This is a genomic window from Paraburkholderia sp. J67 (assembly GCF_905220265.1).
GTDB lineage: Bacteria > Pseudomonadota > Gammaproteobacteria > Burkholderiales > Burkholderiaceae > Paraburkholderia.
Map to the genome: position 1 here is coordinate 458458 of NZ_CAJMZK010000003.1, position 57671 is coordinate 516128.

Annotated in this window: 53 protein-coding genes (1 of these 53 running past the window's edge); 26 read left to right on the forward strand and 27 right to left on the reverse strand. The window is 65.0% G+C overall.

The window, feature by feature from the left end:
• The 12 genes from U5782_RS08985 to U5782_RS09040 form a co-directional block, all read left to right on the forward strand.
• Positions 1-245, forward strand: the 3' portion of a protein-coding gene (locus U5782_RS08985) for a methyl-accepting chemotaxis protein (RefSeq protein ID WP_322043453.1). The gene continues 1534 nt to the left of window position 1, outside the view; only the last 245 of its 1779 coding nucleotides appear in the window; its start codon lies beyond the left edge, outside the window; it ends in the stop codon at positions 243-245.
• A gap of 509 nt (positions 246-754) precedes the next feature.
• On the forward strand, positions 755-1516 hold the full coding sequence (locus U5782_RS08990) for a hydratase (RefSeq protein ID WP_322043454.1): 762 nt from the start codon (positions 755-757) through the stop codon (positions 1514-1516).
• Positions 1517-2263: 747 nt separating this feature from the next.
• Entirely contained in the window at positions 2264-4186 is a 1923-nt protein-coding gene (locus U5782_RS08995; protein WP_103703772.1) for a PrkA family serine protein kinase, read from the forward strand.
• A 167-nt stretch (positions 4187-4353) separates the two neighbouring features.
• The gene (locus tag U5782_RS09000) at positions 4354-5622 is read left to right on the forward strand and encodes a YeaH/YhbH family protein (RefSeq protein ID WP_322043455.1); all 1269 of its coding nucleotides are present in this window, start codon (positions 4354-4356) and stop codon (positions 5620-5622) included.
• Complete coding sequence (locus U5782_RS09005) at positions 5619-7352, forward strand: SpoVR family protein (protein ID WP_322043456.1); 1734 nt, start codon at positions 5619-5621, stop codon at positions 7350-7352. Before U5782_RS09000 ends, U5782_RS09005 begins: the two co-directional genes overlap by 4 nt.
• A 214-nt stretch (positions 7353-7566) precedes the next feature.
• Entirely contained in the window at positions 7567-9243 is a 1677-nt protein-coding gene (locus tag U5782_RS09010; protein ID WP_322043457.1) for a SulP family inorganic anion transporter, read from the forward strand.
• Positions 9244-9479: 236 nt separating this feature from the next.
• Positions 9480-10892 carry a GH1 family beta-glucosidase gene (locus U5782_RS09015; RefSeq protein ID WP_415914276.1) on the forward strand — a complete coding sequence of 471 codons (1413 nt, stop codon included), beginning with the start codon at positions 9480-9482 and terminating at the stop codon, positions 10890-10892.
• A gap of 234 nt (positions 10893-11126) precedes the next feature.
• Entirely contained in the window at positions 11127-12368 is a 1242-nt protein-coding gene (locus U5782_RS09020) for an ABC transporter substrate-binding protein (protein ID WP_322043458.1), read from the forward strand.
• Positions 12369-12374: 6 nt separating this feature from the next.
• Complete coding sequence (locus U5782_RS09025) at positions 12375-13322, forward strand: sugar ABC transporter permease (RefSeq protein ID WP_322043459.1); 948 nt, start codon at positions 12375-12377, stop codon at positions 13320-13322.
• 83 nt (positions 13323-13405) lie between these two features.
• The gene (locus tag U5782_RS09030; RefSeq protein ID WP_322043582.1) at positions 13406-14254 is read left to right on the forward strand and encodes a carbohydrate ABC transporter permease; all 849 of its coding nucleotides are present in this window, start codon (positions 13406-13408) and stop codon (positions 14252-14254) included.
• Positions 14255-14301: 47 nt separating this feature from the next.
• Entirely contained in the window at positions 14302-15399 is a 1098-nt protein-coding gene (locus U5782_RS09035; protein ID WP_322043460.1) for an ABC transporter ATP-binding protein, read from the forward strand.
• Between the two features lie 41 nt (positions 15400-15440).
• The gene (locus U5782_RS09040; protein ID WP_322043461.1) at positions 15441-16475 is read left to right on the forward strand and encodes a substrate-binding domain-containing protein; all 1035 of its coding nucleotides are present in this window, start codon (positions 15441-15443) and stop codon (positions 16473-16475) included.
• Here U5782_RS09040 and ppk2 read toward each other — a convergent pair.
• Positions 16466-17287, reverse strand: coding sequence for a polyphosphate kinase 2 (gene ppk2, locus U5782_RS09045; protein ID WP_322043462.1), 822 nt, complete (start codon positions 17285-17287; stop codon positions 16466-16468). The two genes, U5782_RS09040 and ppk2, sit on opposite strands and share 10 nt — an antisense overlap.
• A gap of 222 nt (positions 17288-17509) precedes the next feature.
• Here ppk2 and U5782_RS09050 point away from each other — a divergent pair, with 222 nt between their 5' ends.
• Positions 17510-18289, forward strand: coding sequence for an IclR family transcriptional regulator (locus U5782_RS09050; RefSeq protein WP_322043463.1), 780 nt, complete (start codon positions 17510-17512; stop codon positions 18287-18289).
• A gap of 11 nt (positions 18290-18300) precedes the next feature.
• Here the strand turns inward: U5782_RS09050 and U5782_RS09055 are convergent, their stop codons facing one another.
• Genes U5782_RS09055 through U5782_RS09065 form a run of 3 tightly spaced genes read right to left on the reverse strand, consistent with a single transcriptional unit; the run spans position 18301 to position 21823 of the window.
• Positions 18301-19152 carry a citryl-CoA lyase gene (locus tag U5782_RS09055; RefSeq protein WP_322043464.1) on the reverse strand — a complete coding sequence of 284 codons (852 nt, stop codon included), beginning with the start codon at positions 19150-19152 and terminating at the stop codon, positions 18301-18303.
• A gap of 2 nt (positions 19153-19154) precedes the next feature.
• Positions 19155-20351 (reverse strand): CoA transferase, encoded by a 1197-nt coding sequence (locus tag U5782_RS09060; protein WP_322043465.1) that lies wholly within the window; start codon positions 20349-20351, stop codon positions 19155-19157.
• Positions 20352-20380: 29 nt separating this feature from the next.
• The gene (locus tag U5782_RS09065) at positions 20381-21823 is read right to left on the reverse strand and encodes an MFS transporter (RefSeq protein ID WP_322043466.1); all 1443 of its coding nucleotides are present in this window, start codon (positions 21821-21823) and stop codon (positions 20381-20383) included.
• Between the two features lie 386 nt (positions 21824-22209).
• Here U5782_RS09065 and U5782_RS09070 point away from each other — a divergent pair, with 386 nt between their 5' ends.
• From U5782_RS09070 to U5782_RS09085, 4 genes are all read left to right on the forward strand, one after another.
• Positions 22210-23109: a DUF2092 domain-containing protein gene (locus U5782_RS09070; RefSeq protein ID WP_322043467.1), complete on the forward strand. Its 900-nt coding sequence runs from the start codon at positions 22210-22212 to the stop codon at positions 23107-23109.
• The gene (locus U5782_RS09075) at positions 23106-23666 is read left to right on the forward strand and encodes a DUF6515 family protein (RefSeq protein ID WP_322043468.1); all 561 of its coding nucleotides are present in this window, start codon (positions 23106-23108) and stop codon (positions 23664-23666) included. Before U5782_RS09070 ends, U5782_RS09075 begins: the two co-directional genes overlap by 4 nt.
• Before the next feature lie 283 nt (positions 23667-23949).
• A complete protein-coding gene (locus U5782_RS09080; RefSeq protein WP_322043469.1) occupies positions 23950-24387 on the forward strand; it encodes a Fur family transcriptional regulator in 438 nt (145 codons plus the stop codon).
• A 253-nt stretch (positions 24388-24640) separates the two neighbouring features.
• Complete coding sequence (locus U5782_RS09085; RefSeq protein WP_415914286.1) at positions 24641-26113, forward strand: ISNCY family transposase; 1473 nt, start codon at positions 24641-24643, stop codon at positions 26111-26113.
• An 87-nt stretch (positions 26114-26200) separates the two neighbouring features.
• Here U5782_RS09085 and U5782_RS09090 read toward each other — a convergent pair whose 3' ends face one another.
• Entirely contained in the window at positions 26201-26599 is a 399-nt protein-coding gene (locus U5782_RS09090; protein ID WP_322043470.1) for a PRC-barrel domain-containing protein, read from the reverse strand.
• Positions 26600-26772: 173 nt separating this feature from the next.
• Between U5782_RS09090 and U5782_RS09095 the strand changes: the two genes are divergently transcribed.
• Positions 26773-26952 (forward strand): hypothetical protein, encoded by a 180-nt coding sequence (locus tag U5782_RS09095; protein WP_322043471.1) that lies wholly within the window; start codon positions 26773-26775, stop codon positions 26950-26952.
• Positions 26953-26998: 46 nt separating this feature from the next.
• On the opposite strand, the gene U5782_RS09100 is transcribed toward U5782_RS09095, so the two are convergent.
• Complete coding sequence (locus U5782_RS09100) at positions 26999-31333, reverse strand: ATP-binding protein (RefSeq protein ID WP_322043472.1); 4335 nt, start codon at positions 31331-31333, stop codon at positions 26999-27001.
• 397 nt (positions 31334-31730) lie between these two features.
• Between U5782_RS09100 and U5782_RS09105 the strand changes: the two genes are divergently transcribed.
• Positions 31731-32189 carry a thioesterase family protein gene (locus tag U5782_RS09105; protein ID WP_322043473.1) on the forward strand — a complete coding sequence of 153 codons (459 nt, stop codon included), beginning with the start codon at positions 31731-31733 and terminating at the stop codon, positions 32187-32189.
• 32 nt (positions 32190-32221) lie between these two features.
• On the opposite strand, the gene U5782_RS09110 is transcribed toward U5782_RS09105, so the two are convergent.
• The 3 genes from U5782_RS09110 to U5782_RS09120 form a co-directional block, all read right to left on the reverse strand.
• The gene (locus tag U5782_RS09110) at positions 32222-32539 is read right to left on the reverse strand and encodes a YnfA family protein (RefSeq protein WP_322043474.1); all 318 of its coding nucleotides are present in this window, start codon (positions 32537-32539) and stop codon (positions 32222-32224) included.
• A 168-nt stretch (positions 32540-32707) separates the two neighbouring features.
• The gene (gene phnX, locus U5782_RS09115; protein ID WP_322043475.1) at positions 32708-33511 is read right to left on the reverse strand and encodes a phosphonoacetaldehyde hydrolase; all 804 of its coding nucleotides are present in this window, start codon (positions 33509-33511) and stop codon (positions 32708-32710) included.
• A 69-nt stretch (positions 33512-33580) separates the two neighbouring features.
• Positions 33581-34765 carry a 2-aminoethylphosphonate--pyruvate transaminase gene (locus U5782_RS09120; RefSeq protein WP_322043476.1) on the reverse strand — a complete coding sequence of 395 codons (1185 nt, stop codon included), beginning with the start codon at positions 34763-34765 and terminating at the stop codon, positions 33581-33583.
• 114 nt (positions 34766-34879) lie between these two features.
• On the opposite strand from U5782_RS09120, the gene U5782_RS09125 reads away from it, so the two are divergent.
• Positions 34880-35737: a LysR substrate-binding domain-containing protein gene (locus U5782_RS09125; RefSeq protein ID WP_322043477.1), complete on the forward strand. Its 858-nt coding sequence runs from the start codon at positions 34880-34882 to the stop codon at positions 35735-35737.
• Between the two features lie 33 nt (positions 35738-35770).
• On the opposite strand, the gene U5782_RS09130 is transcribed toward U5782_RS09125, so the two are convergent.
• Positions 35771-35992 (reverse strand): hypothetical protein, encoded by a 222-nt coding sequence (locus U5782_RS09130; RefSeq protein ID WP_205981620.1) that lies wholly within the window; start codon positions 35990-35992, stop codon positions 35771-35773.
• A 293-nt stretch (positions 35993-36285) separates the two neighbouring features.
• On the opposite strand from U5782_RS09130, the gene U5782_RS09135 reads away from it, so the two are divergent.
• Positions 36286-36981: a phosphoribosyltransferase gene (locus tag U5782_RS09135; RefSeq protein WP_322043478.1), complete on the forward strand. Its 696-nt coding sequence runs from the start codon at positions 36286-36288 to the stop codon at positions 36979-36981.
• A gap of 35 nt (positions 36982-37016) precedes the next feature.
• On the opposite strand, the gene U5782_RS09140 is transcribed toward U5782_RS09135, so the two are convergent.
• Entirely contained in the window at positions 37017-37313 is a 297-nt protein-coding gene (locus U5782_RS09140; protein ID WP_322043479.1) for a YciI-like protein, read from the reverse strand.
• A 188-nt stretch (positions 37314-37501) separates the two neighbouring features.
• On the opposite strand from U5782_RS09140, the gene U5782_RS09145 reads away from it, so the two are divergent.
• The 3 genes from U5782_RS09145 to U5782_RS09155 all read left to right on the forward strand — a co-directional run bounded on the left by U5782_RS09145 (position 37502) and on the right by U5782_RS09155 (position 39349).
• On the forward strand, positions 37502-37825 hold the full coding sequence (locus U5782_RS09145) for a PsiF family protein (protein ID WP_322043480.1): 324 nt from the start codon (positions 37502-37504) through the stop codon (positions 37823-37825).
• Positions 37826-38137: 312 nt separating this feature from the next.
• Positions 38138-38584: a hypothetical protein gene (locus tag U5782_RS09150; RefSeq protein ID WP_322043481.1), complete on the forward strand. Its 447-nt coding sequence runs from the start codon at positions 38138-38140 to the stop codon at positions 38582-38584.
• Positions 38585-38761: 177 nt separating this feature from the next.
• Entirely contained in the window at positions 38762-39349 is a 588-nt protein-coding gene (locus U5782_RS09155) for a YSC84-related protein (protein ID WP_322043482.1), read from the forward strand.
• Positions 39350-39397: 48 nt separating this feature from the next.
• Here U5782_RS09155 and U5782_RS09160 read toward each other — a convergent pair whose 3' ends face one another.
• The 10 genes from U5782_RS09160 to mltG form a co-directional block, all read right to left on the reverse strand.
• Entirely contained in the window at positions 39398-40465 is a 1068-nt protein-coding gene (locus U5782_RS09160) for a glycosyltransferase family 4 protein (protein WP_322043483.1), read from the reverse strand.
• A gap of 178 nt (positions 40466-40643) precedes the next feature.
• Entirely contained in the window at positions 40644-41819 is a 1176-nt protein-coding gene (locus U5782_RS09165; RefSeq protein ID WP_322043484.1) for an AAA family ATPase, read from the reverse strand.
• An 84-nt stretch (positions 41820-41903) separates the two neighbouring features.
• The gene (otsA, locus tag U5782_RS09170) at positions 41904-43331 is read right to left on the reverse strand and encodes an alpha,alpha-trehalose-phosphate synthase (UDP-forming) (RefSeq protein WP_322043485.1); all 1428 of its coding nucleotides are present in this window, start codon (positions 43329-43331) and stop codon (positions 41904-41906) included.
• A 132-nt stretch (positions 43332-43463) separates the two neighbouring features.
• Positions 43464-44774, reverse strand: coding sequence for a mechanosensitive ion channel family protein (locus U5782_RS09175; RefSeq protein ID WP_322043486.1), 1311 nt, complete (start codon positions 44772-44774; stop codon positions 43464-43466).
• 356 nt (positions 44775-45130) lie between these two features.
• Positions 45131-45487 (reverse strand): Rap1a/Tai family immunity protein, encoded by a 357-nt coding sequence (locus tag U5782_RS09180; RefSeq protein ID WP_205981610.1) that lies wholly within the window; start codon positions 45485-45487, stop codon positions 45131-45133.
• 238 nt (positions 45488-45725) lie between these two features.
• On the reverse strand, positions 45726-46439 hold the full coding sequence (locus tag U5782_RS09185) for an ankyrin repeat domain-containing protein (protein ID WP_415914277.1): 714 nt from the start codon (positions 46437-46439) through the stop codon (positions 45726-45728).
• Positions 46440-46550: 111 nt separating this feature from the next.
• Entirely contained in the window at positions 46551-47336 is a 786-nt protein-coding gene (locus tag U5782_RS09190) for a TatD family hydrolase (protein WP_322043487.1), read from the reverse strand.
• Between the two features lie 59 nt (positions 47337-47395).
• Positions 47396-48439 carry a DNA polymerase III subunit delta' gene (locus tag U5782_RS09195; protein WP_322043488.1) on the reverse strand — a complete coding sequence of 348 codons (1044 nt, stop codon included), beginning with the start codon at positions 48437-48439 and terminating at the stop codon, positions 47396-47398.
• A 36-nt stretch (positions 48440-48475) separates the two neighbouring features.
• On the reverse strand, positions 48476-49096 hold the full coding sequence (tmk, locus tag U5782_RS09200) for a dTMP kinase (RefSeq protein ID WP_322043489.1): 621 nt from the start codon (positions 49094-49096) through the stop codon (positions 48476-48478).
• Positions 49097-50107 carry an endolytic transglycosylase MltG gene (mltG, locus tag U5782_RS09205; RefSeq protein WP_322043490.1) on the reverse strand — a complete coding sequence of 337 codons (1011 nt, stop codon included), beginning with the start codon at positions 50105-50107 and terminating at the stop codon, positions 49097-49099.
• A gap of 77 nt (positions 50108-50184) precedes the next feature.
• Between mltG and U5782_RS09210 the strand changes: the two genes are divergently transcribed.
• On the forward strand, positions 50185-51201 hold the full coding sequence (locus U5782_RS09210) for a folate-binding protein (RefSeq protein WP_322043491.1): 1017 nt from the start codon (positions 50185-50187) through the stop codon (positions 51199-51201).
• 102 nt (positions 51202-51303) lie between these two features.
• Positions 51304-52143, forward strand: coding sequence for an NRDE family protein (locus U5782_RS09215; RefSeq protein WP_322043492.1), 840 nt, complete (start codon positions 51304-51306; stop codon positions 52141-52143).
• Between the two features lie 8 nt (positions 52144-52151).
• On the opposite strand, the gene U5782_RS09220 is transcribed toward U5782_RS09215, so the two are convergent.
• The 6 genes from U5782_RS09220 to U5782_RS09245 form a co-directional block, all read right to left on the reverse strand.
• Positions 52152-53114 (reverse strand): alpha/beta hydrolase, encoded by a 963-nt coding sequence (locus U5782_RS09220; protein ID WP_322043493.1) that lies wholly within the window; start codon positions 53112-53114, stop codon positions 52152-52154.
• A gap of 27 nt (positions 53115-53141) precedes the next feature.
• Entirely contained in the window at positions 53142-54026 is an 885-nt protein-coding gene (locus tag U5782_RS09225) for an SDR family oxidoreductase (protein WP_322043494.1), read from the reverse strand.
• A 96-nt stretch (positions 54027-54122) separates the two neighbouring features.
• Positions 54123-55121, reverse strand: a complete 999-nt coding sequence (locus tag U5782_RS09230) for an NADP-dependent oxidoreductase (protein WP_322043495.1) — start codon at positions 55119-55121, stop codon at positions 54123-54125.
• Positions 55122-55214: 93 nt separating this feature from the next.
• On the reverse strand, positions 55215-55706 hold the full coding sequence (locus U5782_RS09235) for a PaaI family thioesterase (protein WP_322043496.1): 492 nt from the start codon (positions 55704-55706) through the stop codon (positions 55215-55217).
• A 7-nt stretch (positions 55707-55713) separates the two neighbouring features.
• A complete protein-coding gene (locus U5782_RS09240) occupies positions 55714-56016 on the reverse strand; it encodes a Dabb family protein (protein ID WP_322043497.1) in 303 nt (100 codons plus the stop codon).
• 101 nt (positions 56017-56117) lie between these two features.
• Positions 56118-57575, reverse strand: coding sequence for a PLP-dependent aminotransferase family protein (locus U5782_RS09245; RefSeq protein WP_322043498.1), 1458 nt, complete (start codon positions 57573-57575; stop codon positions 56118-56120).
• Positions 57576-57671: the final 96 nt, after the last annotated feature.

Genomic DNA, 57671 nt, shown 5'->3' on the forward strand with positions numbered 1-57671 from the left:
ACGATCACGGCGGCCCGGCCACGTCGTTTGCGGCCTCGACGCCGAGCGCGCCCGCTCCCGTCAGTGTGAAGCCCGTGACGCGCGCCGCTGCGCGGCCCGCAGCAGTCCGCGCAGCTCCTGCTGTCGCCGCTCCGGCGGCGCAGCGTACGGCGGCGCCCGTCGCACCGCGCCCCGCAGTCAGCGCCGCTGCGCCAGCCGCCGTGACGGCCAGCAGCGGCTCGAACGACGACTGGGAAACCTTCTGAGCGTTGCGCCCCGCGTTTGCGGCCGACATCGTAGCCGGGCCAGCCGGACTTCCCGGCCCGGCCGCCTCGTGCTTCGACACGAAGTAGCTTCACCGCTTTCCGGCTGAACTCGCGCCGCTGCACCGCAGCGGCGTTTTTTTTGCCTGCGGGAACCCTGCGCGCACAGCGCTCGCGGGGTTACGGTACATTGTGCGTCGTGTCACGCACGCGTGCGGGGACGCACGGTACACTGCGCTGCACGTGTACGCCCCCGCGGACGCTGCGCGTGCAGGGGAGGCCCCGTGGCGGCATCCTGAGCGGCTGTGCGGTCTGCCACACGGCTGGACGACGGGTTAAGCGGTCTCCATTGTGGGGCGGCAATGCGGTCACGAACGTGCGCCAGGGAGGGCGCGCCGCATCGCCGAGACGGAAATCTGCGGCTGCGCGCCGCAAACGCGACATGACGACAACGTGCCCGCCCGACGCGCCCAGGCGCCGCCGGCGTGCGAACGCACAACAAGGACTCAGACATGACACGTGACGATCTCGTGCAACGCCTCGTGACGGCGCGCCGCCGCCATCACCTGATCGAGACGCTGCCGCCCGAAAGCCTGCCACCCGACGCAGCCACGGCCTATGCGATCCAGCAGGCCGTGATCGCGGGCCTCGGCACCGCCACGGGCGCCTGGAAGATCGGCGCGCGCGCGCCAGGCGGCGCCGCCTCGGGCGCGCCGATTCCGGCCACGCTGGTCCACGCTTCGCCCACGCGGGTGGATCGCCAGCACTTCTTCCGTGTTCTGGTGGAACTCGAAATCGCGTTCCGTTTCGCCGAGCCGGTCGCGCCACGCGCCGACGTCTATGCGCGCGATGAAGTGCTCGCGCTGGTCGGACAGGTGCTGCCCGCCATCGAAATCGTCGATAGCCGCTTTGCCGAATGGCCCAATGTCGCGCCGCTCGCACAGCTTGCCGACGCGCAGAACAATGGCGCGCTCGTGACGGGCCACGCGTTGCCCTACGGGACGCTCGCGCGTGCGCTCGACTTCGTCGCCCCTGAACTCGAATTGAGCTTCGACGGCGTGTCGCTCGTGCCCGAGGCCTCCGGCAATCCTGCGGGCGATCCGCGCGAACTGCTGGTGTGGTTCGTCAACCATTGTGCGGCTATGGGTATCACGATCGAACCTGAATGGACGATTACCACGGGTTCCTACGTAGGGGCTCACCGCATCGAAGGCCCAGGTCTGCTGCACGGTCATATCGACGGGCTCGGCGAAGTCGAGATCGAGTTCGTGTGATCTGACGATCCAGCTCACGCAACGCGTGCGTTGTCACCCATCCATGACGGCCATTGCGCATCTTGCGCGATGGCCGTTTTTCGTTGTCCCAAGCTGGCGCGCGTGTCACTTTCGACGCTTCGCGTCGTCATCGATCAAGATGAATGCGTGTCACGAAGAGGGGAAAGCCACTACTGACGATAGGGGCTGTAATAAGCGGCAACACGCGCAAAAGAGGTGTGCAGATACACCAACGAATGCGCGGCAGGTCACCGACGCACGAAATTTCGACGCGTAAAACAGGAAGAAAATGCGCATCCGATGTGGCCGCTGATGCGTATGAAATAGCGGTGCGCCTGGTACCGTCGGGCTGTTACAAATACGACGATGAAAAAGCGTTGCGGCGTGTACACGGCTTGAGCGGCCGCGCGTTGTTGGAAAGTAGTGGTGCGCAGTAAGTGGGAGCGAAGCGCAAGCAGCGCAAGTGTGAGGGCAGTGCGGTTTGACTCGCAGTTTCAGCGGTCGTGCTGCTCGAACGTCGGAGTCCGTCGCAATGTGATGGGCTTGCGGCGTGAAACTTGCGAGGGCGGGGAAGTTCATTGTAAGACGTAATCCCGCGTAGCTCCAAGCACTCAAATCGGCCCTTGAATCCGGCGCGATTTATGTGTGAAAAAAAATTCAAAAGGGTTTAGGATGAATTCGAGCGATGTCGTTTCCGATTAGCGCGCCGCGCACGACATCGGTCGCAGATCTCGGCGAGGAGGTAGCATGGATATCTACAGCAGCTTCGCGACCCGCTTCGAAAAAACGCGAGAAGAGGAACTCTCGCTCGAGGAGTATCTCGCGCTCTGCAAAGAAGATCCCAGCGCGTACGCCACGGCTGGCGAACGCATGCTGACGGCAATCGGGGAACCAGAACAGATCGACACACGCAACGATCCGCGCACGTCGCGCATTTTTGCGAACAAGGTCATCAAGGTCTATCCCGCTTTCCGCGAGTTCTATGGCATGGAGGACGTGATCGAGCAGGTCGTCGCGTACTTCCGCCATGCGGCGCAAGGACTCGAAGAAAAGAAGCAGATTCTCTACCTGCTCGGCCCCGTGGGCGGCGGTAAATCGTCCATCGCCGAGCGTCTCAAACAACTCATGGAACGCGTGCCGTTCTACTCGATCAAGGGTTCACCCGTGAACGAGTCGCCGTTAGGTCTGTTCGACTATGACGAAGACGGTCCCATCCTCGAAGAGCAATACGGCATTCCACGCCGTTATCTCAAGAGCATCCTGAGCCCGTGGGCCGTCAAGCGCCTGCACGAATACAACGGTGACATCCGCAAGTTCCGCGTGGTGCGCCGCTATCCTTCCATCCTGCGTCAGATCGGTATCGCCAAGACGGAGCCTGGCGACGAGAACAATCAGGACATCTCTTCGCTCGTCGGCAAGGTGGACATTCGCAAGCTCGAGCAATACGCCCAGGACGATGCGGACGCCTACAGTTATTCGGGCGGTCTGTGCCTCGCGAATCAGGGTTTGCTCGAATTCGTCGAAATGTTCAAGGCGCCGATCAAGGTGCTCCACCCGCTGCTCACCGCCACCCAGGAAGGCAACTTCAAGGGCACCGAAGGGTTCGGCGCGATCCCGTTCAACGGCATCATCCTCGCGCACTCGAACGAGTCGGAGTGGAAGGCCTTCCGCAACAACCGCAACAATGAAGCACTGCTCGACCGGATCTTCGTGGTGAAGGTGCCGTACTGCCTGCGCTACTCGGAAGAGATGAAGATCTACGAGAAGCTGCTGCGCAATTCGTCGCTGGCCGATGCGGTCTGTGCGCCCGGCACGCTCAAGATGATGGCGCAGATGTCGGTGCTCACGCGCCTGCAGGAGCCGGAGAATTCCAGCCTCTTTTCGAAGATGCAGGTCTACGACGGCGAGAATCTCAAGGACACCGATCCAAAGGCCAAGTCGTATCAGGAGTATCGCGACTTCGCGGGTGTCGACGAAGGCATGAACGGGGTCTCCACGCGTTTTGCGTTCAAGATTCTCTCGCGCGTGTTCAACTTCGATTCGACCGAAGTGGCCGCGAATCCGGTGCATCTGATGTATGTGCTCGAACAGCAGATCGAGCGCGAGCAGTTCCCGCCGGAAACCGAGCAGAAGTATCTGTCGTTCGTGAAGGACGTGCTGGCGTCGCGTTACGCCGAATTCATCGGCAAGGAGATTCAGACCGCGTACCTGGAATCGTATTCGGAATACGGTCAGAACATCTTCGATCGCTATGTCACGTACGCCGACTTCTGGATTCAGGACCAGGAGTTCCGCGATCACGACACGGGCGAGAGCTTCGACCGCGCGGCCTTGAACGCCGAACTGGAGAAGATCGAAAAGCCCGCGGGCATCAGCAATCCGAAGGACTTCCGCAACGAGATCGTGAACTTCGTGCTGCGCGCACGGGCGGCCAACGCCGGGAAGAATCCGGCCTGGATCAGCTACGAGAAGTTGCGCGTGGTGATCGAGAAGAAAATGTTCTCGAATACGGAAGAACTTTTGCCCGTCATCTCGTTCAATGCAAAAGGATCGGCGGAAGAGCAACGCAAGCATGAAGACTTCGTCAACCGCATGGTGGCGAAGGGCTATACGCCCAAGCAGGTCCGGTTGCTCTGCGACTGGTATCTGCGTGTGCGCAAGTCGTCATGAACGCAGAGGCTTTACCTTCCTGCTGCGCCGCCGCAACGCTTGTGCGGCGGCGCAAAAGGAAACTCCGGCAGGGCGCAGGCCACGCAGCCGCGAGCGGGTGAACGCGGCAGGCACGGCATCCCAGACTGCGCACCTCGCCCATTCGAAACTGGAGCGGGAGACTGGATGTGCTTCATCAAATCATCGACCGCAGGCTGGCCGGCAAGAACAAGAGCATTGCAAATCGCGAGCGCTTCCTGCGCCGCGTGAAAAACTATATTCGTCACGCCGTCTCGGAAGCGGTGCGTGACCGCAGCATCAAGGACATACAGAGTAACCAGAGCATCACCATTCCGCGCAAGGATATCGCCGAACCCTCGTTCCGGCACGGCCCCGGCGGGCGGCGTGAAATGGTTCACCCCGGCAACGAAGACTACGTGCGCGGCGACCGCATTGCGCGTCCGCAAGGCGGCGGAGGCGGTGGCGGCAGCCAGGCGAGCAATGAAGGCGAAGGTCAGGACGACTTCGTATTCGAGCTTTCCCGCGAAGAGTTCATGCAGTACTTCTTCGACGACCTCGAACTGCCGCGCCTCGTCAAGACCCATCTAATGGCTGTGCCTACGTGGAAGAGCATCCGCGCGGGCTGGGCCGCCGAGGGCACGCCCAACAACATCGACGTGGTGCGCTCGCTGCGCAGCGCGCTCGGCCGGCGCATCGCGCTGGGCGCGCCGCTCGTCAACGAACTGCATACGCTCGAAGAACAGCTCGAAGCGTTGATGGCCGATCCCACCGATCGGCGCGACGAGATCAAGACGCTCGAAGACGAGATCCATCATCTGCGTGGACGCATCTGGCGCATTCCTTTCATCGACCCCTTCGACCTGCGTTACGTGAACCGCGTGAAGCAGCCACAGCCGTCGAGCCAGGCAGTGATGTTCTGTCTGATGGATGTTTCCGGGTCGATGGACGAACAGCGCAAGGATTTGTCCAAGCGTTTCTTCATCCTTCTGTACCTGTTCCTCAAGCGCAACTACGAGAAGATCGAGGTGGTGTTCATCCGTCACCACACGCGCGCCGAGGAAGTGGACGAGGACACCTTTTTCCATTCGACGGAGAGCGGCGGCACGGTCGTATCGAGCGCGCTGGAGCTGATGAAAAAAGTGGTCGAGGACCGTTATTCGCCGAGCGAATGGAATATTTACGGCGCACAGGCCTCCGACGGCGACAACTGGACCGACGACTCGCCGAAGTGCCGCAAGCTGCTCGCGGATGACATCCTGCCCAAGGTGCGCTATTTTGCCTATATTCAGGTGACGCCCGAAGAGCAGAATCTGTGGCTGGAGTATGCGCAACTGGCGCTCTCCGAGCCGGCTCTCGCGATGAAGAAGGTCGACACGGCGGCGGACATCTACCCGGTATTCCGGGAGCTCTTCGAGAAGCAGGTGGAGCGATCATGACCACCCGCCATCTGGACAACGAGGCGCGCGGCTACCAGCCGGAGCGCCGGAAAACGAGCGGCCGCGGAAAAGGGCAGCATGGCGATCACGAGGCCGCCGCGGACATGGGGGAACATGCCGACGAACCTGCGCGCTCCGACGCGAGCGGGCTCGACGAGCACGGGCTCCCTTCTGAGCGGCGGTTTGCGCAGAAGAGGGAAGTGCATATGAACGTAGCCGACAGACGGCCGTTGCCGTGCCCATCCGACTGGACCTTCGAGCTGATCGAGGAATACGACACCCATATCGCGCAGGTTGCGGAGCAATACGAACTGGACGTCTATCCCATCCAGCTCGAATTGATCAGCGCCGAGCAGATGATGGATGCCTATGCCTCCGTCGGCATGCCGGTCAACTATCGCCACTGGTCGTTCGGCAAGCATTTTCTCTCGACCGAGAAAAGCTACCGACGGGGCCAGATGGGTCTCGCCTACGAGATCGTCATCAATTCGAATCCCTGCATTGCGTATCTCATGGAAGAAAACACCATGACGATGCAGGCGCTCGTGATCGCGCACGCGGCTTACGGGCACAACTCGTTTTTCAAGGGTAATTATCTGTTCCGTCTGTGGACGGACGCGCACGCGATCGTCGATTACCTCGTCTACGCGAAGAACTACATCGCGGAATGCGAGGAGCGCTTCGGTCTCGACCGAGTGGAAGAGTTGCTCGACTCGTGCCACGCACTCATGAACTACGGTGTCGATCGCTACAAGCGCCCACAGAAGCTCTCGCTCGAACGCGAAGCCGCGATGCGGCGCGAGCGCGAAGCGTACCTGCAATCGCAGGTCAACGAACTGTGGCGCACGCTGCCGAAAACGCAGCAGCCCATCGCCGAGGAATACGACGAACGTTTCCCGCCCGAGCCGCAGGAAAACCTGCTGTATTTCGCGGAAAAGAACTCGCCGCTGCTCGAACCGTGGGAGCGCGAAGTCATTCGCATCGTGCGCAAGGTTGGTCAGTACTTCTATCCGCAGCGGCAAACGCAGGTGATGAACGAAGGCTGGGCGACCTTCTGGCACTACACCCTGCTCAACACGCTCTATGCGCAGGGCAAGCTCGAAGACGGCTTCATGATGGAGTTCCTGCATTCGCACAGCAACGTGGTGTATCAGCCGCCCGTCACCAAGCCTTATTACAGCGGCATCAATCCGTATGCACTGGGCTTTTCGATGATGAGCGACATCCGCCGCATCTGCGAAAACCCCACGGACGAAGACCGCAAGTGGTTCCCGGAACTCGCTGGCAGCCCCTGGCTCAAGGCGATGCACTACGCGATGCGCAACTTCAAGGACGAGAGCTTTATCGCGCAGTATTTGTCGCCGCATCTGATCCGCGAAATGCGCCTTTTCTCGGTGCTCGACGACGACATGCGCGATTCGCTCGAAGTTTCGGCCATCCATGACGAAAGCGGTTATCAGTACGTGCGTCAGGCGCTCTCGCGTCAGTACGACATGCATCATCGCGAGCCGAACATCCAGGTGTGGTCGGTGAATACGCGCGGCGACCGTAGCCTCACGCTGCGCCACTTCATGAGCGACAACCGCCATCTTTCGAGCGACAGCGATGAAGTCCTGCGGCACATGGCGCGGCTCTGGCAGTTCGACGTGTACCTCGAAAGTGTCGACGAAAACGGCACGGTCAGGAAGCGTTATGAGTGCCGTTACGTGCCGCCGCCGGTGAGGGTGTAACGCTCCACGCATCCGTCGAAGCGATAGTCGAAGGCCAGCCTGAGCGCTGGCCTTTTTTCTTGTTCGCGCGCCGGGACATGTGCGCTTTCATCTGCCTTTAGCGCAGCGCTGCGAAGGGGGCCGCGCTAAGATACGGCGCTACTCATGTTGTGTCGTTTTCATCAAGGATTCACCAAGGAGTCGATGCGGATGCAAGAATCGAAAGGACGCCGCCATGGCGCTTGATCTGTTCCGGGGCGCGCGGCCCTTCAGCCGTGCAGGCGCGTTGCGCGACGCGAAGGCGGGCATCATGCTCGCCTCGATGAATATCCCGCAGTTGCTCGGCTACGCGCGCATCGCGGGCATGCCCGCGGTGACCGGCATCTATACGGGCTTCCTGCCGCTGATTGCCTTCGCGCTGTTTGGCGCCTCGCGGCACCTCGTCGTGGCCGCCGACTCGGCCACGGCCACCATCTTCGCGAGCAAGCTCTCCACGATGGCGTCGCCGGCGAGCGCCGAATATGTCGCGCTCGCCGGCATGACGGCCCTGCTCACCGCAGCGATTCTCCTGCTCGCCCGCATCTTCAAACTCGGCTTTCTCGCGGACTTCCTTTCGCGTACGGTGCTGGTCGGCTTTTTGACCGGCGTGGGCATGCAGGTGGGCGTCGCGATGCTCGGCGACATGCTGGGCATTCCATTCACGTCACGGCGCACGGTCTTGCAGGTCAAGCAGATCGTGCTGCAGTTCAATGCGATTCACTGGCAGACGCTGGCGATCTCCGCCCTGGTGGTCGCGACGATCCTCGTTTTCAAGCGCTTTCGGCCCGGCTGGCCCGTGCCTCTGCTCGCGGTGGTGGGCGGCATTGCCGCCAGTGCGAGCTTCGACTTCGCGGGCCACGGCATCGCCGTGACCGGGCCTGTGGCAGGCGGGCTGCCGCATATCGCGTTTCCCGCCGTGGGCTGGTTCCAGATGATCGACCTGCTCCAGGTGGCGGCGTCGTGCTTCGTCATCATCGTCGCGCAGAGCGCCGCCACGAGCCGCGCCTTCGCGGAAAAATACGGCGAACGCGTGGACGAGGACCGCAATCTGCTGGGCCTTGCCGCCGCCAATGCCACGGCCGCCATCAGCGGCGCCTTCGTCGTGAACGGTAGCCCCACGCAAACGGCGATGGGCGAACAGGCGGGCGCGCGCAGCCAGGTTGCGCAACTCGTGTTCGCGGGCGTGGTGGTGGTCGTGCTGCTGTTCCTGAGCCGCTGGCTCCAGTATCTGCCGCGCTGCGTGCTGGCCGCGATTGTCTTTACGATCGCAGTGGGACTCGTGCATATCGGACAACTGATCGATATTCGCGCCGAAAGCCGGGGCGAGTTCCGGCTCGCGGTGGCGACAGCCATTTCGGTCGTCCTGATCGGTGTGGAGAACGGGATTCTTATCGCGATTGCGCTTTCGCTGCTGCGTCACGTGCGCCACAGTTATCGTCCGCATACGATGGTGTTGATGCCGAACGAGGAGGGGCGCTGGATGCCCGTGCCCGCAGAGGCCGGGTTGATGACGGCGCCGGGCCTCATCGTTTACCGCTTTGGCGCAGACCTTTTCTACGCGAACGACCACTTTTTCGTCGATGACGTGCGCCGTTTGATCGACGGTGCGCCTTCTCCCGTGCACTGGCTCGTGATCGACGCAGCAGCGATTACCGATGTCGATTATTCCGCAGGTCGTTCGCTCAACGAACTATGTGAAACGCTGCACAATAGCGGCGTCAAAGTGATCTTCGGGCGCGTGAACCGCTATCTGCGCGCGGACATGGATCGCCACGGCATCACCCCCGTGGTGGGCGCGGAAAATATCTATACGACCTTGCATGCGGCGCTCGCCGCCGTGCATCCCGAACTCGATGCACACGCCGACGCCTGATTCATAGCGCATCAAATCTGGCGCATGGTAGCGGAACTCCCCGCCGCCATGCGCTCCCGCCGTAGTTTGAGTACACGCAAACTACTTAAAACGCTCCAGAAAAACCCTGATTGCTCACAGCTTTTCGCGGCTGATATCGTGCGGCTCAAGCGCTGTGGAAGCGCTTCCACTCCCACCACCGGAATGCCGGGAGAGAACACCCCCGCATCCGGCCCAGACCTCGCGCAGGAGCTTTCGTGACGCACGATTCAGCCGCTTCGCCGTTTTCCGCATCGACCGCCATTCTCGAAGACGACGCCTTCACGCCGTCGCCCGATTCCGCGCTCTGGCGCCGCGACTTCCTGCTCGGCGCGGCTACCGCGTCGTACCAGATCGAAGGCGCGGCGACCGAGGACGGCCGCCTGCCGTCGATCTGGGACACCTTCAGCGCCACGCCCGGCAAGGTGCTGGCCGGCGATACGGGCGCCGTCGCCTGCGACCACTATCATCGCTGGCCGGCCGATCTCGATCTGCTCCAGGACCTGAATTTCGAGGCCTATCGTTTCTCGATCGCCTGGCCGCGCGTGATGGACGCCTCGGGCCGCCCGAACCAGAAGGGCATCACGTTCTACAAGCGCCTGCTCGAACGCCTGAAAGAGAAGGGCATCCAGACCTTCGCGACGCTCTATCACTGGGATCTGCCGCAACATCTCGAAGACCGCGGCGGCTGGCTCAACCGCGACACGGCTTATCGTTTCGCCGATTACGCCGACTTGATGAGCCGCGAACTCACGGGTCTTGTCGATGCGTGGATGACGCTCAACGAGCCGTGGTGCTCCGCGTATCTCGGCTACGGCAACGGCCACCATGCGCCAGGCCTCGCGAGCCCGCGCTATCCGACCCAGGCGATGCATCATCTGCTGCTCGGCCACGGCCTCGCGATCCCGGCGCTGCGCGCCAACGATCCGAAGTCCGCCAAGGGCATCGTCGCCAATGTGGGGCGCGGCACGCCGAACTCGAATTCCGCAGCCGATATCACCGCCGCGCGCCGCTTCGAAGTGCAGCACAACGCCTGGATTCTCGATCCGCTGCTCAAGGGCGAGTATCCGGCCGAGCTTTTCGAACTGTGGCCGGGCACCGAGCCGCTCGTGCTCGACGGCGACATGGAGACGATCGCCGCGCCGCTGGATTTCCTCGGCATCAACTACTACTTCCGCACCAACGTGAAGAGCGACGGCGCGCACGGCTACACCGAAGTGCCGCTGCCCGATGTCGAGCGCACGCAGATGGGCTGGGAAGTCCATCCCGACGGGCTGCGCGACCTGCTGGTGGGTTTCAACGACACCTACGACAACCTGCCGCCGATCTACATCACCGAAAACGGCATGGCCTCGGACGATAGCGTGCGCGATGGCGAAGTCGTCGACACGCAGCGTATCGCCTTCCTCAAGCGCCATCTGGCCGCCGTCGACGCGGCGATCAAGAAGGGCGTCGAGGTGCGCGGCTATTTCGTGTGGTCGCTGCTCGACAACTTCGAATGGGCGTTCGGCTACGAGCGACGCTTCGGCGTCGTGCATGTGGACTACGACACGCAAAAACGCACGAAAAAGCGCAGCGCCGAGTTGATCGCGCGCTTTATCGCCGAACGAAAGGCGCGCAACGGCGACTGACACGCCCGCCATGAACCACCCGGGCGGAGAAATCGAAAGCCCGAACGGTATTAACCGTAATTGCAGTACCGGCTGCGCGCCGCGAGAATGCGCCAACAGGGGAAGTAAAACCGCTGGACCGCGCGTGCGCAGCCACCCGCTTGACCGATGGACCGCGATAGTTTGACTTCATGGACCCGCAGACAAAACCGGAGCATGCGCACAGGCGCTAACTCCGGATCGACAGGAGACAGAATGAAGCAAAGCACACTCGTCCTGCGCGGCATCACCGCCGCGCTGGCGCTGGCCGGAGCACTCGCCGCACACGCAGCGGACGCGCCGCTCAAGGCCAATGTGATTCACTGGTGGACCTCGGGCGGCGAATCGGCCGCCATCAAGCAGTTCGCGCAAGCCTACGATCAGGCGGGCGGCCAGTGGGTCGACAACGCCATCGCGGGCGCCGACCAGGCGCGCGCCACGGCGATCAACCGCATCGTCGGCGGCGATCCGCCCACCGCGGCCCAGTTCAATACGTCGAAGCAGTTTCACGACCTCATCGACCAGGGACTCCTGAACAATGTCGATGCCGTCGCCGCGAAGGAAAACTGGAACGGCATCCTGCCCGAATCGGTGCTCAACCAGATCAAGGTCAACGGCCACTTCTACGCTGCGCCCGTGGACATCCACATGCAGGACTGGTTCTTCTACTCGAAGCCGGTGTTCGCGAAAGCGGGCATCGCCGCCGAGCCGAAAAGCATGGACGAACTCTTCGCCGATCTCGACAAGATCAAGGCGGCGGGCGCGATTCCGCTCGCGCTCGGTGGTCAGGCCTGGCAGGAGAAGATCACCTTCGACGCGATCTTCGCCGACATGGACCGCAACCTGTACCTGAAGGTCTATCGCGACCGCGACGCCAATGCCGTGAACTCGCCCGCGTTCAAGAACGTGCTCGCGACCTTCAAGCGCCTGCACAACTACGTGGATGCGGGCTCGCCCGGCCGCAACTGGAACGACGCTACGGCGCTCGTGATTTCGGGCAAGGCGGGCATGCAGATCATGGGCGACTGGGCCAAGGGCGAGTTCTCGAACGCGAAGCAGGTCGCGGGCAAGGACTTTGGCTGCTTCCCGGGCTTCGCGAATTCGCCGTACATGATCGCGGGCGATGCCTTCGTGTTCCCGAAGACCGACAATCCGCAGGCCGTGCAGGCGCAGCAACTGCTGGCTTCGGTGATGACCTCGCCGAAGGCCCAGGCCGCGTTCAGCGAGAAGAAGGGTTCGATTCCGATCCGCCTCGACGTGGATACGGCGGGCTTCGACGTCTGCGCAAAGGAGGGTATGGCAATCATGAAAGACAAGTCGCGTCAGTTGCCGAACCCGGAAATGCTGATCCCGCCCGATGTACAAGGCTCGCTCCAGGACGTCATCACCAACTTCTGGAACAAGAACCAGTCGGTCGAGGACGCCCAGAAGGCGTTCGCCACGGCCATCAAGAGCTGACGGCCCATGTACGCGCTCAAGCTGGACGAAGCCAAACAGCGGGCTAAACGGCAGGCGCGTGCGGTGCGCCCCATGCGGCGGCGCATCTCGCTCGCCGCATGGATCGCGCTGCTGCCGATGGTGGCCACGGTCGTGTTCGCATATCTGGGCACGATGCTGTGGACCGCGCGTGTCTCCATGAGCTATTCGCGCTCGCTGCCGACGAACACCTTCGCGGGGTTCACGCAGTACGTGCGCCTCTTTCAAACCGAACGCTGGATCGTATCGCTCCAGAACCTGGCGATCTACGGCGTCTGCTTCATCGTGGCTTGCCTCGTGATCGGGCTGTTGCTGGCGATCTTCATCGATCAACGGGTCGCGGCCGAAGGCGCGCTGCGCACGATTTTTCTCTATCCCTATGCGATGTCGTTCGTCGCAACCGGGCTTGTGTGGCAGTGGATCCTGAACCCCGAACTGGGCGTGCAGGCCGTGTTGCGCGACCTGGGCTTCGAGCACGCGCAGTTCGACTGGATCGTCTCGCAGCGCTTCGTGATCTACACGCTGGTGATCGCGACCGTCTGGCAAGCCTCGGGGCTCGTGATGGCGCTCCTGCTCGCCGGCCTGCGTGGCATCGACGAGGAGATCTGGAAGGCCGCGCGCCTCGACGGCATTCCGCGCTGGCGTGTCTATGCAAGCATCGTCGTGCCGATGCTGAAAACCTCGGTGTCGACGGCTTTCGTGCTGCTTTTCGTGATGGTCGTGAAGCTCTACGACGCCGTGGTCGCGATGACCCAGGGCGGTCCTGGCACCGCGAGCGAAGTGCCCGGCAAGTTCATCATGGACTATCTGTTCAACCGCGCGAATATCGGCCTGGCTTCGGCGGCCTCGATCGTGCTGCTCGCCACCGTGCTCGCGATCCTCGCGCCGGTGTTTTACGCAAGAAGCCACGTGGCCAGTAAAGGAGAACGCGCATGAGTGCGCCGCTGACCGATACTTCGGGCGCCATTCCCCGCGTGGGACGCCGTACGCCGGGGACGAAGGGTAGACCCAAACGCCGCATGCTGACGCCCGCACGGCTCGGTATCTATGGATTCCTGATCATTGCCGCGTTGTTCTTCCTGCTGCCGCTCTACGTGATGCTCGTGACGTCGGTGAAGCCGATGGAGGAAATCCGCCTCGGCCATCTGCTCGCGTTGCCACGTCACTTCACGCTCGCACCGTGGCAGGACGCATGGGCTTCCGCGTGCACGGGGCTCGAATGCGCGGGCATTCGCGTGGGCTTCTGGAATTCGGTGCGCATCGTCGTGCCGAGCACGATCATCTCGATCGCCGTGGGCGCCGTGAACGGCTACGCGCTCTCATTCTGGAAGCCGCGTGGCGCGGGCCTGTTATTCGCCGTGCTGCTCGCCGGGGCGTTCATCCCCGTTCAGGTGATGGTGTATCCGCTCGTGCGCGTGCTGGCCACCGTGCATCTGTTCAGCTCGCTGCCCGGCATCGTGGTGATCCACACGATCTTCGGCATGCCGGTGATGACGCTGCTGTTCCGCAACTACTATGTGTCGCTGCCGCAGGAGCTGTTCAAGGCGGCCCGCATCGACGGCGGCGGATTCTGGCGCATCTTCGCGCAACTGATGCTGCCGATGTCGGTGCCGATCATCGTCGTCGCCATCATCATGCAAGTGACGGGCATCTGGAACGACTACATTCTCGGCCTCGTGTTCGCCGGAACGAAAAACCTGCCGATGACGGTGCAGCTCAACAACATCATCAACACCACCACGGGCGAGCGGCTCTACAACGTCAACATGGCCGCGACGATCCTCACTTCGCTCGTGCCGCTCGCAATCTATTTCGTGTCGGGGCGCTGGTTCGTGCGCGGCATTGCGTCGGGCGCGGTGAAAGGCTGAGTGCGGGATAACTGAGACACAAGCTGAGACACAAGCAGAGACAAACCATGACGAATCTGGCGAACGTATCGGTGCGCAAACTGCGTATCGAGCTTGGCGCGAACACCGTGATCGAGGACCTCGACCTCGACGTGCGCGCCGGCGAATTCGTGGTCTTGCTCGGCCCCTCGGGCTGCGGTAAATCCACCTTGCTGCACAGCATCGCGGGCCTGATCGACGTGGCGGACGGCAACATCGAGATCGGCGGCGAGGACATGACCTGGGCCGATCCCAAGGATCGGGGCGTAGCGCTCGTGTTCCAGTCGTATGCGCTCTATCCGACCATGAACGTCGAGCGCAACCTGTCGTTCGCCTTGCGCATCAACGGCACGCCCAAGCCGGAAATCGAGCGCCGCGTGAAGCGCGCCGCCGACATGCTCCAGCTCGGCCCGTTGCTCTCGCGCAAGCCCGCGCAGCTCTCGGGCGGCCAGCGTCAGCGCGTGGCGATCGGCCGGGCGCTGGTGCGCGAAGCCGACGTGTTCCTGTTCGACGAACCACTCTCGAACCTCGACGCCAAGCTGCGCACGGAACTGCGCCGCGAGTTGAAGCAACTGCATCAGCAACTGGGCGCGACGATGATCTACGTGACGCACGACCAGGTGGAAGCGATGACGCTCGCCACGCGCATGGCCGTGATGAAGGGTGGGGTGATCCAGCAGTTCGGCACGCCCGCCGAAGTCTATGCGCGGCCCGAAAACCTGTTCGTGGCGACCTTCCTCGGCACGCCGCCGATGAACCTGCTGCATGGCACGCTGCAAGCGGACGAAGGCAAACTCTGGTTCCGTGGCCCGCAGCTTTCGGTCGAGGTGACGAACTATGCGTTCAAGGGCGCGCCCGACCTGACGAAGCCCTGCGTGCTGGGCGTGCGTCCCGAAGACGTGCGCGCGGGCGTTCATGGCGGGACTCAAACCAGCGCGCTGCAAGGCCAGGTAACCCTGGTCGAACCGATGGGTAATCACCGCGTGGTCTGGCTCGATTATCATGGCGCCCAGATCGCGTCGATCGACCAGGACAAGGCGCCGCTCGCGAGCGGCGCGCCGGTGCCGTTCGAGATCGACGTGCAGCACGTGTCGCTGTTCGACGAAACCAGCGGTGAGCGGCTCTAAAGCCGCTCGGATACGACAAAAGACCAAGGGACGAACCAGACGTGGCAACCCTGAAAGACGTCGCAACGCTCGCCGGCGTGGGCCTCTCCACCGCCTCGCGGGCGATCTCGGGCAAGGGGCCGGTATCGGCCGACGCCGCCGCACGCGTGCAGGCCGCCATCGAGCAACTGAACTTCCGGCCCTCGTCGATCGGCCGGGCGATGGCAACGCAGTCGCTCGGCATCATCGGCATCTTCGTGCCGACGTTCTTCGGCTCGTACTACGGCACGATCCTCAAGGAAACCGATACCGAACTGCGCGCGGTGCGCCGTCATGTGGTGGTGGCGACCGGTTGCGGCGAAGCTTCGCCGCGCGAGCAGGCGATCGAGGCGGTGCGCTTCCTGATCGGCCGTGATTGCGATGGCGTGGTGGTCATCAGCCACGACCTGCTCGACGAGGATCTGGTCATGCTGCACGCGCTGCATCCGCGCATGGCGTTCCTGAACCGCGCCTTCAACCAGTTGCCCGAAGCCGCGTTCTGCGCCGACCACTTCCACGGCGGCGAACTGGCCGCGCGCACGCTGATCGAGCACGGGCACCGCGAGATCGCCGCGATCGGCGGCACGGCCGGCTCCTCGGACAACCAGGCGCGTCTCGATGGTTTCTTCGCCGAGCTGGCGCGCCACGGCATCGCACGCGAAACCGTTCCGCTCATCGTGTCGGACTTCTCGCCCGAAGGCGGTTATGCGGCGGCGGGCAGACTGCTCGACTCGAAGCGGCACTTCACGGGCCTGTTCTGCGCGAACGACACGATGGCGATGTCGGCGCTCGCAAGGCTGCAGCACGCGGGCATTTCGGTGCCGCGCGACGTCTCCGTGATCGGCTACGACGATGACTATTCGGCGGCGTATATGGCGCCCGCGTTGACCTCGGTCCATATCCCGACCGCCGAACTCACGCGCAACGCCGTGCGCTGGCTCATCAACCAGTGCTACGGCACGGACTGGGAGATCGAGCGTCGTTTCGACGTGAGCGTGACGATGCGCGCGTCGGTGGCGCAGGCCAACCCGGCGCGCGCGAAGTTGTTTCAGTACTGAGTAGGGACAAGCTTGAAGGGGTAGTCCGGTTCCTGATAGCCATCGGCCTTCTGCCGGCGCGGCAGCTCGACCTTGTCGCGCGGCACGTCTTCATAGGGCACCTTGCCCAGCAGGTGGCTGATGATGTTCAGACGGGCGCGCTTCTTGTCGTCCGAATGCGCGACGAACCACGGCGCGAAATTCGTATCGGTCTTCTCGAACATCTCGTCGCGGGCGCGCGAATAGTCGAACCAGCGATGGTAGGACTCCAGATCCATCGGCGAGAGCTTCCAGATCTTGCGCTCGTCGGTGATACGCGCTTCCAGGCGGCGCGTCTGTTCCTCTGGACTCACCTCGAGCCAGTACTTCAGCAGGATGATGCCCGAGTGCACCATCGCACGCTCGATGAGTTGCACGCCGACGAGAAACTCCTGCACCTGCTCCTCGGTACAGAAACCCATCACACGCTCGACGCCCGCGCGGTTGTACCAGCTGCGATCGAAGATCACCACTTCGCCCGCCGCCGGCAGATGCGAGAGATAGCGCTGGAAATACATCTGGCTCTTCTCACGCTCCGTGGGCGCGGGCGTGGTGATCACGCGGAACACACGCGGATTCACGCGCTCCGTGATCGCCTTGATCGTGCCGCCCTTGCCGGCGCCATCGCGGCCCTCGAACAGGATGCAGACCTTGGCGCCGCTCTTGACGACCCATTCCTGCATCCGCACCAGTTCTTCGTGCAGATGGCGCAGCGTCTTCAGATAAGTCTTGTTGTCCAGTGTTTCGCCGGGACTGGGCGGGCTCTTTTTCGAGGACTTTTTCTTGTCGGACATAGCAATCACTCCCATTGAATCTGTTGTGAAAAGCGCGCGACGCTGGGCGGCCACGCGCGCAGGTTCAAGCGCAAGTCCAAGCGTAGACGAGGAGACAGGTGCGGTTCAATGCGATCCCGCCAATCCTATGGCGAGGGTCAAATCGCGGGCACGCTGGCCAGGCTAGGGCATGGGCGGCGGATCGCGTAAAATCGGGCTCGTTCTCATCCCGCCTCGAAACTCATGCCCGCGGACAATCCGCTCGAAGGTCAGGCGCCAGGCCCTGCCAAAAAGGAAGAAGGTGTCGCGGTCATCGACCGCGCGTGTGCGATCCTGTTCGCGTTCCGTCCGGACGACCGCGCGCTCACGCTCGCCGAACTCGCGGCGCGCACGGGCCTCTACAAGAGTACGCTGTTGAGGCTCGCAGGCGCGCTGATCCAGCATCGCCTGCTACTGCGTCTGGACGATGGGCGCTATCAACTCGGACCCGCCACGTTTGCGCTGGGCGCGCTCTATCAACGCAGTCTCAATCTCGGCGATATCCTGCTGCCGCTCATGCGCGAGCTCATGGAAAAGAGCGGGGAGAGCGTCTCGTTCTACGTGCGCGACAACGCCGTGCGCGTGTGCCTGCATCGGGTCGATTCGAATCATGTGGTGCGCCACCATGTACGCGAGGGCGACGTGCTGCCGCTCGAAACGGGCTCGGGCGGGCGCGCGCTGCTCGCCTTCGGTGGCGAGCCAGGCGAGAGCTTCGACGAGACGCGGCGCACGTTCTACTGTATGTCGATCGGCGAGCGCGATCGCGAGACGTCGGGCGTCTCGATGCCCGTGTTCGGCGTGCACGACGCGCTGCGCGGCGTGCTCACGCTAGCGGGCCCAAGTTCGCGCATCGACCGCGCTTTCGTCGAAGCGCATCTCGACGCGCTGTTCGACTGCGCTGCGCGCGCGACCGATGCGCTCGGCGGCGACTCGCGCGCGCTGCGCGAAGCGCGACGCGCGTACGCGGAGCACGCGCGCTCATAAACGCTTGCGGTTCAGCGCGCGTTATCGTCAAGATGACGTTGCGCAGGACCCGTGTACGCGTAGGCCATCTGGCGCGGAATCGGCCCCTTGTTGCGCTCGCCGCGCCCGCGCTGCTCCCATGCATGCGCGAGGATGCCCACGGCGCGCGACAGGCAGAACACGCCGCGCGCGAGTTCGGGCGCGAAGCCCAGTTCCGCATAGATCACGGCCGTCACGCCATCGATATTCATCGGCACCGGCTTGTCCTTGCGCTTTTTCAGCAGTGCCTCGATTCCACGCGCGATCAATGCATAACGCCCGTTGATGACGCCAGCTTCGACGCGCGCATCGACCATCTCGAGCAGCCGTCCCGCGCGCGGATCGACCGGGTGAAAGCGATGGCCGAAGCCCGGCAGATACTTCCCGTGCGCGGCGATGAACGCATCGACACCGGCTTCGACGGCTTCGTCGAGCGGACTGCCTGCATCGAGACGCGCGCCGATCGACGCATAGAGTTCGACCGCCTGCTGGCCCGCGCCGCCGTGCACGTCGTCGAGCGCATTGAGCGCCGAGGCCATCGCGCCATTGAGCGGCAACCCGCAACTCGTGGCAATACGCGAGATCGCGATGGAAGGCGCGTGCGGGCCGTGATCCACCGAGGCGACCAGCGCGGCTTCGAGCAGCGCGGCTTCGTCGTCGCTCGGCAACTCGCCGCGCAGCATCAGCCAGATCATCTGCGGGAAACTCACACGACCGATCAGCTCCTGGATCGGATAGCCACGCACATTGATCGAGCCAGGATGGATGTCGATGATCGACGTGCGCCAGTAGTCGGCGCAAAGGGCAGCGAGATCGGAATTTTTCGTGTCGTTCATGGTGGACATGTTCAGATGACTCCTTGCGCGCGCAACGTTTCCACCTGCGCGGCGTCGTAACCGAGTTGCGCGAGCGTTTCGCGTGTGTGGGCGCCCAGCGTTGGAGCGGGCGAGGTGGGCGCTGCATCGGCGTCGGCGAGGCGCAGGCCCGCGCGCGTGACGCGCTGAGCGGCTTCGCCGTGAGCGGGCTCGAACTCGCGCACGAAGCGCCGCTCGGCCAGATGCGGATGCGCCAGGATCTGCGGCACCGTGAGCACGCGGCCGACCGGCACACCGCGCGCGAGCAGGCGCGTTTCCCAGTTCTCGGCGCTATCGGCGGCCAGTGCCGCTTCGATTTCCGCCTTGAGTTCGGCGCGATGCAGCTTGCGCAGATGGCGCGCAGCGAAACGTTCGTCGCGCGGCAGGTCCCGGCGACCGATCACCTCGCAGAGGCTCTCGAACTGGCGCGTCTCGTTGGCCGCGATGTTGAGCAGACCGTCACCGGTCGCGAAGGTGCCCGAGGGCGCGGCGGTGAAATTTTCGTTGCCCATCGGCGTGGGCTCGACGCCCGCGTTCAGATAGTTCGACACGACCCAGCCCATCGTCGCAAGCGTGGCTTCGAGCATCGACACATCGAGCCGCCGCCCGCGCCCGGTCGTGCGCGCGTCGACAAGCGCCGCGCAGATGCCGAACGCCGCCGTCAGCCCGCCCACCGTATCGGAGACGGGATAGCCCACGCGCAGCGGCGCGCTGTGCGCGTCGCCGGTCACGCTCATCACACCCGCCATGCCCTGAATGATCTGGTCGTAAGCGGGGCGGGGCGCCAGTTCGCCGTTTTCGCCGAAGCCTGAAATCGCGCAGTAAACCAGCCGCGGATTCGCTTCGGATAGCTGATCGAATCCCAGTCCCAGCCGCTCTATCACGCCCGGCCGAAAGTTCTCGACCAGCACGTCGACGTCCTTCACGAGTTCGAGCAGGATCGCCTTGCCGCGCGGGTCTTTCAGATTGAGCGTGATCGAACGCTTGCCCGCGTTCACCGCCACAAAGGACGCGCCCATATTACGCGCGGCCGCATCCTTGTCGGCTCCCAGGCGCCGCGCAAGATCGCCGCCTTCGGGGTGCTCGACCTTCGTGACATCGGCGCCGAGGAGCGCCAGTTGATACGCGCAGAACGGACCCGCGAGGACATTCGAGAGATCGAGAACGCGCACTCCAGCCAAAGGCAACATCGTAGTTCCAGCCTCTTTTTTTGAATGCATCATTGGGAAATGGCTTCGAGCGAACGGTTGTTGGTGCGCGGGCCGAACAGGCCGATCGCCAGCATCACCATCACCATCGCCCCCGTGATCAGCGCGAAGACGCCAGGGACACCGAAATGGCGCAGTGCGAACGCGATCATGAAGCCCGAGAACATCGCGGATAGCCGCGACATCGAATAGACGAAACCCACGGCGCGCGCCCGCATGCGGGTGGGAAACAGCTCGACCTGATAGGCGTGATAGCCGACCGAGAGCAGCGTGCCGCCGAGCGTAATGAGGACGCCCAGCAACATCAGCATGGCGGGCGAGGTCTGGAACGCGAACAGCGTGCCGAATACGCCGATGCCGAGTGCGGCGAGCACGATGAGCGTCTTGCGCTCGATCCGGTCGGCGATCGCCATGCCGATCAGCGGGCCGAACGGGTTCGAAGCGGCGATCACGAAGGAATAGAGCAGGCTGTGCGTCACCGTTACGCCCTTGGAGACGAGCAGTGTCGGCACCCACGAGGCGAATCCGTAGAAGCCAATCGCCTGAAACAGGTTGAAGACGAGCAGGGTGATCGTGCGGCGGCGATACGGTGGCTGCCAGAGCTCGGCGAAGCGCGCCTTGGTTTGTTCCTGGCTTGTCGCGCTCACTGGCTCGATCGACGGTGCAGGCAGCGGACGGCCGTATTGGGCTTCGACCTTGGCTTCGAGTCGGCTGAGCACGCGCGCCGCTTCCTCGTGGCGGCCGCGCTGCGCAAGCCAACGTGCGCTTTCGGGCACACGACGACGGATCGCCCAGGCGATCAACGCGCCGCAGGCGCCGAACATCACCACCCAGCGCCAGCCATCGAAACCGAGCGGCATGCGCGGCACGAACCACCACGCGAGCAACGCGACCGTCGGCACCGCCGTGTACTGCACGAGATGCACGAAGGCGAACGCCCGGCCGCGCATATGCTTCGGCACGAGCTCGCTCACATAGGTGTCGATGGTGACGAGCTCGATCCCCACGCCGATGCCCGCGATCAGGCGCCACAGATTGATGGCTGGCGCGGACGTCTGCATCGCCATCATCAACGTGGCGGCCGAGTACCAGAGCAGCGAGGCCGTGAACATCATGCGCCGGCCATAGCGGTCGGCGAGCCCCGTAAAGCAGAACGTACCGATGAACAGGCCCGCGAACGACGCCGCCACAAAAGCGCCAAGCCCCGAAAAACCGAAGAACGACGCCGTGGTGGTCGAGTAGAGCCCGCTTTTCACGAGCCCCGGGCCTACGTAGGCCGTGAAGAACAGGTCGTAGAACTCGAACCAGCCGCCAAGCGAGAGCAGCAGCACGAGCGTCCAGACCGTGCGGGTGGCGGGCAGGCGGTCGATCCGCGCATTGATCTGCGCCGCACTGGCTCGTGCGGCATCGTCGCGGGGCGACGCGTGCGTCGCGTCGAGCGGCAGACTGGACATGGTGGCTCCTCCTGAGCACGGACTTCGATAGTTCAGCGGACTGGCGGCCGCGGCGTCTTGCGTTCTATCTGATAGAACATCGTTCTATAAATCGTGAGCGCATGATAACGCGATGAACCCGTCGGACCGACCAGGGGTTTTACCGAGCGAAGGGGTCGAGCTTGCGCGCACGCCTTGCCAGATGGGGAGTCGGCGTAACGCGACGCGGCGCATTCGTGTGACGAAGCGCGGGGACGCTGATAAGCTCGACGTTACGAAGCGCGCACGAACGTCGCCCGATCTGCGCGTTTCGCCGACCGTCACCAGCGTCCCTGGGGAGGTACAGGGGCGCGCGGCAAACCGAGGATCGACGGTTGGGCAAAGCGAACTTTCAGTCAGGAGACGATGTGAACAAAAGAGTCTTCCCTGGAGTCATCCACCCTGCGCCGATACGCGCGTTCGGCCCGAAGCTCGCGCGCTGTGCCGCGCTGCTGGGCGCCTTGACGCTCGCGGGTTGCGCGCATCATGAAACGTCCGTCGAGCACGTGCCCGCGCAGTCGAACGTGCCGTCGCCACTCAACGATCTCGGCACCGACAACAGCGATAACGGCGGCGCATCCAGTGCGATCGATGCGCACGCAACCGATGCGCTCGACGCGATGGGCCGGTATCTGCGTACGCTGCATCGATTCGAAGTCGATGCCGACACGTCCACCGACGTCGTGCTGGACAGCGGCCAGAACGCGGCGCTGCTGCGTCACACCGTTCTCAAAGTAAAGCGTCCCGACCGATTGCGCGCCGACATCACCGGCAACGGCAATCTGCGCGGCATGCTCTACGACGGCCGCCAGTTCACGATCTACAACCAGAAGAAGGGCTTCTACGCGAGGCGCGACGCGCCGCCCACGCTCGACGGACTCGTGCAGGATCTCGCGCAGAACTGGCATATCGAAACGCCGCTTGCCGATCTCTTCTACTGGGGCAATGGCAAGCAAGACGATCTCTCGCTCGGCGCGGCGCAGACGATCGGCGTCGAAAAAGTCGATACACGAAGTTGCACGCACTACGCCTTCCGGCAACCCGGCGCCGACTGGGAGTTGTGGATCGAAACGGGACGCAGACCGCTACCGTGCAGGATGATCATCACCGACACGAGCCAGACCTCGCGCCCCCGTCATGAGGTGACGTACCACTGGAAGCTCAACCCGGTGTTCGCGCCGTCGACGTTCGTATTCCATCCGCATGCCGGCATGCGCCAGATCGACCTCAAGCCCGCGGATCGGCCGCCTTATGAGGAGGCCGAATGATGAACGGCAAATCTACGCGAAGCGCGATCGCCGCGGGGCTCGTCATGTCGATGGCGCTGGCGTCGGGCGAGGGATGGGCGTTTCGGGGCATGGCGCGCACGAGCATCCATCCGATGGGCGGGAATTTCGCGGGCGCTCAGGTTTCACGGCCCGGGTTCAATGGCGGCGGCGAACAGTTTCACGGCGGCCAGCCCGGCCCTCGGCCGCAGCCAGGCCCGGGACCCACGCCCAACCCCAATCCGCATCCGCCCGGGCCGCCGCCGGGTCCTGGGCCTGCTCCTCATCCACCTGGACCGCCACCCGGTCCAGGACCGCATCCGCCGCCGCCCCCTGCGCCTCCGTACTGGGGTGGCGGATGGTACGTCGATCCCGTTGCCGCGGCCGTCACCGTTGGCGTGACAGCCGCGGTGGTCGGGTCGATGATCGCCACGCTGCCGCCGTCATGCACGTCGATCGTGATCGACGGCGCGACTTACGAACAATGCGGCTCGACCTGGTATCAGCCGCAGTACGTCGGCACGCAGGTTCAATACGTGGTCGTGAAGGCGCCACGATAAGCGGCGTGCAGGGCAGGGAACGCGGGCTCGCCGAGCCGGACATTCCCTGCCCATCCGTTCGCATCGGTAGATCTCATGCGGGATATCGCGCGAGACAAGCTTATTGATATGTTTTTGCTGGCTAATTGCAAGAAATCAGCCGTAAAGCGGTGGCGCGCACGAACTGCCGCGCGGTGCGGGGACTTAAGCAAGCCTTAAGCAAGCACCGACGAGACTATCGGGCAGGTCCGATAATGTCTTCGAAGTAATGAGAGCGATCTACGCCGATTTAAAACGAGCCCGCATGCGTCCGACGTCGAGTCGCGTTGCCGTCTTGCAGCTATTCCACGAATTTCCGAACGAGCACCTGAGCGCCGATCAGGTGTTCCGTCGCGTACCGCCCGATACCGAGCAATGCAGCCTGGCGAGCGTCTACCGCGCGCTCGCTCAACTGCTGGAAGCCGGACTGATCACCAATGCGTGGATCGGCGAGCAACGTGTGGTGTACGAGCTCAATCGCGGCATGCGCCATTCACATCTGGTTTGCAACGATTGTGGCGAGATTCGCGATATCGACGACAGCGAACTCGAGACGCAACACGCGGCGATCGCGGCTGCGCGCGAGTTCAGCTACGCGAGCGCGAGTCTCGTGATCTTTGGCCGCTGCGCGCAATGCGCGGCCGCACTGGAAGCGACGGGTCGCAGTGTGAAGATGCAGGCGGTGGCTCGGCGAGCGGAGTGAGGTCGTTCGGCACGCGCACGCGCCACATTGCCTTTGTCCAAGCGCGCTCAATCCTGGTTCGATGCTCTGGGCGTGCTCGACGCACTATCTGGCGTGCTTGACCTGGAATTCTAAACGCCATTCGTTGATCGGGTGATGGGCAAAGTGGTGCCAACAGGCCCGCGAATTAGCGGGCTTTCTTGCTATTCTATGATTTTACATAACATAAATTATCAACAGAAAATTTGTAGCGGCTGTATCCTAATGTCGTGTTCTGGCTATTTACAGATGTCGTGTTTTTGACTGCTGGCATGCTGGTCGGCTCGGGCTCACGACGCGGCAGATTCGCCGGCTCGTTGGCCGACTGCGCGAGCACGGGCCGCAAGGTCTCGTGTCGCGCCGGCGCTCGAAGCCCAGCAACAATCGGCTGGACCGTGCAACGGCTGACCGGGCGCTGTCGATCGTGCGCGAGCGCTACGCCGATTTCGGGCCGACGCTGGCCTGCGAGAAGCTCTGGGAGTGCCACGGCATCCGGCTGGCCAGGGAGACGCTACGCAAGCTCATGACGGACGCAGGACTCTGGGTTCCGCGCCGGCAGCGGCCACCGAAGGTCTACCAGCCGCGCGCACGTCGTGCATGCCTGGGTGAACTGATCCAGATTGACGGCAGCGAGCACGCCTGGTTCGAGGACCGGGCGCCGCAATGCACGCTGCTCGTGTATGTGGATGATGCGACGAGCCGGCTGATGGCGTTGCATTTCACGGCCACCGAATCGACCTTCAGCTACTTCGAGGCGACGCGCACGTACATCGAGCGTTATGGCAAGCCAGGGGCGTTCTATAGCGACAAGTACAGCGTATTCCGCAGCGCTGACGCCGGGCGCAGTGTGACGCCGTTCGGGCGTGCGATGTACGAGTTGAACATCGACACGTTCTGCGCGAATTCGAGCCAGGCCAAGGGGCGTGTGGAGCGCGCACACCTTACGTTGCAGGACCGCCTCGTGAAGGAGTTGAGGCTGCGCGGCATTAGCACGCTGGCCGAAGCCAACGCCTGGGCGCCCTCCTTTATGGCGGCCTACAACGCCCGCTTCGGGAAGCCACCAAAGAGCGATTTCGATGCACATCGGCCGCTACGCGCAGACGAGAACCTGGATCGGGTGCTCACGTGGCGCGAACCGCGCAAGGTCAAGAAGTCGCTGACGGTGCAGTACGACCGTGTGCTGTATCTGCTGGACGATACGCCGGAGAACCGCAAGCTGATCGATCGGTATATCGAGGTCTGGGAGTATCCGGACGGACGTATCGAACTGCATGCGTATGGCCGGGTGGTGCCTTACCGCGAGTACGACAGACTGACCGAGGTCGACCAGGGCGCCATCGTCGAACGCAAGCGGCTGAGTCACGCACTTCAGATCTCGCAGGTCGTTCAGGCGCAACGCGATAACAGCCGGATAGGTAAGGCGCCATCGCGAACGCACCGGGGCGATTCAACCCGGCCGGAGCGCAAGGAGAGCCATGCGGGCAAGAAGAAACAGCGGGAAATCACGCAGTCGGATATCGAGCGGGTGATCGTTGACCTGGCCGGGCAAAAGCAGCCCAAACGGGAACGTTGCGAACCTGGTAATCGGTCAGCAGCTAACAGTGGAACGGGCGCCGATGCCCTGCCCGTTCATGGTCAGATCTTCGACGCTGCGAGAGCTAACTCTCACGGAAGAAAAGCTTTAAACCCTGTAAAAGCGGACATTTGAACTTGGCGGGAAAGCGGACATTTGAAAATGGTCTGGACAAATTTGTGGCGGCTTTTTAGAGATGTCTGGTTCTAGTCACACCTGCCTTCAATCCTTCGCGTAATTGAATTCCGGCATGGCCTTGAGCGACGCCTTGTCGGCCGGCAGCACGATCTGTTTGGCGCTGATCTGCAAGTCATTGAACGGTACGGCGACGAAATGCTTGCCCATGCCGAGGAAGCCGCCCACTGAAAGAATCGCGAACGCGCCGTCGTTGGGCGATTCGAGCACGATGTCGTCGATCGAGCCGATCTTGTTGCCCTGGTTGTCATACACGTCGGAGCCGACGAGTTTCGATGCGCGAAAGCCCGTGCCCGATTGAACTGTCGCGAGACGTTGCACGGCGATCGACTGGGGTGCGCCTTGCGCGTGAACGAACGGCGAACCGACGAAGCCCGAAGCCGCGATGGCAACTGCGAGCGCGAGCGAACTAGCGCGATTGCTCATGATGGGATCCCCCTCGATGGTCGATGAATTGTGCGTCCCGCCGCAATGATCGCGAGCGCGGCGCTGCTCATCGAACAGCAAGGCACATACCCACCGTCAAGCGTGCGACGCCAACCACCGGCACGAGCCTTGCGCGTCGACAAGCCATAGTCACCACGCCACCAGGAGACGTCATGCCGCTTGCCTCGCTCAGGAACGTCGGCGCGCGCGCCGTCATCCGCGCGCATCTGCCCACGGAAGAACCCTTCGATCCGAAACCCAAGTCGCCGCCGCCCTTGCCCGATGGCGACGTGCCGCCGCCCGCGCCGATGGGCGATCCGCCGTCTGACGCGCCGCCCGAACGCGCCCTTTAAGCTTTCGCGCTACGCGCTCACGCGTCGCAAACGCCGTCACGCGCCGTCACGTCTGGACGCCGCGCCGCGCCACCGGCATCGCGCCGCCCCGCTCGCCCACCAGTTCGCGGCGCGAGCGCGTGAGCAGCAGCAGGATCTGCTCAGGATCGGCGGGTTTGGTGATGTGCCAGTCGAATCCCGCCGCGACGGTCTTCCTGCGGTCCTCGTCCTGTCCCCAGCCCGTGAGCGCGACCACGACCATCTCGGCGGAATCGGGCATGGCGCGCAGCGCGCGCGCCACGTCGTAACCGCTTAAGCCCGGCATGCCAAGATCGAGCAGCACGGTCTGCGGCCGGAACACCGCCGCGAGCGCGAGCGCTTGCTCGCCTGCGTGCGCGACGCGCACGTCGTGGCCCGAGATCGAGAGCAGCAGCGCGAGGCTTTCGGCGGCGTCGCGGTTGTCGTCGACGACCAGCACGCGGCGTGCAATGCGATCCGCAAAGCGCGTGTCGACGGATGCTTCACGGGCGGCGCGCTGCGTCGGCACGACGATCGGCAGGCGCACGCGAAACTCGCTGCCAAGGTTCGCCCCGGCCGAGCGCGCGTGAATCGTGCCGCCATGCAGTTGCACGAGCCCGCGCGACAACGCAAGGCCGATGCCGAGGCCGCCTTCCGTGCGCTGCGAACGCGCGTCGATCTGCGCAAACATGGCGAAAAGGCGCTCGTCGGCGTCGGGCGGCAGGCCGATGCCATCGTCCTTGACCGCGAGTTCGATCGCGGCGCCATCGACGGCGATCGTCAGTTCGATATGTCCGCCCGGATCGGTGTACTTGCCGGCGTTATTGAGCAGATTCGACACCACCTGGGCGAGACGCAGCGCGTCGGCGTCGATCAGCACGTCGGGCAGCGGCGCATGTACGACGAGCGCGTGCTGCTTGCGCTCCAGCAGCGGCCGCGACGCCTCCACGGCGGTCTGGATCACGCCCGCGAGGCTCACCACGTCGCGCCGCAGATCGAGCTTGCCGCAGGTGATGCGCGCGAGGTCGAGCAGATCGTCGAGCAGTCCCGACATATGCGTGACCTGGCGCTGGATCACGTCCGTCGCCCACGCGAGCTGACCGGGCGTAAGCGATGCCGAAGCGAGGATGGCCGCCGCGCTGCGAATCGGCGCAAGCGGATTGCGCAGTTCGTGCGAGAGCGTGGCGAGAAACGCGTCCTTCTGGTGGTCGGCTTGCTCGAGTTGCTGGCGCACGTGCACCTGCGAGGAGATATCGCGGAAATAGCAGACGAGCCCGAACTGGTCGTCGGGCAGCGGCGTGCGGTGCACTTCCCATTCGTAGCATTCGCTGGCGTTGCGGTCGCTGCGCGCCTCAAGGCGCTCGGGCGTGTGATAAGGCTGGCCGGTTTCGAGCGTGCGGCGAAAGATATCGACGATTTCCTGCGCGTACGGTGCGTTCCAGACCCGGCGCATCACGGCGCTCACGTCCTCGCCGATCAACTGGGTCGCATCGCCGAAGAACGGCCGCGCTGCGGGATTCACTTCGCGAATGCGCAGGTTGCGATCGACCAGATAGACGCCCAGCGGCGCTTCGTTCATGAGCGTTTCGAATTGTGCGGTGCGCAGGCGGATCGCTTCCTGGGCGAGCTTGCGTTCGGTCACATCGGTCATGAGCACCGCTGCGCCTTCGGCGGCCGGATAGATGCGCGTTTCGAACCAGCGGCCGCTCGACGCGCAGCGCGTCTCGAACTGGCGCGCCTCGCGCGCCGTAAGCGCTGCGCTCAAGGCCGCGGCGAAGCCGTTCGCGGCGGTCTCGGGGCAAATATCCGCGAGGCGCTGGCCGAGCGCTTGCGGCGCCGTCTTGCCGGTGAGCTCCAGAAAGCGCGGATTCACGAGCGTGAGACGCGCGTCCTGATCGAGCAGGAAGAACTGATCCTGAATGCTCGAAAGCGCGAGTTCGAGCAGTTGTTCGTTGGCGCGGCGGATCTGCGTGCGTTCGAGCAGCGCGCCCACGCGCGCCGCGAGTTCGCGCGCGGAGAACGGCTTGACGAGATAGTCGTCGGCGCCAGCGTCGAGCCCTTCGATGCGCGCCTCTTCGCCCGCACGCGCCGAAAGCAGGATGACCGGCACGTCGCGCAGCGCGGCGTCGCGGCGTGCTTCGGCGAGCAGGCCGAAGCCGTCGAGGCGCGGCATCATCACGTCGGAGACGATCAGGTCCGGCCGCTGACGACGCGCCACGTCGAGCGCCTGCGCGCCGTCGGCCGCCAGATCGACCTGATAAGCGCTCGCGAGCAACGTGCCGACATAGGCGCGCATGTCGGCGTTGTCGTCGACGAGCAGGATGCGCGCGCCAAACGTCGCCGCAAAGCGCTGATCGCGCAAGCCCGACGACGACGCACTCGCGGCGGGATCGAGGCGCAAGCCGTCGGCTTCGGCCGCTGCGATTTTGTCCGCGTTTCTGCCAGCCATAAGGGGCGTCGTGCCCAGCCAGCCCTCAGCCTCGGCGGCGAACGCCGCGGCCATCTGGCCGCCGCCATTGCGCGGCGCGCCTTCACGCAGACGCGCCGGATCCAGATGTGCGCTGCCGAGCGGCACGCTGACGGCGAAGCGCGTACCCTGCCCTGGCTCGCTCCACGCCTCGATGGCGCCGCCATGCAACTTGACCAGTTCATGCACGAGAGCGAGTCCGATGCCGGTGCCCTCCTGCGTGCGCCCTTGCGTGCCCTCCACGCGATGAAAGCGCTCGAACAGGCGCGGCATTTCATGCGCGGGGATGCCGCTGCCGCTGTCCTCGACCGTGAGCACCGCGTGTGCGCCATGTCGTGCGAGGCTCACGTCGACGCGCCCAGCCAGGGTGAACTTGAACGCATTGGACAGCAGGTTCAGGACGATTTTTTCCCACATCTGCCGGTCGATGTAGACCGGTTCGTCCAGACGACATTGCACGCGAAACGCCAGCCCGCCACGCTCGATCGCCGAACGGAAGGTGCTCGCGACGTCCTGCGTCAGGCGCGCAAGATCGGTCGGCTCATAGCAGACCTCGATGCGCCCGGCTTCGATACGGGCGAAATCGAGTAGCGAATTCACGAGACGCAACAGCCGATGGCCGCTGCGGCGCGCGAGCCGCAGCAAGGCGAGACGCGCCGGGTCGCTGTCGGCCTCGACGAGATCGTCGAGCGGCGAGAGCATCAGCATGAGCGGCGTGCGCAACTCATGGCTTACGTTCGAAAAGAACGTCGTCTTGGCGCGGTCGAGCGCCGCGAGTTGCTCGGCACGCAGACGTTCGGTTTCGACTGCGCGTGCCGCTTCGATAATGCTGCCCGCCTGAGCACCGACGAGTTCGACAAAGCGGCGGTAGTCGTCGTCGAAAAGAAGGCGCGGACTCACGCCCACGACGAGCAAACCGATGCAGCCGCCCGCCGACGATCCATCCGCACCCGCGGTTTGTGGCCGTGCGCGCATCAGCGGCACAACCACCGCGCGGCTCACTGGCTCGGGCCAGACCGATGCCGTGGGCAGCACGCCGTCGATCGTCTGCGCTTCGAGCGGCGCGCCCGCACGGGCGGCTTCGGCCAGCACGGCAGCGAGTGTGCCGGGAAGTGCGTCATGGAGCGGAATATCCGCAGCGGGGTTGTGCCCGCTGTCGGCGTGATTCGAAGCCACCGCGCGCGCGCGTGTGCCGTCCGCATCCAATAGATAGAGCGAGACGAACGGCAGGTCACGCCGGTTGCCCTCGAGCGCGGCCACGATTTCGCCGCAGGCGTCGGCAACCGTCTGGGCGCTGCGCGCCGCGCTGGAAAGCTGCGCCACGGTGGCCAGCCGCCGCTCGGACAGAATGCGCCGCGTGTCTTCCGTTACCACGCACAGCATGCCCTCCACGGCTCCGCTGTCGCCATGCACCGGGCCATAGGAAAACGTGTGATAGCTCTCTTCCTTAAAACCGTTGCGTTCGAGAAAGAGCAACAGGCTCTCGTCCCAGGTCGCTTCACCGGTGGCGAGCACGTGCTCGATACGCGAACCCGCCTCGGCCCAGACTTCGGACCAGACCTCGCGCGCGGGCAAGCCGATGAACTGCTGCTTGGCGCCGAGCGTCGGGCGATAGGCATCGTTGCAGAAGAAGTTGAGATCGGGCCCATAAGCGAGCCACATCGCGTAACGCGAAGCGAGCATCAGGCGCACGACGCTCTTGAGGCTGTGCGGCCAGTTCGCGGCGGCGCCGAGCGGCGTGGTCGACCAGTCGAATGCGCTGACGAGATCGGCCATTTTTGGCGCGCGCGCCTGCCGGTCTTGCAGCCCTTGCAGACCCTGATCCACCGCCGAGCGCATGGCTTCGTTCACGACGGTGCGAATGGCTTGCCGCCTCGCGTGGCTCCCGTCGCTGCGCTCCCCTTCACCCCTCGTCATGACGTCTCCCGCGTGGCCCTGGGTCTGGCGCGCCGCAATGGCACGCGTCGCGGGCAACAAGGCCTGCGCATTTTGCGTGCCTGAGGGCCTGGCCTTCTACGGAGTTCAACGCCGCGCCGCACAGGCGCGTCTGGCGAGAGTGCGCCCTGCGCGAGCGCGGTGTCAACGCGGACGCACCTCCATCGGCACAAGGCAGAGTCCGACTATTCAGCAGACGAATACGCGCCCGATTCGCCTGCTGGACGGGGACGCGAGGAAGCGCGCCAGCCGCTACAATCGCGCACTGCTGTGGCGGACTGCGCCCGCGGGCGCGCGATCAGAACCCGCTAACGCCCGTCGCAGCGAAAGAAAGAGACACTCCGAGACACCTCCCCCGCATCTGTTCAGGCAACGCGTCATGGCCCGCATCGAACTCCACTTCCCCGAAGACCAGTATTACTACTCGACCCACCTCACGGTCCGTGTCACCGATATCAACTCGGCGAACCACCTCGCGAACGATTCGATGATCTCGATGATTTCGGAGGCGCGAGCGCGCTTCCTGTTCGACGCCGGTATCGAGGACATGAAAGACGCGCACACGAGCATCATCGTCACCGACCTCGCGACGACCTATCGCGCCGAGGCCTATGCGCGCGACCAGTTGTGCTTCGAGGTCGGCATCATGGACTTCAACAAGTACGGCGGCGACATCATCTTCCGTATCACGCGCCCTTCGGACGGCGCGCTCATCGCGATGGCGAAGTCGGGTTTCGTGTTCTTCGACTACGAGGCGAAAAAGGTCGTGGCGATGCCGCAGGCGTTCCGCGCGAAGTTTCCGGGTGTGAATTCGGTCGCCGTGAATACGGTCGCTTGAAGCGTCCGGGCGGCCGCGAACCCGGTTTGCGCTCAGCGTGGCTGGAAGGCGATCAAGGCCATGCCGACGAGCGCGAACGCAATGCCGGCCCAGTCCCAGGGGCTCGGGCGAATCGCCTCGACAGCCCATAGCCAGAGAATCGCCACGCAGATGTAGACGCCGCCGTACGCCGCATAGGTCCGCCCGGCCGCGCTCGGGTGCAGCGTCAGGAGCCAGGCGAACAGCGCGAGCGACCCAGCGGCCGGCACCAGCAGCCAGGCGCTCGCGCCCTCGCGCAGCCAGCGATACGGCAAATAGCAGCCGACGATCTCGGCAAGCGCGGTGGCAACGAAAAGCAGGAACGTCTTCATGAGCTCGGTTGGGTCGGGCGATGGCCCAAAGGGCGCTCATGGTAACGCGGACGTTATGTGTGTGGGTCGAGGGCGTCGCGCCCTGCGCGCGGCCCATGCAAAAAGCGGCCTGATCGAAGATCAGGCCGCCCGCTCAGATCACCGCTGAATCAGGAACGCTCAGCAACTTCAGGGACGCTCGCCGCGCGCGAGGCGCGTTTCGATTTCCCCGACCACGGGCAGCAGATCCGCCACGCTATCGATCACGTAGTGCGCACCGGCGGCGCGCAGGCGCTCGATGGCGGCAGCACGGCGCTGTGTGAATTCGTCGGGGGCGAGCGCGTGGACTTCGTCCTCGCTCATGCCGAACGCGTTGCCGCTCACGGCCACGCCCACGGCCCAGGTGCCGCCGTTCAGTCCCTCTTCGATGCCGACTTCGGTGTCGTCCACCTTGATCGCGTCACGCGCGAGCCACACGCCCAGCTGTGGCAGCGTGCGATAGATCATGTACGGCGACGGACGGCCTTCGGGCGTGTCGCCCGTGCAAACGATGCTGTCCGCCTCGAAACCTTGTGCCGCCGCGCCCGGCACGATCTGGTCGATGATTTCGCGCGTGTAGCCCGTGGTGGAGCCAATGCGCACGCCATCGGCGCGCAGTTGCCTCGTGACGGCTGCGACACCCGGAATCACGTCGCTGTACTGCGCCGCCACGGCGACGTTCTTCGGCACGAAGACGTCGTAGACCGCGTCGATGTCGGCATCGGTGGGCTTATGGCCGTAGCGCGTTTCCCAGGCCTGGGCGACGCGCGGCAGCGCCATCAGCGCGGCGATGTGCGGACGCTTGGCCATGCCCATCGGGCCGCGTGCCTCGTCGATCGTGATCGGCACGCCGAACTCGCCGAAGGTTTCGACGAATGCGCCCATCGGCGCGCGCGAGCCGTAATCGACCACCGTACCGGCCCAGTCGAAAATCACTGCCTTGACGTGTTTCATTTGCGTTTGTCCTTCGAAATGCGCTGCGTTATGCGTGTATCGGTAAATAGCCAGATCTGACGGGCCGCCTTAGGCCGCGAGCGCTTCGCGCGCGTCGAGCGAAGCGTGTTCGGGCGCGCCATCCGGCACGCCCAGCGTGCGCAGGGCCGCGCCGCAGGCCTCCACCACGCGGCGCATCACCGACTCGTCCAGCGCGCCAATGCAGCCGATACGGAAGCTTTCGACGTTCGTGAGCTTGCCGGGATAAATGATGAAGCCCTGCTCTTTCATCAGCTCGTAGAAGCGCGCGAAGCTGAAGTTCGCATGCGCAGGCGAAAAGAACGTGACAATGATCGGCGAGCGCCAGGTTTCGGTCAGCAGCGGCTCGAAGCCGAGCGAGCGCATGCCCTCGACCATCACGTCGCGATTGCGCGTGTAGCGGGCGAGGCGCCCAGGCTGGCCGCCCTCTTCTGCGTAGAGGCGCAGCGCTTCGAGGAATGCCGCCACGGCGTGCGTGGGCGGCGTGAAGCGCCATTGGCCCGTGCGGTTCATCACATCCCACTGGTCGTGCAGGTCGAGCGCGAGCGAGTGGCTGTTGCCCTTGGCGGCTTCGAGCGCGCTCGTCTTCGCGATCACGAAACCGAAGCCCGGCACGCCCTCGATGCACTTGTTCGCGGAGGAAACGAACGCCTCGCACGGCAGCGTGCGCACGTCGAGCGGCACGGCGCCGAAGGCGCTCATCGAGTCGATCAGCAGGCGGCGGCCGTGGCGCGCCACGACCTCGGCGATTTCCGCGATCGGGTTGAGGATGCCCGAGCTGGTTTCGCAATGCACGACGACCACATGCGTGATGTCGGCGTGAGCGGTCAGCAGGCGCTCGACATCGGCGGCGCGCGGCGGCAGGTAGTCGCCGGTGTCGTGCACGGTGTGGCGGCGGCCCAGATAACGCAGCGTGGTGGCAATGCGCTTGCCATACGCGCCGTTGGCGAGCACCAGTGCGTGGCCGTCGCGCGGCACGAAGCTGCCGAGCATCGCTTCAACGCAGTAGCTGCCGCTGCCCTGCAAGGGCACGCAATCGTAGTCGCCGCCGGTCGCGCCGGCGATTTCCAGCAGCGCCGCTCGCAGATGCGCGGTCATGGCGCGGAAATCGGCGTCCCACGATCCCCAGTCGCGCTGCATGGCGGCCTTCGTCGAGGCGGCCGTGGTTAGCGGGCCAGGGGTCAGCAGATACGGATCGGCGGGGGTCGCGTTCGGGATCGCGGCGGGGGTGGTCATGCGGCTGCTCCAGTCGGTGTTCAGCGTGATGCCGATACGGTACTGGATCGGTGATCATCGGTAAAATCGATATAATTGATGTCGATATCAGTTGAACTTATAGGTAGCCTCGCCATGCAATACGCCCAGTTGCGCGCCTTTCACGCCGTCGCCGAACACGGCGGCTTCTCGCGCGCCGCGCAGGCGCTCTCCCTCACCCAGCCGGCAGTGTCCGACCATGTGCGGCGGCTGGAGAGCGATTTCGGCGTCAAGCTGTTCGAGCGGGCGCCGCGCGGCGTCGAGTTGACCGAACTCGGGCGCCGGCTCTATGCGGTGACGCGCCAGATGGTGGGCTGCGAGCGCGACGCGCGGCGTCTACTCGAATCGGCGGGCGCACTGGAGTCCGGCGAACTCGCGCTGGTCGCCGACGCACCGGACCTCGCCATCAAGCTGGTCGGCGCGTTCCGGCGCCGTTATCCGGGCGTGGTGGTGAAGCTCGGCATCGCGAACGCGACCGAATGCATGCGGCGCGTGCTGTCGAGCGAGGTGGATGCGGCCATCACCGCGGCGCATCAGGTGCATAGCCGCCTGCAGACCCGCGTGCTGCGCGAGGAACCGCTCGTCGCGGTGGTGCCGGCCGACAGCGCGGCGGCGAAAAAGCGCCGCATGACCTACGAGGAGCTGGTGCGCGAGCCGATGATCTTTCGTGAGGCGCATTCGGTCACGCAGCAGTTGCTGGAAGCGGAACTGGTGCGCAAAGGGTTACAAGTGCAGCCCGTGCTTTACGTGGATGGGCGCGAGGCGTTGCAGACGGCGATCGCCCAGGGCGTGGGCGCAGGCGTGATCGCGGGCGCGGAATTCGGCGAATCACGCCGTATCCGCGCCATCCCGCTGGTGGACTGCCAGGTGCGTATGGTCGAGTCGCTCACGCGCCTGGCCGATTCTTCGTCGTCCAACCTGCTCGACGCGCTGTTCGAGACGCCGCTCGACTGAGTGATTTTCAGCGTGCCGAAGCCGCTGGCGCGCTCAGGACACGACGATATCCGCGCCGACCTCGTGAAGCAGATCGCGCAAGGTTTCCGCCTGATCCATGCGCGCGCCGCGCCGCAGATGGATGCGTAGCGCATGCCCCGCGATACCGTCGATGGGCCGCGCGAGCCGCAACTCCAGTGCGAGGCCGAGGCCCTCGGGGGCATCGGCTTCGGCGGGTTCGACAACACGTGGCGAAAAACAGGCGGTTTCGGACATGGCTGGGACCTCGTCGGTGAAGGGCTCGATCTCATGCTAACCACGCGCGCGGGCCGCGCCAAACGAGAAATCCACGTATGCAAATGAGCGCACAGCAGGAGTTGTTTGCGGCCTGGGCGCTATGGCATGCGCATGACATACATCAAACCGCGTGTCTGAATGACATTCATTCCCGGCTGCCTTTTTTAACGAGGGTTTCGCGCCGGGCGGCAGCCGTGCGTGGCACACTAAAGTCCTTCTTTCTTTGCGCCGTGTGAGCCGAACCCCACTAATCCGCATCGACAGGAACCGTCATGGAACGCCCATTCACTGATCGCCGCGAGGCGGGGCGCCTGCTCGCCGCGCAGCTCGTCGCGCCCTTTGGCGGGCGGCGCGATGTCATCGTGCTCGCCCTGCCGCGCGGCGGCGTGCCCGTCGCATTCGAGGTGGCCGAGACGCTGGGTGCGCCGCTCGACGTGCTGCCCGTGTGCAAGCTCGGCGTGCCGTGGCAACCCGAACTGGCGATGGGCGCGCTGTCCTCGAATGGCGCGCAGTATGTCGATGAGGCGCTGATTCGCGAAACGGGTGTGAGCGAGCCGCAATTGCAGAGCGCGCTGGCGCTCGCCCGCATCGAACTGGGCCGGCGCGAAGCGCGCTATCGCGGCGAGCGCGCGAGCGTGCCGGTTGCCGGACGCGTGGCGCTGGTCGTCGACGACGGCATGGCCACCGGCGCCTCGCTCAAGGCAGCGGCGCTCGCCCTCGCCTCGCTCGGACCCGCGCGTATCGTCGCGGCCCTGCCGGTTGCGCCGGCGGGCGCGCGCGCACGGCTCGCGGGCGCCATCGACGATTTCGTCTGCGTGAAAACGCCCGTGTCGTTCATGAGCGTCGGCCAGTTCTATGACGATTTCGATCAGGTCGACGACGAGACCGTGCGCGATCTGCTAGCCCGCTCGGCGGCAAGCCACCCGTGCGGCGACGACGCCTCGTCAAACGGCTCGCAGACGGGCTGACACCCGCAGGCCAACCGTTGCGTGCACATCGGCCTTCATCGCACCGGGTTCGCCGCGTGCTCGCCCACCACGGTCTGCCACGGCCGCACACGCCACGCCTTGACGATTCCCGCCTGCACGTAGGGATCGGCGCGCGCGAAGGCTTCGGCGGCCGCCGGGCTGTCGCCCTGGAATAGCAGCAGCGCGTTGTCCACCGGCTCGGCAATCGCGCCCGCGAGCAGCAGCTCGCCGCGCTCCGCCGCAGCCCACGCGAGCGCGAGATGCGCGTTGCGATGCTCGGCGCGACGTTCGAGGTAATCGTCGGCGAGGTCGTACATCAAGAGGTAATGCATTGCCTGTCTCCTTGCATGCGTCGTGCGATTCATGCGCATTGTGCCGCAGCGCACGTCAACCAAAGCCGTCGCCGGTTCGTTTTCAGGTTGGCTTTGCCATAATGGTTGCGGCGATAGGCAACGATGCACACAACAGCGGCCTGCGCGCACGACTACCGACAATGTCGAATATCCCATGGGAGTGAACGATGAAGATCCAGTCCGCCATTGCTGCAATCGTGCTGGGCGGCGTGCTCGCCGCACCGGCGTTCGCGCAAACCGCCGCCCCCGCTGCTGCCCCTTCTGCTCCGAACAGCCAGCAGTCGAAGATGAAAACCTGTAACACCCAGGCCGGCGACAAGAAGGGCGACGACCGCAAAGCCTTCATGAAGCAATGTCTCTCGGCAGCCGGCGTCCCCGCGCCGACAATGACGCAGCAAGAACGCATGAAGGCGTGCAACGCGCAGGCCGACGGCAAGAAAGGCGACGACCGCAAGGCCTTCATGAAGACGTGCCTTTCGACCAAGAGCTGAGTTCTGGCTGACGTCGGGCCGTCGCGATCCGCCAGGGATTCCTGATCAATCGGGCTGATCGACACGCTGACGAAACGACATGGCTGCACCAATCGCGACGCGCCCCGGCTTATGCTGCGGCGCGTCGTTTTTCGTGGGCGCAGCACACGTCATGCCCAATCCGCGCCCAGCCCGCGCCGACGCGTGCTTTTTCTCCTATGATGGCTCCAGCGGCCCTTCCCTTATACGAAACGTCAATCGCCATCGGGCCGCCCTATTTAGCCTGTGCAGGTTGATCCTGCTTGATGCCATCGGCATCGAACGGAGGCGCAGATGGCATGGAGACACAAAAACCGCTGGTTTCGCCGCTGGCTGCTGGTGATGGTCTTCTGGCTGGTGCCGGTAATGATCGTCGCGGTGCGCGAAATCCAGGAGGAAATGGCGTATAACCGCGCGGACCTCCAGCGCGCGCTGACCTCGTGGACGTTCACCGACGCCGAACGCACCGCCGGTGCGCCGCTGCACTGCGAGGGCACGGCGGAACAGGCGCGCGCCGCAGGCTGCCCTGCCGCCGTACTGGCCGAAAACGCCGCCGCCCAACAGGCAGCGCGCGACGAATATGCGGTGCGCCGTGCGACCCTCGTGCGCTATCTCTGGCACGCGTTCGTCGGCTACTGGGTTGTGCCAGCCGTGGCGCTACTCGCGCTCGGCATCGTCATTGGCGCGGTGAAGCGCGCGCTGCGTCGCCCGCCCGCAGTCAAAGCCGTTCCAGAACGCTGATGCCCGACACACCGCAAAGCCTTGCCAGATAAGGCCACTGCGGGCCGCTGCGGCCTGCGCGAATCTCGTGCCCGCTCCCGAAGGCCATTTGAAGGCCTGTGCTATAACGACGAGGCTGAACCGTCATCGGCAGCGCCGCGGCGGTCCGGCTTTCCGGAAACCACGACGGAGAACAACATGCAAGGACGTCGCTTCATCCTGAGGACTTCTGTTGCCATCGCGCTCGCCAGCGCAGCGCTCGCGGGTTGCTCGACTACCGGCAATACCCCGCCCACCGAACAAAGCAACGACTCGCGGCGCCAGTCGATCGACGCCAGCGCGGACGGTACGATGTCGCGCCTGTTCCAGACCGTGCCGGGTGCGCGCGAACTCGTCGCGAAGGCGCGTGGCGTACTGGTGTTCCCATCCGTGGTGCAGGCCGGCATCGTGGTGGGCGGCGAACACGGCGACGGTGCGCTGCGCGTAGGCGGCAGCACGGTCGGCTACTACAGCACGACGGGCGCATCGGTGGGCGCGACGCTCGGCATGCAGTCGAAGGCCGTCGTCTATCTGTTCATGACCCAGGACGCGCTCGACAAATTCCGCAATTCGGATGGCTGGTCGGCGGGCGGCGACGCGTCGGTCGCGCTCGTGAAGGTCGGCGCCAACGGCTCGATCGACACCACCACCGCGACCAAGCCCGTCGAAGTCTTCGTGCTCACGAACAGCGGTCTGATCGGCGATCTCTCGCTCGGTGGCACCAAGATTACGCGTCTGAATCTGTAACGCGCCCCGCCGGCGTCCGCGGCGGCTCGATAGCGCCCACTTTCGCGCTCACGTCGCGGACGTATCGATCACCTTGAAGCGCGAGCGCTTGCTCGCGCGAATCACCGCCTGATAGGCCTCCACATACTCCTGCGCCATACGGTGCGAGGTGAAGCGCTCCTCGAAGCGGCGCCGCACGCCGGTACGCGGCACGCGTGCGAGGCGGTTGACGGCCGCCACCGCGCCGATTTCATCCTCGACGATGAAACCCGACACGCCATCGTCCACCACTTCCGGCACCGAGCCGCGATTGAAAGCGATCACCGGCGTGCCGCACGCCATCGCCTCGATCATCACGAGACCGAACGGCTCCGGCCAGTCGATCGGAAACAGCAGCGCGTGCGCGCCCGAGAGGAATTCGGCCTTCTGGCTGTCGTTGATTTCGCCCACGAACTCCACGTTCGGCAACGCGAAAAGCGGCTTGATCTGACGCTCGAAATACTCGCGGTCGGCCTCGTCCACCTTGGCGGCGATGCGGATCGGCAGCCCGCAGCGCTGGGCGATGCGGATCGCGGTATCGACACGCTTTTCCGGCGAGATCCGTCCGAGGAACGCCAGATAGCGCGGCTCCACGGGTTGCGGCGTATACAGATGCTCGGGCAGGCCGTGATAGACCGTGCGTAGCCATTTGGCTTGCGGCAGCGGCTGGCGCTGCGAATTCGAGATCGAGATGACGGGCGCGGTGTTGAAGGTGTCGAACACGGGCTGCTGCTCGGGCAGATCGAGACGCCCATGCAGCGTGGTCACGAACGGCGTTTCCTGGCGCTTGAACACCGAGAACGAGTAGTAGTCCATATGGAAGTGCAGCACGTCGAACTGGTCGGCCTGACGACGTACCAGTTCCATTAGCAGCATGTGCGGCGCGACCCGGTCGCGAATGGCGGGATCGAGCCGCAGCGCGCGCGGCCAGACCGGTTCGAGCTTCGCGCTCGTCACGGAGTCGCCGCTTGCGAATAGCGTCACATCGTGGCCGAGCTCGACCAGCGCTTCGGTGATGTACGACACGGCGCGTTCCGTGCCGCCGTACAGCTTGGGCGGAACCGATTCGGTCAGCGGAGCGATCTGCGCAATTCTCATCGGGTGTCTCCAGTGTTCGGCCAATCTTCAGGTGACGCATATTTCGCGCCTGAATGCCTCAACAGTCCTGGGCCATTGTAAGCGAGTCGTCACAGAGCCGACACGTAGAGCGACTCCCAGGTCTTTGCTCGTCTCATAACGGCTCAGAGGCCAAAACGCCCGGAGCATGTCACCCGATTCAGCGCGACGGCCACTTCCACGCGGGCACATCGAGCGAATCGGGATCGGCGAAGGTCGTCGCCCCCAGGCGTCGCTCCAGCACGATCGACTGGCTGCCCGCCTCGCGCTCCAGCGCCGCGACGAGCCGCGCCGCATGCGAGACCACCAGCACCTGCGAGTGCGTCGAAGCCCGCGCGATCAGGCGCGCCAGCGACGGCAGCAAATCGGGATGCAGGCTCGTTTCCGGCTCGTCGAGCACCAGCAGCGCGGGCGGTCGCGGGCTCAGCAACGCGGCGGCGAGCAGCAGATAGCGCAACGTGCCGTCCGACAGTTCGGCGCCGCGCAACGGGCGCAACAGCCCTTCCTGACGCAGCGCCACCTCGAAGCGCCCATCGTGATTGACGATCTCGACACGCGCGCCGGGAAACGCATCGCCGATCGCCGTGTCGAGCGCCGCGCCGTCGCCGATCTCGCGGATCGTCTGCAAAGCCGCCGCGAGATTCGCGCCGTCGTCGGAGAGCACCGGCGAATGCGTGCCGATCTGCACCTGGCGCGCGTTCGCGTGCTCGTCGGTGCGGAAATGGTCGTAGAAGCGCCACGAGCGGATCTGCTCGCGCACCGCGATCATCTCGGGCGCGCTGCGCGGGTCGGCGTACTCCGTCATCATGCTGTCGAAGCTCGCCACCGGCTGCGCGAGCGTGGACCATTCGCCGCGCCCCGACTCATCGTCGCGAATGCGGATCATCGGCCCCTGGCGGTCCACGAGCAGCGCCGAGGGACGCAGCAGCGGCCCGCTCCAGATGCACTCGCGCTTGATGACCGGGTCGAGCGAAAACTGCGAGGTCGACGCGGGCGGCGGCAGACCGAGGTCGATCGCATAGCCAAAGGTCTCGCCCGCGAAGCCGAGCTTCAGACTCACCGCGTCCTTGCGCACGGTGCCCTGAACCGCGTGATCGCCCGCGGCGACGGCGCGCGAGAAACGCTCCGGACCGGCCCACAGCGTCGATTGCAGACCGCCCTCACGCGCAAGCGACGGAATCACACCACCGCGCGCGGTGAGCGCGAGCAGACGCAGCGCGCGATAGAGATTGGACTTGCCGCTGCCGTTCGCGCCCGTGATGACGTTGAGCGGCCCGAGCGGCACGATGAGCTCGCGCAGCGAGCGGTAGTTGGCGATAGCGAGCGTGGTGAGCATGAGGCGTGGGTTGAGCGAAGGGCCAACGCCGGATGATACGCAAACGTCGCGGCCCCTCCTGCGCCAGTGGCCGTCATTGACCCGTCAGCGCGGCTGCGGCACGCTCGCCAGATCGCGCAGGAAGCGGTCGCGCCACACGCCCAGATCGTTACGCCGCAACGCTTCCATATTGGTTTCGTGGCGCGCCTTGCGCTCGGCCAGCGGCATCGACAGCGCGCGCTCCAGCGCCTCGGACATGCCCGCCGCATCGTGCGGATTCACGAGCAGCGCGCCACTCAGTTCGGCGGCGGCGCCCGCGAAGATCGACAGCACCAGCACGCCGGGATCGTCGGGATTCTGCGCGGCCACATATTCCTTGGCGACGAGATTCATGCCGTCGTGCAACGGCGTTACGTATCCCACCTGCGACTCGCGGAACAGCGACATCAGCTTCATGCGATCGTACTGCTGGCTCAGATAGCGGATCGGCGTGTAATCGAGGCCCGAGTAGCGCCCGTTGATGCGGCCCGCCTCACGCTCCAGCTCCTCGCGAATCACCTTGTAGCTGGCTACATCCGAGCGCGTGGGCGGTGCAATCTGCACGAGCGTGACCTTGCCGCGCCATTCGGGCGAATGCTCGAGCAACTGCTCGAAGGCCTGAAAACGCTCGACGAGACCCTTCGAATAATCGAGGCGATCCACGCTCATGATGAGCTTGCGCCCTTCGAGACTCTGCTTGAGATCGAGCACGTGCTGGCGGCTTTCATAGCGTGCGGCCTGTTCGGCGATCTCGTCGGGAAACACGCCGATGCGGTAGACGCCCGTGCGCAGCTTGCGCCCGTAGGCCTCGATTTCGCCCTCGTGCTCGCCCTGCTGGCCCGTCTCGCCCTTCTTCCCCAGCTCGCGCACGACGCCGCGCGCCTCGCGCGCCATGTAATCGTGAAACGCCTGCTGGTCGTTGCGGGTCTGGAAACCGAGCAGGTCGTAGCAGCACAGCGACTTCACGAGCTCGTCGTGCGGCGGAATCGTCTGCAACACCTGCGGCGAGGGAAACGGAATATGCAGGAAGAAGCCGATGCGGTTGCGTACGCCCTCCGAGCGCAGCGCCTCCGCGAACGGGATCAGGTGATAGTCGTGGACCCAGATGATGTCGTCGGGCTCGATCAGCTTCATGAGCTTGTGCGCGAGCCAGGCGTTGACGCGGCGGTAGCCGGCGTATTCGTCGCGCTCGTAGCGCGCGAGGTCATTGCGATAGTGGAACACCGGCCAGAGCGTGGCGTTCGAAAAGCCGCGGTAGTACTGGTCGTAATCCTTCTTCGTCAGGCCGACCGTCGCGAAGCTGACGGCGCCCTCCTTGACGAGCGTGGGGCCCGCGTTCGCCACGGTTTCGCTCACCACGTCGCCACTCCAGCCAAACCATACGCCGCCCGCGTCCTTGAGCGCACCGAACACGCCAACGGCGAGTCCACCCGCGGAGCCCTTGGTCTCCGTGGGCGTCGCCACGCGGTTCGAGACGACTATCAGTCTGGCCATCGTTGCATTCCTCCTCGTCTCGTCTGCGCTGTTGTCGGCGCTGTTATCGGCGCTGTCACCGGCTCTTTCATCTGCATTGCTTCCTCTGTTATAGATTCTCGCGCGCGCGGGCATCGCTTGATCCGCGCATCGTCAAGGCGCCGGTCGCTCCTCCTGCGCCACAGCCGTGTCGCCGTCCTCACTCTCGCGTTGCAACCCGGCGCGCAGGCTGCTGCCCGCCACGGGGTCGGCTTCGGTGTGCGCCGCCGTGCTCGATGCCGGAGCCGCGGGCGGCCGCCACGGCGGCATCGGACGGGACTCTGCCCCACCCCGTTGCGCCATCGCTTCGCCTGATCCTGACGCTTCGAACAACCCGCCGCCGTCCAGTTGCGCCGCGACCTCGGCGCGCGCCTTCGGCAGATATTGCGGATAGCGCGCATTGACGAAATCGAGCAATCCCTCGCGCACCCGGCAACGCAGATCCCAGTTCAGGCCGGAGTCCTGCGAACTCACCAGCACGCGCAACTGCATCGCCCGCTCGTTGGCGTCGGTGACTTGCAGGACCTGCACGCGCTTGTCCCACTCCGGCGCGTGCTCGACGATACGCGCCAACTCCTCGCGCAACGGCGCGAGCGGCATGCGGTAGTCGAGCCATAAAAACACCGAACCGATGATCTGCGAGCTGCTGCGCGTCCAGTTCGTAAACGGATTCTCGATAAACCACTGCAACGGCACGATCAGACGGCGCTGGTCCCAGATACGCACCGACACATAGGTGCCGGTGATTTCCTCGATGCGTCCCCACTCGCCCTGGATCACGACCACGTCGTCGAGCCGGATAGGCTGCGAAATCGCAATCTGCAAACCGGCAATCAGATTACCTAGCACGGGGCGTGCCGCGATACCGGCGACCAGACCGGCGACGCCCGCCGAGGCCAGCAGGCTCGCGCCGATCTGCCGCACATTCGGAAACGTCATCAACGCGGCGCCCACGCCGAAGATAATGATGACGACCATCACCGTGCGCGCGAGCACGCGCGCCTGGGTGTGAATACGGCGGGCGTGGAGGTTATCGGCAATATCGAGCGGATGCGCGGCAATGATGGCCTCGCCGATCGCCGCCGCGCAGCGTACCGACAGCCAGGTGATCGCTCCGACCAGCGCAAACGCGCACAGCTCGCGCAAGGTGCCGATGAAGCGCAGCGTGTCGGGCGCTTGCCACCAGACGAATTCGAGCGCGAGCACGCCAAGCACCGCGCGAGCGGGCTGGTGCACGTAGCGCACGAATACGCTCACGCGCGGATACGGCCGCGCGATGCGGCGCACGACGCGCGCGCCGAGCCAGTGGAGTCCGACGGCGAAAACGAGCGCGAGCGCGCTGACGATCAGCGTGCCGAGCCAGTTCTGCAAAGGCGCGTCGGCAAGACGCGAGGCCAGCTCGGAGAGCGAGTCGAGATTGGGCATCGGCGGTCAATTCCTCCTGAATGCGGGGACATCGAGTGGGAAATGCGCTACGAAGCAGAGAATCGGACGCGTGTGGGCTGCGGGCGTCGTGAACACCGATGAATGGCGACGCGGCCCACACACTGAACGCTACCCGAATGCGCGTAAAGAAACGCTTAAAAATGCGCTTATGGCAGAAGCGAAAGCGCCAGACAAAAGGCGCGATGCAGATAAATCGACTGAGGATTTCACCGTTGGTTCAACGGCGTGGGGACGCGGCTGCGCGGTCGTGCACGCAGCCGGTCGGTCGTTCGCTAGTTCGTTCGAAGCGGTTCAGGCCCCCGAACGCAGGGGCAGCCGGACGTTACCCGGCAGAATCAGCTGCCCGTCTTGCAGGGAAACGCCTTGCCCAGCCCAAGCGAAATCGCCGTGCTGGCGTTGTAGCCGGCCACATTGGGATTGTCCGCGATGTACTTGCGCACGGCGTCGGTGAGTTGCGCGGAACGCGCATCCGCCGGCAGGCAGAAGTACTGGCCAACGCGCGGGCCGGTCGTCCCGCCAATGGCGTCGATGGTATTGAAAATGCCGTCGGCAGCACCTTCGATATAGGCCGCGCAAGCGCTACGCGAGGCAACGTCGGTCTTCGAGCAAAGGCGGTTGAGGTCGCTGGCGGTGAATGCGAAAGCCGACAGCGGCAACATGAGCGCGCCGGCGCAGAACAGAGCCCGCAGCATGGTTCTCCTTGAATCGTCGTGTGGGGCGGCGCCCCCGCGCCGCGTGCCGCCTACTGGCGCGAGCCGGTGGCGGCGTCGGCAGTAAGGGGCAATTCCGCTATTGTGCACTGTTTTAGGGGACTGTCGTGTTACCCACTGTACGCAAGCACCACGACATCCCTTCAAACGCGGGCTTCGGGCCGGTTTCGAGTGCAAACTCGCGCCGGCGTGGCAGCCCGTACTACGCTTTACGGCAAATTTACTGCGCCGCTTGACCCATGCGCGCCGACAGGTCCTTGATCGCGTCCGGCGCCTTGTACTGCTTGGCGAAGTCGAGCGCGTTCATGCCGATCTGGTTCTTGGCCTGGAGGTTCGCGCCGTGGTCGAGCAGCAGCTTCGCCGTGCTCATGTGGTCGCCGCGCGCGGCCATCATCAGCGGCGTCGTGCCGTTGGGCGACAGTGCGTTGACGTCGGCCGAGTAGCCGATCAGCAGCTTCACCACGTCGTCGTTGCCGTTCGCGGCGGCGTAGTGCAGCGGGGTCCAGCCCTGCTTGTTGACGTCAGCGCCCTTGGTGATGAGCAGCTTGACGAGATCGACGTCGCCGTTGAGGGACGCCAGCATCAGCGCGCTCTCACCCGCCTTGTCTTCGGCGTTGATCCTGGTGTTCGGGTTGTCGAGCAGCAGCGCCGCGACCTTGTCCGACTTTTCACGCGCAGCCAGCACGAGCAGCGGCATGCCCTGATCGTCCGTGGCGTTCGGGTCCTGGCCGTTCGCGATGTCCTTGGCGACGCCCTTGTCGTCGTCGAACTTCACGCCCTTCACCAGCGAGTCGATCGGCGCGGCGTAAGCCGGCGCGCTCGCGAAGAAGGCGGCGCCCATGCCGATGGCGAGCGCGGCGGCAACGCTGCGCAGGCCGGCGGCGCGCGGCGCGTGCGTGGCGTGGACGGTGGACTTAAGCGAATTCAGGTTCATGTCAGGCCTTAACGTTATTCGATATCTGATTGATAACAAACGGATCACCCGCTGGTCACGCAGTGCAAACCAGCGGCATTGCCAGCGCGCGGCCGGACTTTCGGCAGGATTTCAGGCCGAAGCCGGGATCTTGAACAGCCGGAAAAAGTTCTGCGTGGTGGCAGCGCCGAGTTCGGCGTCCGGCAATCCGCGTTGCTGGGCAATGAATCTTCCGACATGGCTAACGTACGCAGGTTCATTCGGTTTGCCACGATAAGGCACTGGCGCAAGATAAGGCGAATCGGTTTCGATCAGCAAACGCTCGATCGGCACGCGCCGCGCCACGTCCTGCACGTCGGTCGCGCTCTTGAAGGTGACGATACCTGACAGCGAAATGTAAAAATTCTGCGCAATGGCGCGCTCGGCGATCGCCCAGGGCTCCGTGAAGCAGTGCATCACGCCGCCCGGCTCTCCGGCGCGCTCCTCTTCCATGATGCGCAGCGTGTCCTCGGAGGACGCGCGCGTATGGATGATGAGCGGCTTGCTCGTCGCGTGCGCGGCGCGGATGTGGGTGCGAAAACGCTCGCGCTGCCACTCCATGTCTTCGATCGTGCGCTCGCCCAGCCGATAGTAATCGAGCCCCGTTTCGCCGATCGCCACCACCTTGGGGTGCCGCGCCAGTTCCACGAGATCGGCGACCGACGGCTCCTGCACGTCCTCGTGATCCGGATGCACGCCCACCGACGCGTACACGTTCTCGAAGCGGCTCGCGATGTCGAGCACCGACGGCAGCGTCTCCAGATCCACCGAGACGCACAGCGCGTGCGTGACGTCCTGCGCGCGCATGTTCTCGAGCACCTGGGGCAACCGGTCGGCCAGACCCTCGAAATTGATGTGGCAATGCGAATCGACAAACATGGGCGGTCCTGCGAAGAAAAACGGGGAAATCGGGGAAAAATCAGCGCGCTGTCCGCCGTTCAGGCAAACATTTCACGATATCCGAGAAAAAGCTCCTCGAACACGAGACGCGCATTCAGCGGATGGTTCTCGACGGCGCGCTGACGCGTCACGGTTTTCAGATAGCGCGCGAGCGCGGCCGCATCGAGTTTGGCCGCGCAGCGGGCCAGCGCGTCCGCCAACTGCGGGTAGTAGCGCGGGCGCCCCGCCGTGCGTTCGGCGAGCAGATCGTAGGCCCAGCGCTGCAACCAGCCGAGCACGAGCGGCACCGGCAGCTTCTGGAGCGTCTCGCCGCAGGCAAAGGCGTCGCAGTTCGGGCCAGCGGCGAGTTGGGCGAGCGTCCAGTCGCGCAACGTACGGTTCTCGTCGCTCGCGAGCGCCAGCGCTGCGAGCGGCGCGCCGCCGGCCTCGGCCAGCAAGGCGGCCGCATCGGCCACTCCCTGCTGCGCGAGCCAGGCCTGCGCTTCCTGCGGCGCGGGCGTGCCCATCGGCCATTGGCGGCAGCGGCTGATGATGGTGGGCAGCAGACGGTCGATACGCGCCGACACCAGCACGAACACCACGCTCGACGGCGGTTCTTCCAGCGTCTTCAGCAGCGCGTTGGCGGCGGCCACGTTGAGCGCTTCGGCCGGGTACAGCACGACCACGCGCGAGCCGCCACGGTGCGAGCCCACGCTCGTGAAATCCAGCAGCGCGCGCACCTGCTCGATCTTGATTTCCTTGCTCGGCGTGCGGCTCTTCTTGCCCTCTTCGCCATCGGCCTTGTCCGCCTTGGCGTCGTCCTTGTCGTCCGCGCCCGAGGGACCGACGAGTCCGGCAAGCGCCTCGGGCACCACGACGCGATAGTCGGGGTGATTACCCTGCGCGAACCAGGTGCAGGCCGGGCACGTGCCGCAGGGCTGGCCGTCGGCTTGCGGCGACTCGCACAACAGCCCTTTCGCCAGATGCTGGGCGAACTGGAGCTTGCCGATGCCCGCCTGGCCATGCAACAGCAACGCATGCGGCCAGTGGCTGCGCAGTTGCTGAAGGCGCTCCCAGTCGCCGCTTTGCCAAGGATAAATCATGTTTTTGATCAATAAGTTAGGCGCGATGTGACGCGCTTAGAGCGTGCCGATCACCTGTTCGAGCTTGCGGCGAATCTCTTCGATGCTCTGCGACGAATCGACGATGGCGAAGCGATACGGCGCTTCTTCCGCGCGGCGCAGGTATTCGGCGCGCGTGCGCGTGAAGAATGCGTCGGTTTCGCTCTCGAAGCGGTCCGGCGCGCGCGCGGCGCCGCGACGCTCGCTCGCGGTGTCCGGCTCGATGTCGAACAACACCGTCAGGTCGGGCTGGAAACCGCCCTGCACCCAGCGCTCCAGCGCTTCGAGCTTGTCACGCGGGAGACCGCGGCCGCCGCCTTGATACGCGAACGTGGCGTCGGTGAAGCGATCGGAGAGCACCCAGTCGCCGCGCGCAAGCGCCGGCTCGATCACGCGCGCGAGGTGTTCGCGGCGCGCCGCGAACATCAGCAGCGCCTCGGTTTCGAGGTCCATCGGTTCGTGCAGCAGGATCTCGCGCAGCTTCTCGCCAAGCGCGGTGCCGCCCGGTTCGCGCGTCATGACCACGGTGCGGCCGGCCGCGGCAAGCTTCTGTTCGAGCTGCTCGCGAAACCAGGCCAGATGCGTGGTCTTGCCCGCGCCATCGATGCCCTCGAAGGTGATGAATCGGCCCCGCGCCATTTAGTTACCCCGGATGTACTTGTCGACGGCCTTGTTATGGTCGACGAGATTGTCAGAAAAAACGCTGCTGCCGTCGCCGCGCGCCACGAAATACAGCGCGGCGGTCGCGGCAGGATTGAGCGCCGCCTGTAGCGAGGCGGCGCCGGGCAGCGCGATTGGAGTCGGCGGCAGCCCGAGGCGCAGGTACGTATTGTAAAGAGTGTCGGTCTGCAGATCGCGCTTGTGCAGATGCCCCAGATAGCTCTCGCCCATCCCGTAGATCACGGACGGATCGGTCTGCAACGGCATGCCCACCTTGAGCCGGTTCGCGAACACGGCCGCGACAAGCGCGCGGTCGCCGGCCTTGCCCGTCTCTTTTTCGACCAGCGAGGCGAGCGTAAGCGCCTCATACGGCGACTTGAGCGGCAGACCCGGCGCGCGCGCGGCCCACGCCTCGCCCAGATGCGTCTGCATCAGCTTGTAGGCGCGGCGATAGACGTCGAGATCGCTCGAACCTTTGTCGAACAGGTAGGTATCCGGGAAGAACAGGCCTTCGCCGCTGCCCTGCGGCGCGGGTGCCGCGCCGATCGCGCCGAGCAGCTGCGCGTCGCTCATGCCGGCCGTGTCGTGCGTCAGCGCGGGATTCGCGTCGAGTTCCTGGCGCATGTGCTTGAAGGTCCAGCCTTCGATGATGGTCGCGACATATTCGTTGACGTCGCCAAGCGCCATCTTTTGCAGCACGTCATAGGGCGTGATGCCCGCCTTGAACTCGTAGTTGCCCGATTTGAGCTGGCTTTGCAGGCCGAGCACGCGGGTCATCAGCACGAACAACTGGGGCTGGACCGGCACGCCGCCACGGCGCAACTGCGTGGTGACGCTGCGCACCGAGCTATGCGGCTTGATGGTGACGTCGAGCTGCTGAACACCAAGCGGGATCGGCCTCGTGGCCCAATATGCGACGCCGCCCGCGGCGGCTGCGCCCAGCACGACGAGCGCGGCGCCCGCTGCAAGGCATTTCTTCAGGAGGGACATGGAAACATGACTCTGGGGGACCTCATATAATAACCGCTTGCCCTCGCTAAAGTCAGGATTGACTGTTCCCCGAATCCATGAACGCACCGCTCGCAGCTCACGCACACACCGATACCCCGTCCGCCGCCGATTTCGACGCTGTCCTCAAGGCCGGCGCCTTCGCGATCCTGCCGCAGTTCGGCGTGATCGACGCCAATGGCGACGACGCAGCCAGCTTCCTGCACGGCCAGCTCACCAACGACGTCCAGCACCTCGATGTGGCCGGCGCGCGCCTCGCGGGCTATTGCTCGGCCAAGGGCCGCCTGCTCGCCTCCTTCCTCACGTGGAAAAGCGGCGACACGATCCGGCTGATGCTCTCGAAGGACGTCCAGGCCGGCGTGCAGAAACGCCTCTCGATGTTCGTCCTGCGCGCCAAGGCGAAGCTCACCGACGACACCGACAAACTGCTCGTCGTCGGCTTCGCGGGCGACGTGCGCGGCGCGTTGGCGCGCGTTTTCGATGCGCTGCCCGATGGCGTGCACGTCAAGGTGGACGACCCCGCGGGCACGCTGATCCGCATGCCGGACGCGGCTGGCCGCCTGCGCTACCTGTGGGTCGGGCCGAAGGAAGCCGTCGAGGCGAAACTTGCCACGCTCGCCGGAGAACTCAAGGCGGTCTCGCCCGCAGTCTGGGACTGGCTCGACATCCGCGCAGGCGAGCCGCGCATCACCCAGGCGGTGAGCGAGCAGTTCGTCCCGCAGATGGTGAACTACGACGTGCTCGGCGGCGTGAACTTCAAGAAGGGCTGCTATCCGGGCCAGGAAGTGGTCGCGCGCAGCCAGTATCGCGGCACCATCAAGCGCCGCACCGCGCTCGCGGGCGTGGCGGCTGGGCTCGACGCCGCGCATGCGGGCGTGGAGCTGTTCCACTCCGACGATCCGGGCCAGCCCTGCGGCATGATCGTGAACGCGGCGGCGTCGCCCGAAGGCGGCGTCGATCTGCTCGCGGAGATCAAGCTCGCCGCACTCGAAACGGGCAGCGTTCATCTCGGTTCGGCCGAAGGCCCCGCGCTGCGCATCCTGCCGCTGCCCTACGCCCTACCCACCGAGGTCTGAGACCTTGCCGACCGTTGCTGCCGCGCGCGCCGGGCACGCTGTGCCCATGCCGCGCGCGAGCGGCATGGCACCACCATTCCCGCATCAAGGAGACGGCGCGCCATGTGCCTGATCGTTTTCGACTGGCGACCCGATTCACGCGACGGCGCGCTCTTCACGCTCGCGGCCAACCGCGACGAATTCCTGCGCCGCACCGCCGCGCCCCTGCAATGGTGGGACGACGCGCCCGACGTGCTGGCGGGCCGCGATCTGGTCGGCGGTGGCACCTGGCTCGGCATGACGCGCGGCGGGCGCTTCGCCGCGCTCACCAACTATCGCGCGCCGCACGAGATGCGTCCGGACGCGCCCACGCGCGGCACGCTGGTGTCGCGCTGGCTCACGGGCGCGCCGGACCTTCCCGATACGCCGCTCGGCTATCTCGAAGGCGTCGCGCGGGAAGGCGATCTGTACAACGGCTTCAATCTGGTGATCGGCGATTGGGCCCGGCGCGAGCTTGCCTGGTATTGCAACCGCGGTGACCGCGTGCCCGCGCTGCTGCCCGACGGCACGCATGGCATTTCGAACGCTGTGCTCGACACCCCGTGGCCCAAGCTTGTGCACAAGCGCGCCGAACTCGCGCAGCAAGTCGCGAATGGCCCAGACGTGCCGCTCGACAATCTGATCGAGATGATGCGCGACCCGCGCATTGCGCCAGACGCCGATCTGCCCGCGACGGGCCTCCCGCTGGAGCGCGAGCGCGCGTTGTCGGCGGCGTTCATCGAGACGCCCGATTACGGCACGCGCGGCACCACGGCGCTACGCGTGCGTGTGGATGGCGCGAATCTGAACGTGGAAACCTGCGAGCGCAGCGACGACGACGGCTCGCACCGCATCGCGCGGCCGGGCCGTTCGGAACGCCGTGAACAGTACACGGTAAGCGCGACGCGCAGCACGCTTGCCTGAGCGTACTGTCACTCTCCCGAGTCAAACGCCTCGCGCAGCGCCTGTGCGGCCTGCGCGTGGGCCTGCCGCGCGTCTTCCACGAAAGCGCCCAGCTTGAAGAACTCGTGGATCATGCCGTCGTAACGCACAAGCGTGACGGCGTTGCCCGCCGCGCGCAGCTTTTCCGCGTAAGCCACGCCTTCATCGACGAGCGGATCGAACTCCGCCACCGCGATCCACGCGGGCGGCAAGCCATGAAAATCGGGCGCATCGCGCGTCCCGTCGAGCGGCGCGAAGCGCCAGTCGTCGCGATCGGAGACATCGCGCACATAGTGATTGAAGAACCACTGGATCGTGGGCGCCGTGAGCAGATAGCCATCGGCGAGACGTTGGTGTGAAGCGGTTTGCTGATGCCCGCCCGTTCCGGGATAGATCAACAGTTGCAGCACGGGCGCGATGCCCGCGTCGCGCGCGAGCACCGCGCACACCGTTGCCAGCGTGCCGCCCGCGCTGTCGCCGCCAACCGTCAGGCGCGCGGGGTCGATCGCCAGTTCGGCCGCGTGCGCGTGAAGCCACGCATAAGCGTCGAAGGCATCGTGCACCGCAGTCGGAAACTTGTGCTCAGGCGCAAGCCGGTAATCGACCGAGAGCACCGCGCAACGCGCGTCGCGCGCAAACATGCGGCACAGCGCGTCGTGGGTATCGACGCTGCCGACCGTGAAGCCGCCGCCGTGGAAATACACCAGCGCGGGTAGCGGCTCGGACCACTGCGGCTCAATGGGCAGATAGAGCCGCGCGCGGATCGACGCGCCGTCGCGCACCGGCACGTCGATGTCTTCGACCGAATGCATCGGCGCGGCGGCAACTTCCAGCACCGATGCGCTCTTTTCGTAGGACGCCCGCGCCGCCTGTGGCGTGAGTTCGTGGTACGGCGTGCGGCCCGCGCGGGCCACCATATCGAGTACGAGTGCGATCTTCGCGTTGAGCGGCATAGCGGATTGTCGGTGACGGTCTGGGCGCTACTGCGCCTGCGCCTCCTTGACCTGAGGCTTGAGCGAGAGCGGATCGGTGGGATTGCGCAGCGTCTCGATGTCCTCGTGACGCAGCTTGACCGACGCGAGTATGCCCGGATGCGTGAGGATATAAAAGCGGCCGTCGCGCACGGCGTCGAAGGTGGCCTTGGCCACGTCGTCGGGCGTGAGGCGGCCCGAGCGCACCGCGCGCTGCAGTTGCAGATCGGCGGCCTGCTGCGAGCGCGTGGGCGGCGCGTCGTTGCGCAGATCGCCGGGACGGCTGCGCTCGGCATTGGCAATGCCGGTCGGCACGAATGCCGGGCACAGCAGCGAACAACTCACCTGATCGCTCACGTTCTTCAGGTCGTGATAAAGCGTTTCGGTGAGCGCGACGACCGCGTGCTTCGACGCGTTGTAGACAGCCATCGCGGGCGGCGCGAGCAGCCCCGCCACCGAAGCCGTGTTGACGATATGTGCGCGCTCGCCCTGCGCGAGCATGGCCGGCGTGAAGCTGCGCACGCCGTTGGCCACCCCCATCACATTGACGCCGAACACCCAGTCCCAGTCCTTCGCGCTGCTTTCCCACACGAAGCCACCCGTGCCCACGCCAGCGTTGTTGAAGAGCAGATGGACCTTGCCGTAGGCATCGAGCGTGGCCTTCGCGAGCGCATCGACCTGGGCAGGATCGCGCACATCGGTGCGCACGCCAATGGCCTCGGCGCCCTGCTCGCGCATCGCCGCGACGACGGCTTCGAGCGCATCCGCATCGACATCGGCGAGCACGAGCTTCATGCCAAGCGCGGCAGCCTGTTGCGCGAACGCGCGGCCAAAGCCGCTGGCTGCGCCGGTGATGACGGCCACGCGGCCATCGAACTGGAACGGATCGGACATCGCGTCTCCTCTACGATTCGTTAGTACAACCTATGCATCGAAAAAACAGGCCGGCGTGCGTAAAGCATCGGGCCGGCCTGTTCTGTATTCACAGCGTCAGATCAGTTTGACGAGCTGCTTGCCGAAGTTCTGCCCCTTGAGCATGCCGAGGAACGCGGACGGCGCATTTTCCAGGCCATCGGCCACGGTCTCGCGATAGACCAGCTTCTTCTGCGCGACCAGCGCGCCGAGCTCCGACAACGCCTGCGGCCACACTTCCATATGCTCAGAGACGATGAAACCCTCCACCATCAGACGTTGCGTGAGCAGCAGTTGCGGATACTTGAGCGGGACCGGCTCGCCGTCGTAGCCCGCGATCATGCCGCACAGCGCGATGCGTCCGAACGCGTTCATGCGCGCGAGCGTGGCGTCGAGCACCGCGCCGCCCACGTTCTCGAAGTAGCCGTCCACGCCCTGCGGGGTCGCGGCCTTGAGGTCCTGATAAAGATTGCCGGCCTTGTAGTCGACGCAGGCGTCGAAGCCCAGTTCCTCCACCACGTAGCGGCACTTGTCCGCGCCGCCCGCGATCCCCACGGCGCGGCAACCCGCGCGCTTCGCAAGCTGGCCGACGACGCTGCCGACCGCGCCGCTCGCCGCGCTCACCACGACGGTCTGCCCCGCCTTCGGCGTGATGATGCGATTCAGGCCGTACCAGGCCGTGACGCCGGGCATACCGACCGGGCCGAGGTAGGCGGAGAGCGGCACGTGCGTCGTATCGACGACATGCAGGTCGCTGCCGTCCGAGGTGCCGAATTCCTGCCAGCCGCTCATGCCGACCACTTTGTCGCCGACCTTGAACTTCGGATTGAGCGATTCGACCACTTCGCCCGAGGTGCCGCCGATCATCACCGAGTCGAGCGCCTGGGGCGTCGCGTAGGACTTGCTGTCGCTCATGCGGCCGCGCATATAGGGGTCGAGCGAGAGCCAGTGATTGCGCACGCGCACCTGACCCTGTGCAAGCGGCTCGAGCGGCGTTTCGACGAGACGGAAGTTATCGACGCTGGCGACGCCTTCGGGGCGCGACGCGAGCAGGATCTGACGATTGGTCTGGGTCATGGCGTTCGAGATTGACGACGGGGTTGACTGCCGGATTCGGCGGTAGGACGCGCGGCACGCGCCGCGCGCTGAGGTAATGAATGAGGTCGGCGATCAACCGTCGCTGGGACCGGGCGTCGCGTTGGGGTCGCTACGCAGACGCTGGCGCACCACATCGCGGCCGACGGCGAGACGCCGCATGTACTTGAAGGTGCCGAGCGCCTTGGCGACGAAGTGGCCCTCGCTATCGCGGATCTCGCCTTCGCAATAGGCCATCGTGGTCGAGCGGTGCAGCACGCGGCCATACGCGCGCAATTCGCCGCGCCCCGGCTGCATGAAATTCACCTTCATTTCGACGGTGACGACGCCCACGCCATCGGCGGCCACGCTGCGCGCGGCCATCGCCAGCGCGATATCGGCGAGCGTCATGGTCACGCCGCCGTGCGCCACGTTCCACGTATTCATGTGATGCGGCGCGAGAGGCAATACCACTTCGCTTGCGCCGTCGCGCGCGCTCACGAGCTTCGCGCCGAGTTCATCGACGAAGGGGCTTTCGATGGTGGGCTGCTGCGTGGGCTGCTGGACGTTTTTCGTATCGACGGTCATGGCTGATTCACGCAATGTAATCGACACACTGACGCGTCTCGACCACGCGCTTGGCGAAGTCCTTCACGATCAGATGTTCGGGGTGAACCTGGTACGCGTCGAGCGCGGCCTTGTCGGCGAAATCGGAGACCAGCACGAGGTCATAGGTCGAATCGAGGCCCTCGCCCGCGAGGCCCACTTCGAGATGCAACGTGCCCGGCACGAGATCGCGGCAGCCTTCGAGCAGCGTGCGGAACTTCGCGACGTTTTCGGCGCGCGTCGCGCCTTCGGCTGAATCCTTGAGCTTCCACATCACGATATGACGAATCACGTAATCACCTTTTCTGTCTATCTTTAACGGAGGGCCGCGCCTCAGGGGCGCGAATCTGCCGTCATGATACCCGCATGGTTTCAGGCGCGAGGGCCATGAAATCAGCCTCCGCGCGCGGCCAGACGGTGCGCGATCGCGCCGATGCGCGCGAGCGCCGCGTCGGCGCTCTGCGGGTCCGGCCCCGGACAACTCACGCGAATGAAGTGGTCGAAACGGCCCGAATTCGAGAACACCGTGCCCGGCATGATGCGGATGCGCTCGGCCAGCGCCGCTTCGAAAAGCGCCATCGACTCGACGCCAGGCGGCAACTCGATCCAGAACGCCATGCCGCCAACGGGCGGCGTGAAACGCGTGCCCTCGGGAAACGTCGCGCCGATGCCTTGAGCCATGCGCGCGCGTTGCAGGCTCAGACGTTCGCGCAGACGGCGCAGATGCCGTTCGTGCGCCTGGCTTTGCAGGAACTCCGCGAGCACTGCCTGCGAAAGCGGCTCGTTCAGGCGCGATTGCGCGAACTTGAGCATGGCGATGCGCGAATGCCAGCGCCCGCCCGCCATCCAGCCCACGCGCATGCCGGGCGCAAGCGTCTTGTTGAACGAGGTGCAATGGATCACACAGCCTTGCGTGTCCCAGGCCTTGAGCGAACGGGGCGTGCTCTCGCTTTCCACCAGTTCGCGATACGGATCGTCCTCGATCACGGCGACGCCCGCCTGCGTGCACAACTCGACGATACGTTGCTTGTGCGCGTCGGGCATCACGCAGCCGAGCGGATTCTGCAAATGCGGCACGACCACCACCGCCTTGACGCCCGCGTGCTGGCGCAGCGCGAAATCGAGCGCTTCGACCGATAGCCCAGTGGTCGGGCTCGCGGGGATTTCAAGAGCACGCAGCCCCAGGCTTTCGAGCACTTGCAGCAAGCCGTAAAAGCAAGGCGATTCGACGGCGACGGTGTCGCCCGGCTGCGTCACCGCGCGCAGCGCGAGATTGACGGCCTCGGTGCCGCCGTGAGTCATGACGATTTCGTCGGGATGCACGGTGAAGCCAGCGGCCAGCGCCCGGCGCGCGATCACGGCGCGCAGACGCGGATCGCCGCGCTCGTGGCCTGGCGCGGTGAGCAGATCGGGCCGATGTCGCAGCGTTCGCACGGCGATCTTTTGCAGGGCTTCACCGGGAAAGAGCGCATCGGCGGCGGTCACGCCGCCCAGGTTGAGCGCGTCGGGCACCTGCTGCCAGCGCGCGACGAGCGCCGAAATGGTGGCGTGGATGCCCACAAATTGCGCTTCGGAGGGCGTCTCCCGCCAATCGGGCTCGGGCTCGCGCGCCGCAGGCAGCGTGCTGGCGGCGGCGCGCACGAAATACCCTTCGCGCGGCCGCGCCTCGATGAGCGCCTCGCGTTCGAGCACCCGATAACTTTCGGTGGCCGTGGCGAGACTCACTGCGTGCTGGCGCATGAACGCGCGCATCGACGGCATGCGGTCGCCGGGGCGCAGCACGCCGCTTTGGATGCTGCGCCGGTAGTGTCCGGCCAGTTGCCGGTAGAGAGGCTGGTCGGGGACGTTCATCGGTCGATGATGCCAGACACGCGCGGCACCGCGACAGATACACGCAAGCGCCGATTGCACCGGTACAGCACGCGCCGCGCGAGCGCTGTAGCGCAG

Coding starts and splice junctions, on each gene's coding strand:
- U5782_RS08995 (WP_103703772.1), top strand. CDS start 2,264: ATGGATATCTACAGCAGCTTCGCGACCCGCTTCGAAAAAACGCGAGAA.
- tmk (WP_322043489.1), bottom strand. CDS start 49,096: ATGGCGCGGGGCCGATTCATCACCTTCGAGGGCATCGATGGCGCGGGC.
- U5782_RS09120 (WP_322043476.1), bottom strand. CDS start 34,765: ATGACCACCCCCGCCGCGATCCCGAACGCGACCCCCGCCGATCCGTAT.
- U5782_RS09160 (WP_322043483.1), bottom strand. CDS start 40,465: ATGAGAATTGCGCAGATCGCTCCGCTGACCGAATCGGTTCCGCCCAAG.
- U5782_RS09225 (WP_322043494.1), bottom strand. CDS start 54,026: ATGTCCGATCCGTTCCAGTTCGATGGCCGCGTGGCCGTCATCACCGGC.
- U5782_RS09030 (WP_322043582.1), top strand. CDS start 13,406: ATGCTGACGCCCGCACGGCTCGGTATCTATGGATTCCTGATCATTGCC.
- U5782_RS09150 (WP_322043481.1), top strand. CDS start 38,138: ATGGCATGGAGACACAAAAACCGCTGGTTTCGCCGCTGGCTGCTGGTG.
- U5782_RS09215 (WP_322043492.1), top strand. CDS start 51,304: ATGTGCCTGATCGTTTTCGACTGGCGACCCGATTCACGCGACGGCGCG.
- phnX (WP_322043475.1), bottom strand. CDS start 33,511: ATGAAACACGTCAAGGCAGTGATTTTCGACTGGGCCGGTACGGTGGTC.
- U5782_RS09180 (WP_205981610.1), bottom strand. CDS start 45,487: ATGCTGCGGGCTCTGTTCTGCGCCGGCGCGCTCATGTTGCCGCTGTCG.
- U5782_RS09135 (WP_322043478.1), top strand. CDS start 36,286: ATGGAACGCCCATTCACTGATCGCCGCGAGGCGGGGCGCCTGCTCGCC.
- U5782_RS09245 (WP_322043498.1), bottom strand. CDS start 57,575: ATGAACGTCCCCGACCAGCCTCTCTACCGGCAACTGGCCGGACACTAC.
- U5782_RS09005 (WP_322043456.1), top strand. CDS start 5,619: ATGACCACCCGCCATCTGGACAACGAGGCGCGCGGCTACCAGCCGGAG.
- U5782_RS09230 (WP_322043495.1), bottom strand. CDS start 55,121: ATGACCCAGACCAATCGTCAGATCCTGCTCGCGTCGCGCCCCGAAGGC.
- U5782_RS08990 (WP_322043454.1), top strand. CDS start 755: ATGACACGTGACGATCTCGTGCAACGCCTCGTGACGGCGCGCCGCCGC.
- U5782_RS09020 (WP_322043458.1), top strand. CDS start 11,127: ATGAAGCAAAGCACACTCGTCCTGCGCGGCATCACCGCCGCGCTGGCG.
- U5782_RS09210 (WP_322043491.1), top strand. CDS start 50,185: ATGAACGCACCGCTCGCAGCTCACGCACACACCGATACCCCGTCCGCC.
- U5782_RS09130 (WP_205981620.1), bottom strand. CDS start 35,992: ATGTCCGAAACCGCCTGTTTTTCGCCACGTGTTGTCGAACCCGCCGAA.
- U5782_RS09050 (WP_322043463.1), top strand. CDS start 17,510: ATGCCCGCGGACAATCCGCTCGAAGGTCAGGCGCCAGGCCCTGCCAAA.
- U5782_RS09060 (WP_322043465.1), bottom strand. CDS start 20,351: ATGTTGCCTTTGGCTGGAGTGCGCGTTCTCGATCTCTCGAATGTCCTC.
- U5782_RS09095 (WP_322043471.1), top strand. CDS start 26,773: ATGCCGCTTGCCTCGCTCAGGAACGTCGGCGCGCGCGCCGTCATCCGC.
- ppk2 (WP_322043462.1), bottom strand. CDS start 17,287: ATGTCCGACAAGAAAAAGTCCTCGAAAAAGAGCCCGCCCAGTCCCGGC.
- U5782_RS09105 (WP_322043473.1), top strand. CDS start 31,731: ATGGCCCGCATCGAACTCCACTTCCCCGAAGACCAGTATTACTACTCG.
- U5782_RS09190 (WP_322043487.1), bottom strand. CDS start 47,336: ATGTTTGTCGATTCGCATTGCCACATCAATTTCGAGGGTCTGGCCGAC.
- U5782_RS09055 (WP_322043464.1), bottom strand. CDS start 19,152: ATGTCCACCATGAACGACACGAAAAATTCCGATCTCGCTGCCCTTTGC.
- U5782_RS09080 (WP_322043469.1), top strand. CDS start 23,950: ATGCGTCCGACGTCGAGTCGCGTTGCCGTCTTGCAGCTATTCCACGAA.
- U5782_RS09025 (WP_322043459.1), top strand. CDS start 12,375: ATGTACGCGCTCAAGCTGGACGAAGCCAAACAGCGGGCTAAACGGCAG.
- U5782_RS09125 (WP_322043477.1), top strand. CDS start 34,880: ATGCAATACGCCCAGTTGCGCGCCTTTCACGCCGTCGCCGAACACGGC.
- U5782_RS09155 (WP_322043482.1), top strand. CDS start 38,762: ATGCAAGGACGTCGCTTCATCCTGAGGACTTCTGTTGCCATCGCGCTC.
- mltG (WP_322043490.1), bottom strand. CDS start 50,107: ATGTCCCTCCTGAAGAAATGCCTTGCAGCGGGCGCCGCGCTCGTCGTG.
- U5782_RS09145 (WP_322043480.1), top strand. CDS start 37,502: ATGAAGATCCAGTCCGCCATTGCTGCAATCGTGCTGGGCGGCGTGCTC.
- U5782_RS09185 (WP_415914277.1), bottom strand. CDS start 46,439: ATGAACCTGAATTCGCTTAAGTCCACCGTCCACGCCACGCACGCGCCG.
- U5782_RS09010 (WP_322043457.1), top strand. CDS start 7,567: ATGGCGCTTGATCTGTTCCGGGGCGCGCGGCCCTTCAGCCGTGCAGGC.
- otsA (WP_322043485.1), bottom strand. CDS start 43,331: ATGGCCAGACTGATAGTCGTCTCGAACCGCGTGGCGACGCCCACGGAG.
- U5782_RS09140 (WP_322043479.1), bottom strand. CDS start 37,313: ATGCATTACCTCTTGATGTACGACCTCGCCGACGATTACCTCGAACGT.
- U5782_RS09195 (WP_322043488.1), bottom strand. CDS start 48,439: ATGATTTATCCTTGGCAAAGCGGCGACTGGGAGCGCCTTCAGCAACTG.
- U5782_RS09175 (WP_322043486.1), bottom strand. CDS start 44,774: ATGCCCAATCTCGACTCGCTCTCCGAGCTGGCCTCGCGTCTTGCCGAC.
- U5782_RS09035 (WP_322043460.1), top strand. CDS start 14,302: ATGACGAATCTGGCGAACGTATCGGTGCGCAAACTGCGTATCGAGCTT.
- U5782_RS09165 (WP_322043484.1), bottom strand. CDS start 41,819: ATGCTCACCACGCTCGCTATCGCCAACTACCGCTCGCTGCGCGAGCTC.
- U5782_RS09235 (WP_322043496.1), bottom strand. CDS start 55,706: ATGACCGTCGATACGAAAAACGTCCAGCAGCCCACGCAGCAGCCCACC.
- U5782_RS09065 (WP_322043466.1), bottom strand. CDS start 21,823: ATGTCCAGTCTGCCGCTCGACGCGACGCACGCGTCGCCCCGCGACGAT.
- U5782_RS09100 (WP_322043472.1), bottom strand. CDS start 31,333: ATGACGAGGGGTGAAGGGGAGCGCAGCGACGGGAGCCACGCGAGGCGG.
- U5782_RS09090 (WP_322043470.1), bottom strand. CDS start 26,599: ATGAGCAATCGCGCTAGTTCGCTCGCGCTCGCAGTTGCCATCGCGGCT.
- U5782_RS09075 (WP_322043468.1), top strand. CDS start 23,106: ATGATGAACGGCAAATCTACGCGAAGCGCGATCGCCGCGGGGCTCGTC.
- U5782_RS09110 (WP_322043474.1), bottom strand. CDS start 32,539: ATGAAGACGTTCCTGCTTTTCGTTGCCACCGCGCTTGCCGAGATCGTC.
- U5782_RS09220 (WP_322043493.1), bottom strand. CDS start 53,114: ATGCCGCTCAACGCGAAGATCGCACTCGTACTCGATATGGTGGCCCGC.